The organism is Streptomyces sp. NPDC051567 (assembly GCF_044454165.1).
Lineage (GTDB): Bacteria > Actinomycetota > Actinomycetes > Streptomycetales > Streptomycetaceae > Streptomyces.
The window spans coordinates 55772-99452 of the sequence record NZ_JBITDK010000025.1; the positions used below are offsets into that span (position 1 = coordinate 55772).

At 72.2% G+C, this 43681-nt stretch carries 26 protein-coding genes, 2 pseudogenes and 1 riboswitch (1 of these 29 only partly in view); of the genes and pseudogenes, 6 read left to right on the forward strand and 22 right to left on the reverse strand.

Annotated elements, in window-relative coordinates; translation table 11 throughout:
• The 10 genes from ACIA5F_RS24065 to ACIA5F_RS24110 form a co-directional block, all read right to left on the reverse strand.
• Positions 1-125, reverse strand: the start of a protein-coding gene (locus tag ACIA5F_RS24065) for a DUF4430 domain-containing protein (RefSeq protein ID WP_399356240.1). It extends 364 nt beyond the left edge of the window; the window shows 125 of its 489 coding nt (coding positions 1-125); it begins with the start codon at positions 123-125; its stop codon lies off the left edge, out of view.
• A 41-nt stretch (positions 126-166) separates the two neighbouring features.
• Positions 167-302: riboswitch (cobalamin riboswitch) on the reverse strand.
• Positions 303-388: 86 nt separating this feature from the next.
• Positions 389-1099: a 4'-phosphopantetheinyl transferase family protein gene (locus ACIA5F_RS24070; protein ID WP_399356242.1), complete on the reverse strand. Its 711-nt coding sequence runs from the start codon at positions 1097-1099 to the stop codon at positions 389-391.
• Between the two features lie 9 nt (positions 1100-1108).
• Complete coding sequence (locus tag ACIA5F_RS24075; protein ID WP_399356244.1) at positions 1109-2497, reverse strand: MFS transporter; 1389 nt, start codon at positions 2495-2497, stop codon at positions 1109-1111.
• A gap of 81 nt (positions 2498-2578) precedes the next feature.
• The gene (locus tag ACIA5F_RS24080) at positions 2579-3064 is read right to left on the reverse strand and encodes a hypothetical protein (RefSeq protein WP_399356246.1); all 486 of its coding nucleotides are present in this window, start codon (positions 3062-3064) and stop codon (positions 2579-2581) included.
• A complete protein-coding gene (locus ACIA5F_RS24085; RefSeq protein WP_399356248.1) occupies positions 3061-4344 on the reverse strand; it encodes a glutamate synthase-related protein in 1284 nt (427 codons plus the stop codon). The genes ACIA5F_RS24080 and ACIA5F_RS24085 overlap by 4 nt, the downstream gene beginning before the upstream one ends.
• Positions 4341-5333: an asparagine synthetase A gene (locus ACIA5F_RS24090; RefSeq protein ID WP_399356250.1), complete on the reverse strand. Its 993-nt coding sequence runs from the start codon at positions 5331-5333 to the stop codon at positions 4341-4343. The genes ACIA5F_RS24085 and ACIA5F_RS24090 overlap by 4 nt, the downstream gene beginning before the upstream one ends.
• Positions 5334-5506: 173 nt before the next feature.
• The gene (locus ACIA5F_RS24095; protein WP_399356252.1) at positions 5507-6907 is read right to left on the reverse strand and encodes a methylaspartate mutase; all 1401 of its coding nucleotides are present in this window, start codon (positions 6905-6907) and stop codon (positions 5507-5509) included.
• Positions 6904-7326 carry a cobalamin B12-binding domain-containing protein gene (locus ACIA5F_RS24100; RefSeq protein ID WP_399356254.1) on the reverse strand — a complete coding sequence of 141 codons (423 nt, stop codon included), beginning with the start codon at positions 7324-7326 and terminating at the stop codon, positions 6904-6906. Before ACIA5F_RS24100 ends, ACIA5F_RS24095 begins: the two co-directional genes overlap by 4 nt.
• A 251-nt stretch (positions 7327-7577) precedes the next feature.
• Positions 7578-7784 (reverse strand): MbtH family protein, encoded by a 207-nt coding sequence (locus tag ACIA5F_RS24105; protein WP_399356256.1) that lies wholly within the window; start codon positions 7782-7784, stop codon positions 7578-7580.
• Positions 7781-14407, reverse strand: a complete 6627-nt coding sequence (locus ACIA5F_RS24110; RefSeq protein WP_399356258.1) for an amino acid adenylation domain-containing protein — start codon at positions 14405-14407, stop codon at positions 7781-7783. Before ACIA5F_RS24110 ends, ACIA5F_RS24105 begins: the two co-directional genes overlap by 4 nt.
• A gap of 400 nt (positions 14408-14807) precedes the next feature.
• On the opposite strand from ACIA5F_RS24110, the gene ACIA5F_RS24115 reads away from it, so the two are divergent.
• Entirely contained in the window at positions 14808-15245 is a 438-nt protein-coding gene (locus ACIA5F_RS24115) for a hypothetical protein (RefSeq protein ID WP_399356260.1), read from the forward strand.
• Between the two features lie 88 nt (positions 15246-15333).
• Here the strand turns inward: ACIA5F_RS24115 and ACIA5F_RS24120 are convergent, their stop codons facing one another.
• Positions 15334-15573: a hypothetical protein gene (locus ACIA5F_RS24120; RefSeq protein WP_399356262.1), complete on the reverse strand. Its 240-nt coding sequence runs from the start codon at positions 15571-15573 to the stop codon at positions 15334-15336.
• A gap of 144 nt (positions 15574-15717) precedes the next feature.
• On the opposite strand from ACIA5F_RS24120, the pseudogene ACIA5F_RS24125 reads away from it, so the two are divergent.
• Positions 15718-15840, forward strand: a pseudogene (locus ACIA5F_RS24125) (tyrosine-type recombinase/integrase); the annotation flags it as partial.
• A 152-nt stretch (positions 15841-15992) separates the two neighbouring features.
• On the opposite strand, the gene ACIA5F_RS24130 reads toward ACIA5F_RS24125, so the two are convergent.
• The 5 genes and pseudogenes from ACIA5F_RS24130 to ACIA5F_RS24150 all read right to left on the reverse strand — a co-directional run bounded on the left by ACIA5F_RS24130 (position 15993) and on the right by ACIA5F_RS24150 (position 19878).
• Positions 15993-16553, reverse strand: a complete 561-nt coding sequence (locus tag ACIA5F_RS24130) for a hypothetical protein (protein WP_399356263.1) — start codon at positions 16551-16553, stop codon at positions 15993-15995.
• A 387-nt stretch (positions 16554-16940) separates the two neighbouring features.
• Positions 16941-17178, reverse strand: a pseudogene (locus ACIA5F_RS24135) (polymorphic toxin-type HINT domain-containing protein); the annotation flags it as partial.
• A 464-nt stretch (positions 17179-17642) separates the two neighbouring features.
• On the reverse strand, positions 17643-18017 hold the full coding sequence (locus ACIA5F_RS24140) for a hypothetical protein (RefSeq protein WP_399356265.1): 375 nt from the start codon (positions 18015-18017) through the stop codon (positions 17643-17645).
• 122 nt (positions 18018-18139) lie between these two features.
• Positions 18140-18475 carry a hypothetical protein gene (locus ACIA5F_RS24145; protein WP_399356295.1) on the reverse strand — a complete coding sequence of 112 codons (336 nt, stop codon included), beginning with the start codon at positions 18473-18475 and terminating at the stop codon, positions 18140-18142.
• Between the two features lie 155 nt (positions 18476-18630).
• A complete protein-coding gene (locus ACIA5F_RS24150) occupies positions 18631-19878 on the reverse strand; it encodes a helix-turn-helix domain-containing protein (protein ID WP_399356267.1) in 1248 nt (415 codons plus the stop codon).
• Positions 19879-20024: 146 nt separating this feature from the next.
• Here ACIA5F_RS24150 and ACIA5F_RS24155 point away from each other — a divergent pair, with 146 nt between their 5' ends.
• The 3 genes from ACIA5F_RS24155 to ACIA5F_RS24165 are packed head-to-tail and all read left to right on the forward strand — an operon-like array spanning position 20025 to position 21846.
• Positions 20025-20336, forward strand: a complete 312-nt coding sequence (locus tag ACIA5F_RS24155) for a replication initiator (RefSeq protein WP_399356269.1) — start codon at positions 20025-20027, stop codon at positions 20334-20336.
• Entirely contained in the window at positions 20336-20560 is a 225-nt protein-coding gene (locus ACIA5F_RS24160; RefSeq protein ID WP_399356271.1) for a helix-turn-helix domain-containing protein, read from the forward strand. Before ACIA5F_RS24155 ends, ACIA5F_RS24160 begins: the two co-directional genes overlap by 1 nt.
• Positions 20560-21846, forward strand: coding sequence for a tyrosine-type recombinase/integrase (locus ACIA5F_RS24165; protein WP_399356273.1), 1287 nt, complete (start codon positions 20560-20562; stop codon positions 21844-21846). The genes ACIA5F_RS24160 and ACIA5F_RS24165 overlap by 1 nt, the downstream gene beginning before the upstream one ends.
• 625 nt (positions 21847-22471) lie before the next feature.
• Here ACIA5F_RS24165 and ACIA5F_RS24170 read toward each other — a convergent pair.
• Entirely contained in the window at positions 22472-29881 is a 7410-nt protein-coding gene (locus ACIA5F_RS24170) for a polymorphic toxin type 43 domain-containing protein (RefSeq protein ID WP_399356275.1), read from the reverse strand.
• Positions 29882-30350: 469 nt separating this feature from the next.
• On the opposite strand from ACIA5F_RS24170, the gene ACIA5F_RS24175 reads away from it, so the two are divergent.
• Positions 30351-33686 carry a DNRLRE domain-containing protein gene (locus tag ACIA5F_RS24175; RefSeq protein WP_399356277.1) on the forward strand — a complete coding sequence of 1112 codons (3336 nt, stop codon included), beginning with the start codon at positions 30351-30353 and terminating at the stop codon, positions 33684-33686.
• 102 nt (positions 33687-33788) lie between these two features.
• Here the strand turns inward: ACIA5F_RS24175 and ACIA5F_RS24180 are convergent, their stop codons facing one another.
• The 5 genes from ACIA5F_RS24180 to ACIA5F_RS24200 form a co-directional block, all read right to left on the reverse strand.
• Positions 33789-39134: a condensation domain-containing protein gene (locus ACIA5F_RS24180; RefSeq protein ID WP_399356297.1), complete on the reverse strand. Its 5346-nt coding sequence runs from the start codon at positions 39132-39134 to the stop codon at positions 33789-33791.
• Between the two features lie 18 nt (positions 39135-39152).
• Entirely contained in the window at positions 39153-41078 is a 1926-nt protein-coding gene (locus ACIA5F_RS24185) for an amino acid adenylation domain-containing protein (protein WP_399356279.1), read from the reverse strand.
• A 5-nt stretch (positions 41079-41083) separates the two neighbouring features.
• Positions 41084-42121 (reverse strand): TauD/TfdA family dioxygenase, encoded by a 1038-nt coding sequence (locus tag ACIA5F_RS24190; protein ID WP_399356281.1) that lies wholly within the window; start codon positions 42119-42121, stop codon positions 41084-41086.
• A gap of 99 nt (positions 42122-42220) precedes the next feature.
• The gene (locus tag ACIA5F_RS24195; protein WP_399356283.1) at positions 42221-43030 is read right to left on the reverse strand and encodes a thioesterase II family protein; all 810 of its coding nucleotides are present in this window, start codon (positions 43028-43030) and stop codon (positions 42221-42223) included.
• On the reverse strand, positions 43027-43681 hold a 655-nt coding region (locus tag ACIA5F_RS24200), incomplete at its 5' end, for a phosphopantetheine-binding protein (RefSeq protein ID WP_399356285.1). The genes ACIA5F_RS24200 and ACIA5F_RS24195, both read right to left, overlap by 4 nt.

The window sequence follows — 43681 nt, forward strand, 5'->3', positions numbered from 1 at the left end:
TGCACCAGGACCGGGCTGTTGGTGCGGGGCGCCGTGGTGCGGGCGACGGCCGGGGAGGCGGCGGTCAGGGCCAGGCCGAGGGCGGCGGCGGTGACGGCGGTACGGCGGACGAGCGTGCTGCGCATGGGAAGGGTGCCTTTCTTCGCGCTGTAGTCCGTGACAGGGAAGTGCTGCGGCGTGGCACGTCGGGTGTTCCGGCTCGCGGCCCGCCCGAGGGACGGCCGCACACGGTTGCAGGTCAGCGCCGGATTCCCATCGGCTTCCCCCGGTCGTGCACGCATGAAGTTGTCTGTGAAGTTGTCTGTGCGCGGTCATCATAGGGGCCGGATGCGCGCGGCCCGCCCGCGCGACCGGGGCCGGACCTTCGCGCCCCGGCCCCGTACGGGCGTCACCCGTCCCGGAGCGCCACCGCCGCGCGGTGTCCCTCCGGAACCCGTACGTCCGTCAGCGACCACCCCGGCAGCCGGGCCGGGACCGGGCCCGAACCCACGTACTCGGCCGCCGGGTTCTCCGAGAGTCCGATGCCCAGCCCCTTCAGGTAGGCCTCCTTGCGGGTCCACACCCGGGTGAAGGCGGGTGAGCGCTCCCCGGCGGGCAGCAGCGCCAGTTCGGCCGCCTCCCTCGGGTGCAGCACATCGGCCGTCTCCGCGATGGTGTGCGGCGCCACCAGCTCCTCCACGTCCACGCCGACCGGGGCCGTCGCGAAGGCCAGCAGGCTGATCCCGGTGCAGTGCGAGAGCGAGAAGTGCAGGGCGCCGCCGGGGAGTACGGGCCGTCCGTGCGGCTCGTCGCAGTGCGCGCAGGGCGCCCGTTCCACGGTCACCTCGCGCGGGGCCATGCCCAGGTACGCCCCGAGCAGCCGGCGCAGCGCCACGTGCGCGCAGACGTACGCGTCCCGGTCGGCCGCCCGGACGAACTCGGCCGCGCGGGCGAGTTCCTGGGCGTCCAGGGTGCCGGGGGCGTGCCGGGCCGCGTGGACCCGGTAGCCGGTGGTGTCCACGAGCCACAGCTGCGGGCCCGCGGCCACCACCGCGGCCTCGGCCGGACCGGGGTCCGACAGCCGCTCCGGTACCAGCAACCGCTGGGTGGCGAGTGTCATCGGTGCTCCTCACACGGCCGCGGGGACGGGGCGTTCCACCGGCTCGGACTCCTCGGAGGCGGCCTCCTTCGCCTCTTCGGTCTCCTTCGTCTCCTCCGTCCGCTCCGTCCTCTCGGTCTCCTCCGTCTCCTCTTCTTCGGCCTTCACGGGCTGGCGCAGGGCCATCACTGCGGCCAGCGGTGAGACGAAGGCGATGGCGCCGCAGAGCAGCCAGGTGGTCTGCACCCCGAAGGCCAGCGAGAGGGAGCTGAAGACGGCGATGGAGAGGGGGGCGGTGCCGATGCCGGCGAGGGAGAGGGTGGACATCGCGGCGCCCATCCGCGCCTCGGGGGCCGACTGCTGGTACAGGGTGACGATGGCCGGACCGTTGAGCCCGGACAGCAGGCCCACCCCGGCGGCGACGGCGGTCAGCGAGACCACGGACGGCATCAGGGCCATCACCAGGATGCCCGCGGCGAGACCGGCCCCGGTCACGACCAGCCGGACGAACATGGGGATGCGGTGGGCGAAGGCCGCGCCGACGGCGCTGGAACCGAGGGCGCCGACGCTGAACGCGGCCAGCACCACACCGACGGCGCCGACGCCCCAGCCGCGCTGGGAGACCAGCAGCGGCAGCGCCACCTCGGCGGGCCAGCTGAACGCCATGTCCAGGGAGAGGGCGGCGATGAACATCCAGCGCAGCCGCGGGTGACGGGCCAGCAGCCGGAAACCGTCGCCGGAGCGCTTGACGAGGGAGACCCCGGGCTCGCGCCGCGGCCGGACGAAGCCGTGCGTGACGTGGAGCAGGCAGCCGAACCAGATCGCGCCGGTGACCGCGCCGATCACCATGGCCAGCCACAGCTCCCCGACGGTGATCAGGAAGGCTCCGGCCGGGGCGCCGAGGATGGGGGCGACGCGGAGCACCATGGCGTAGAGGGAGTTGGCGCGGGCCAGCTGGTCGCCCCGGGCGAACATCGGGAGCAGCACCCCGGAGGCCGGTCCGGCCAGCCCGAGCAGGACCCCCTCGATCAGCGCGATCACCACCAGGGGCCACAGCTGCTGGGTGGTGGAGGTGACCACGGCCCCGGTGGCGAGCAGCACGACCCGGGCGCTGGTGGTGCGCAGCAGGACGAAGCGCGGGCCCAGGGTGTCGGCCACCGCCCCGCCGAAGATGAGCATCAGGGCCCGGGGCACGGTGGCGGCGAGCATCAGCAGGGTCACGGCCCCGGTGCCGCCGAGTTCGACGGCGGTCCAGTTCATGGCGATGAGCAGGGCGAAGCTGCCGAACTGGACGGCGGCCTGGCCGCCGACGAGGGAGCCGACGCGGCCCCACGGGACCGGCGCGGGCGCCGACGCCGGTTCGGGGGCGGTGGCGGGCGCGGGTGAGGGCGCGAGTGAGGGCTGTTGGGAGGTGTCCATGGTGCACCTGTTCTCTGCGAGGCAGGACGGGGTGGCGGGTGGTGGGGAGGCGGGTGTCAGGTGGTGGGTGCTGCCGGGATGTCAGGGGCGGCGGGGGTGATGGGGGCGGGGGTGGTGGTGCGGCCGGGGGCCGTGGGGGAGGGCCGCGCCGGGACCGCCCGCGAGCGCGGCGGCCACGGCCCGCCGGGCGGCGCGCGTCAGAGCGCGGGCCGGGGGAGCGGCGCCGTACGTCCGCAGCACCAGGTGCCCGCCGAGGTGGCCGAGTCCGGCCTGGGCCAGCGCCCGTGCCGCGGCGGCCCCGGCCGCGGCGCCGCGACCCGGGACGGCCCCGGCGGCCGGAGCCGTCACGGTGACCCCGGGGAGTTCGGAGAGCCGGAACCGGGCCCGGACCAGGCCGGGCCGCCGCCCCGGCCCTGCGGCGTGCCGGCCGGGAGCCCCGGGAGCGGGACGGCGGGCGCCGGGCCGCAGGGCGCGGCGGTGTCCGGCCGCCCCGCCGGCCCCGCCGGACACACCAGCCCTGTCAGCCCCGCCGGACACATCAGCCTCGTCGGCCGGGGGGCCCGTCATGACCGGTCCCCGACCGGGACCGCCGGGGAGGCGGCCGGCGCGTCCGGGGACCACACGTCCTGCGGGGACAGGTCGGCGGCCCGGTACTGGCCCACCGCGCTGACCAGCAGCCGGGTCTCCAGCGCCAGGGCCTCCACCAGCCGCACCAGCCCCTCCCGAGGGTCCTCGTCGACCGCGAGCAGGGCCGCCCGGCCCAGACCCACCGCCGTCGCACCCAGCGCCAGGACCCGTACGGCCCGTCCGCCCTCCCAGATCCGGCCCGTGGCGAGCAGGTCCCCGCCCGGGGTGCCGATCCGGCGCAGGCACTCCCCGAGCGGGAGCCCCACCTCCTCCAGGAAGACCCGGGGCGCCCAGCCGGTGCCGCCCTCCGCGCCGTCCACCGTGACCGCGTCCGCGCCCGCCGCCCAGGCCGTGGCGGCGGCCCGCGCGATGTCCCGGCCCGGGTGGAACTTCACCCAGGTCCGCGCCAGCGGGAAGTTGTTCCGCATGAACCGCAGCTGCTGGCGGACGATCTCCTCGGTGAAGGTCCCGGGCGTCGCGCTCCGCAGCCGCCGCCCCGGGTCGCCCAGCAGGTCCCGCACGCTGAACTGCCCGGCCAGCCGGTCGGCTTCGCAGGCGTCCACCACCGTCATGCCGCCGAGTCCGGGCTTGGCGCCCTGGCCCGCCTTCAGTTCGAAGCCGAGCCGTCCGGAGTCCCGTAGCGGCCGGGTGCCCGGGTCGCTGTAGAGGAGGTTCCACACCTCCGAGTCGGCGTCCTCCGTGGACTGCTGCACCACCACCCCGCCGACGCCGTCCGTGACGGTCTCCGCGTACGCCGCCACGCGCGCCAGCAGCGCCGAGCGGGTGCCGTCGTCGCCGCCGCGCCGGTAGCCGTGGACCGGCACCATGTTCTCGCCGATCACCATCGGGATGCCGAGCCGCGCCGCCTGCCGGGCCGCGGCCACCCCGAGGTCCCCGTTGCCCGCCCGGGTGGAGCCGAACGCCGAGAGGTAGAAGGGGAGTTCGCTGGCGAAGCCGCCGACCGGGGTGCGCAGGTCCACGTCCTCGTAGGAGGGTTCGCGGCCCAGGTCGATCAGCTTCTCCAGCCTGCGCGGCATGAAGACCGGCGGGACGATCCGCAGGGCGTCCAGCGCGTCCGGCGCCCGTGGCCCGGCCTGCGGGTCCGCGCCGAACAGCTCCGCCCCGTAGCTCTGCGCCGCCGGGAACACCTCGGCCGTCCCGGTCCGGGCCCGCGCCCGGACCGCCCGCTCGGGGAAGCCCGCCGCCCTCAGCCCGCTCACGGCGCGATCACCCCCGGCAGCTTCGGGTAGGCGCTGACCTGCCAGAGCGCGTCCAGCCCGGTCAGGAAGCGGACGAGGCGCTGGAGCCCCATCCCGAATCCGGCGCTGGCCTCGATGCCCTCGCGGGCGAGCGCGAGGTACCAGGCGTACTTGGCCGGGTTCTCGCCGCTCTCGCGCATCCGCGTGACGATCGTGGCGTAGTCGGACTCCCGCTCGCTGCCGCTGACCAGCTCCCCGTAACCGCCGTGGGCGATCAGGTCGAAGTTGCGCAGCACGCCCGGGCGTTCGGGGTCCTCGCGGTCGTAGAAGCCGCGCGAGCCCTTGGGGTAGTCGTCGACGAAGAACGGCCGGTCCGCCTCCAGGGAGAGCACCTTCTCGCCCTCCCAGTCGATCTCCGCGTCCGGGCTCTGCGGGTGGCCCAGCGCGCGCAGCCGCGCCACCGCCTCCTCGTGGGTACGGGTGTCGAACTTGCCGGACCGCAGCTCCGCGAAGTCCGGCTCGTCCCGGCCCAGTTCCCGGAGAATCTCCGGGACCGCCGTCCACACGTGCTCGACCACATGGGTCAGCAGCCCGGCGGCGATCTCCTGGACGTCCTGCCGGGTACCGCCCGCCAGCTCCACGTCGATCTGGTGGAACTCCACCAGGTGCCGGCCGGTGGAGGCCGTCTCCGGCGGCTCGACCCGGACGTTCGGCGCGATGTAGAAGAGCCGCGGGAAGCCCTTCAGCGACGCCTGCTTGTAGAGGATCGCGCTGGTCATCAACTTGTACGGCTGCCCGTAGTAGTCGACGTCCAGGGCCTTCGCGCCGCGCCCGCCCGGATCGGTGACCGGGCCCACCAGCGGCGGCAGCAGCTCCACGAAGCCTTCGCCGCGCAGGAACGCGCGCGCCGCGTGGAGGGCCTCCTGCTGCACCAGCATCGCGGACCGCAGCCGCGGCGAGGCGAGGTGCTCGCCGAGCGGGGGAGGCAGGGGAGGGAGGTGGGGCGTCATGTCGGCTCCTGCTCGTGTCGGTGGTTGCGTCGGTGGCTGTGGCTGTGGCTGTGGCTGTGGCTGTGGCTGTGCCGGGGTCGGTGACGGTGTCTGTGTCTGTGTCGCCGGGGGGTTCGGTGCCGGTGTCCGGTCCGGTGCCGGGTCCGGTGTCCGGCCGGGGTGTTCGAGGCCGTTCACGCGCCGGCCCCCACGGGCGCGGGCCGTACGGCGCCGGTCCGCGCGGGGCCGCCCTCCACCGCGTCGTACCGGCCGGCCACCCCGTACAGGGCCGCGATCAGCCCGTCCGAGGTCATGGGCGTGCGCCCGCCCGGCGCCACGTACGGCACCACCGGCATCGCGCCGACCTCGGACCAGCGCAGCCGCCCGCCCGCGTCGACGAAGCTGCGCGAGCGCCCCGCGTTGTCCGGGTGCAGGCAGTACGGGACGTCCAGCACGCCCCGGGCGAAGGCGGTGCGCAGTGCCCGCCCGAGGTCCTCGCCGAGTTCCAGGACGGCCTCCACGAAGGCGCGGGCCTCCCGGTACACCTCGGTGTCGGCCGGGGCCCGCGACTCCTGCGCCGCGGTGGGCCGCCCGGTCAGGGCGGCGGTCGCCGCCGCCGTCTCCAACGCCCGGACGTTCTCCGCCACGGTCGGTATCCGGCTCGCCTCGGCGGTGGTCTTGACGATCAGCCGCCGAGCCCCGGCCCCCACCGCCAGCCGCGCCGACGCCTCCAGCAGCCGGGTCGCCCCGTGCGCGGTGTGCGGGAAGACCCCCATGTAGGTGTAGAGGACGACGTGCCGGTCCACGGAGGGCGGCAGGAACTCCCGGGCCAGCCGGCGCAGCGCCCGTACCGCCTCGGTGTCCTGGACGGGGTCGGTCTGCTGGGCGTAGCTGAGGGAGACGCTGCGGATGCCGTGCTGGACGAAGAACATGCCCTCCAGCAGGCTGATCGCGACGAGCAGTCCGGGCGGGCAGAGCTGGCCCAGCATGCAGCCGCCGAAGCTCTCCAGGTGCGGCACCCGCGGCGCGGGCACCAGCGAGGCCAGCAACTCGCAGCAGCGGGCCCAGTTCTCGACGGACTCGGCGAGCGGGGTCCGCCCGTACGGCAGGCAGTACGAGACCGGTCCCCCCTCGGTGGCGTCCAGCCCGGCGGCGGCGAGCGCCCGGACGATGGACTCGGGGCGCGACGAGCCGTGGCGCACCTGGACGGGGAACCCGGCGTCCAGGACCCCGTCGAGCAGGCTCCGGGTGAGCGCGGCGGAGTGGGTGGCGATGGGGTAGCCGTTGAGCGGGGTGCCCTCGGCGAGCGCGGCGCGGGCGGCTTCCCGGTCACCGACCCGGGTGTAGCTGTCGATGGTGAGGGTGCCGACGGTGGTGGCGACGGCGGACTTGGTGCGCTCCAGCCCGTCCCGCATCCGGCCGGGGTCGCCGAAGCCCATGCGCGGCTGGACGACGAGCTGCCCGGCCTCGGCCGCGCGGGCCACGAACGCGCCGAAGGAGGGGGCGGGTCCGCGGGCCGGCCCGGTACCGGAGCCGACGGGGGCGGCGGCCGGGCCGTTCCCGGCCCCCGGCGACAGGAGCGCGGCACCGGTCATGCGGCGGCCCGCTCGGCGCCGGGCGCACCCAGGTACGCCCGCAGGGCCTGGACGTCCCCGTCGTCGAAGACGGCGTCGCACCCCGCGTCCAGGAGCCGTGCGCGCTGCTCCGGATCGGCGGCCCCGGCCACCCCCAGCTTGCCGCCGATGACGACGGGGACGGTCAGGCCGGCGCGGCGCAGCGCCCGGACGGCGCTCAGCCCGTCCCGGTAACCGTGCCCGTTCACACTGCTGATGACCACAAGGTCCGGCGCGTCGGCCGCGCAGGCACCGGTCAGCAGCTCGTCCGTCACACACGGGCCCAGATTGCTGACCGAGTGCCCCAGCTCCTCCAGGAAGAGCTGGAGGTAGACGAGATTCCAGGTGTGGGAATCCGATGCCGTGCCGGTCAGCAGGATGTTCACATTCCGTCGTCGCATACCGAGAAATATAGGAAGCGGCAGGGCGGCCGAGGGGAAGTTGCGGCGGCAGTATGGGGGAATTCCCCGGCGCGGTTCCCATGGTTTCCGGGCGGACGCGGAGAAGCCGTGCCCCCGCAGGTGCGGGGGCACGGCTTCCCGGTGTTCCGGACGCCTCGGCCGGTTCAGGTATTCAGGCGGCTCAGGCATTCAGGTATTCAGGCGGCTCGGCCAATTCGGCAGTTCGGCCGGCTCGGACGCCTCGGCCGGGTTCAGGCGTACTGCGCGACCAGGCTCTTCGGCCGGATGTCCGTCCAGTTCTCCTCCACGTACGCGAGCGCGTCCGCCCGCGCACCCGCGCCCCACACCACGTCCCAGCCTGCGGGAACGTCGGCGAACACGGGCCACAGGGCGTGCTGCCCCTCGGCGTTGACCACGACGTGGAAGGTGGCCTCGGTGTCGTCGAAAGGATTGGTCATGACAGACTCCTCAATTTCTCGGAAAGGATACGGCCGATCAGGGCGAGCGGTTCGGGTTCACCCATTCTGGTGTGCGGGACCCCGATGACATGATTCTCGACGCGGCCCTCGACATAGGGAATCCAGTGCTGCGCGAGCGTGTTCTCCGTCTTCCCCTCCTCGATGGCCGCCAGGAACAGCAGATCGGTGGCGACCGGGCGCGGGGCGTACAGGTTCATGATTTCGGCGTGGTCGATGGAGGCGCCGATCACGGAACGGATCTCCCCGTCCGAGAACGCGCCGAGCACCGGGTCCTGCAACCGGACCAGACCGATCAGCGCCTCCACGTCGAACGGCGCGTCCTCGGGTTCGTCCGTGGCGTCGCCGACGAGCATGTCCCGCTTCTGCGCCGGGGTCATCCGGCGCCGCTCCGGCTCGGTCGGCAGCAGGTGCACGTCCATCATGGCCAGCAGGTCGGTCCGTTCGCCCAGCTCGGCGAGGCGGACGGCGAGCGCGTGGGCGACCGTGCCGCCGAAGGACCAGCCCAGGAAGCGGTACGGGCCGTGCGGCTGGACCTCGCGGATCAGCGGCAGGTAGTCGGCCACCATCTCCTCCACCGTCTGCGGGGAGTGCCCGAGCTCGCTCAGCGCCCGCGCCTGGATCGCGTAGAGCGGCTGGTCCGGGCCGAGGTGGCGGGCGAGACCGGCGTACGACCAGCCCACGCCCGTGCCGGGGTGGAGGCAGAACAGCGGGGGCCGCGCGCCCTGGGTGCTCAGCGGCAGCACCACGCCCATCGGGTCGAAGCCGGTGGGCTCGTCACCCAGCAGCCCCGCCACGGTCGGGGTGCGGAAGAGGTCCCGCACCCCGCGCTCCAGGCCCAGGACGGTCCGCATCCGGCTCACCAGCCGCACCGCGAGCAGCGAATGCCCGCCCAGGCCGAAGAAGTTGTCGTCGATGCCGACCCCCTCCACGCCCAGCACCTCGGCGAACAGCCCGCACAGCAGCTCCTCGCGCGGATTGCGCGGCGGGCGTCCCGCGGGCCGCGCGGCCAGGGCGGGCGCCGGCAGGGCCTTGCGGTCCGGTTTGCCGTTGACGGTCAGCGGGATGGCGTCGAGCAGCACGGCCGCCGACGGGACCATGTGCTCCGGGAGTTCACCCGCCGCCCAGCGCAGCAGCCCGTCCTCGGTGAGGGTGTGCCCGGCGCGCGGCACGGCGTACGCCACCAGCCGCTTGCCGCCCGGACCGTCCTCGAAGACGACCACGGCCACCTGGCCGACGCCCGGGTGCCGGGCCAGCGTCTCCTCGATCTCGCCCGGCTCGATCCGGAAGCCGCGCAGCTTGATCTGGCCGTCGGCCCGCCCGATGAACCGCAGCTCCCCCTGCGGGGTCCAGTGCACCAGGTCGCCCGTCCGGTACATCCGGCCGCCGTCCGCGCCGAACAGGTCGGGCACGAACCGCTCGGCCGTCAGCCCCGGCCGGCCCAGATAGCCCCGGGCCACCTGCGTCCCCGCGAGGTACATCTCGCCCGCGACCCCGTGCGGGACCGGCCGCAGCCGCTCGTCCAGGACGTAGACCCGCGTGTTGTCCAGCGGCACACCGAGGTGGACCCCGCCCAGGGTGCGCTCGGTGAGCGGGAACCGCTGGTGGTGGGAGGCGAACGTGGTCTCGGTGGGACCGTACGAGTGGACGAGCACGGTGTCGGGGCAGTGTTCCAGGACCCGCTGGAGGGCGCTCGGGGAGGCCACGTCACCGCCGGTCCACACCTCGGAGAGGAGCTTGAGCGTGTCCAGGCCCTCGTCCGCCATGATGTGGAAGAGGCCCATGGTGAAGTAGGCGGCCGTGACGTCGTAGGTGCGGACGGTGTGGTCCAGCTCGGCGACGTCCGTCCCGTCGCCCGGGGCGATGACCAACTGCCCGCCGCCCAGCAGCGGCACCCACAGCTCGTACGTGGAGGCGTCGAAACCGATCGCCGAGTGCACCAGCATCCGGCGGTGGTTGGCCAGGTTCCAGCACCGGTCGGTGACCAGCTCCACCACATTGCGGTGGGTGACGCCGACCCCCTTGGGACGGCCCGTGGAGCCGGAGGTGAACATCACGTACATCAGGGAGTCCTCGCCGACCTCGACACCCGGATCGCTCCCCGGCCAGCCCGGCGCCGGAGTGTCCACCGACAGCACCCGCACCCCGGCGTCGAGCTGCCGGCGCACCGGGGCCGAACCGGCGTGCGCCTCCTGGGTCAGCAGCACCCGGGCGCCCGTGTCCTCCATGATCATGTCGACCCGGGTGTCCGGCAGCCGGGGGTCCAGCGGCACGTACGCGGCGCCGCACTTGAGCACAGCCAACGCCGCCACCAGCAGGTACGGGGTCCGGTCCAGCAGCAGCCCCACCGCCCCCTCCCGGACCACGCCCGCCGCGATCAGCCGGTGCGCGAGCGCGTTGGCCCGCGCCTCCAGCCCGGCGTAGGTGAGCGTCTCCTCCTCGTACGAGACCGCGATCCGGTCCGGGGTCCGGCGGGCCTGCTCCGCGAACCGCCGGTGCACCAGCCCGCACGCCGCCCGCTCCACCGCGGTGTCGTTGTACTCCACGACCCGCGCGAACTCCTCCTCGGGCGACAGCAGCCGCAGCGCGCCGATGTGCTGCCCGGCGTCCTCGGCCACCGCCCGCAGGACCCGCGCCAGATGGCCCGCCAGCATGGCCGCGGTCCCCCCGTCGTACAGGTCCGTCGCGTACTCCAGTACGCCGTCCAGCCCGGCCGGGGCCCCGGCCGCGTCCCGGGTCTCGCGCAGGGAGACCGTCAGGTCGAACTTGGTGAACGCGGCGGCGGCGCCCAGCGGGGTCCCGGCCAGCACGGCCGACACCGGGGCGGCCGGCCCGGCGGGGTCGGCCGGGTGGACCTGCACGACCGCCTGGACCAGCGGGTGGTGGGCGGTGGAACGCACCGGGTTGAGCTGCTCGACGACCAGGTCGAAGGGGAGGTCCTGGTGGGCGTAGGCGGCGAGGTCGGTCTCCCGGACCCGGGCGAGCAGCTCGGTGAAGCGCGGGTCGCCGGAGGTGTCGGTGCGCAGGGCCAGGGTGTTGACGAAGAAGCCCACCAGGTCGTTCAGGGCCTCGTCGTCCCGGCCCGCGATCACCGTACCGAGCGGCAGGTCGGTGCCCGCGCCGTGCCGGGTGAGCACCGTGGCGAAGGCGGCCTGCACCACCATGAAGAGCGTGACCCCGTGCTTCAGCGCGAGCCGCTCCAGCCGGGCGTGCGTGACGGCGTCCAGGGCGAGCGGGGTCGCGGCCCCCCGGTGGGACGCCTCGGCGGGACGGGTCCGGGCGGAGGTCAGCTCCAGCACCGGGGGCGCGTCCGCCAGGGTCCGCTTCCAGTACGCGACGTGCCGCGCGGATGCGGACGTGGGCGCGGGCGCGGGCGTGGCCCCGGTGGTGGCGGCGGTGGCGGTGGCGGTGGGGCTGGTGGGGCTCCCGCCGTCCTCGCCGTCCCCGCCGTCCTCGCCGTCCCCGCTGTTCAGGAGCGCCCGCTCCCACAGCGTGTAGTCGGTGTACTGGACCGGCAGCGGCTCCCAGCCGGGCGCCCGCCCGGCCAGCCGGGCCTCGTAGGCGCGGGCCAGGTCCGCGAGGAGCGGCCCGGCGGACCAGCCGTCGGCGGCGATGTGGTGGACGAGGAGGACGAGGACCTGGGAGCGGGGGTCGGGGTCGGGGCTGGTGCCTGTGGTGCTGAGGGCGCCGGTGGTGTCCGTGGCGTCCGTGGTGTCGATCAGGGTGGCCCGCAAGGGCAGTTCGTCCGCCAGGTCGAAGACGTGTCCGGCCGCCGTGCCGATCGCGCCGCCGAGTTCCCCGGCCGCCGCCGTGACCCGCTCCAGTACCGGCCGGGCCGCCTCGCGGACCTGCTGGTAGGGCTGTCCGTCCACCGCCGGGTAGACCGTACGCAGCACCTCGTGCCGCTCCGCCACGTCCGCCAGGGCCTCGGCCAGCACACCCGGGTCCAGGGGCCTCTCCAGCCGCAGCGTGAACGGGATGGTGTAGGAGCTGCTCGGCCCTTCCAACTGGTCCACGAACCAGAGCCGCCGCTGCGCGTACGACAGCGGGACGCGCTCCGGCCGGTCCCCGGGTGCGACGGGCCGCAGCGCGGGCCGCCCGTCCGGCACGGTCTCCCGTACCAGCCGCCGTGCCAGCCGGGCGGGCGTCGGGGCCAGGAACAGGTCCCGGATGCGCACCTCCACCCCGAGCACGGCCCGCATCCGGTTCACCAGCCGCACACCCGTCATCGAGTGCCCGCCGACCGAGAAGAAGTTGTCGTCCGGGGCGACCCGGCCCACCCCGATCACCTCGGCGAACAGCCCGCACAGGACGTCCAGGTCGATCCCGTCCCCGGCGGGGCCGTCGGCTTCGCCGGAGCCGGGCGAACCCGGAACCGAGGCCTCCTCCGCCTCGGCTGCCGCCCTCCGGGCGAGCGTCAGCCGCTCCCGGCGCTCCGCGAGCCCGTGGCCCTCCTCCTCGGTGAGCAGGGGCAGGGTGAGGGAGCGGGCCGAGGGGTCGGCCGCCGCGCGGGCCAGCGCCCGCAGGAAGAGATCGAGCAGCAACCGCGCGGTACCGGCGTCGAAAAGGTCCACCGCGTACTGCCACCACACCTCCAGGGAGCCGTCCGGCAGCTCCACGCACGAGACGCTCAGGTCGAACTTGGCCACCTCCAGGCCCGATGCGACGAACCGGCCGGCCAGCGGACCCGTGAGGGACTGCTCGTCCCCGCCCTGCGCTTGTTCCTGTTCCTGTTCCTGTGCCTGTGCCTGTGCCTGTGCCGTCAGCATCACCTGGAAGAACGGGTTGACGGCGAGTGCGCGCTCCGGGTTGAGGTGCTCCACCAGCAGGTCGAAGGGGAGGTCCTGGTGCCCGTAGGCGGCCAGGTCCGTGTCACGCGCCCGGTCGACCAGCTCGGTGTACGGGGCGTCGCCCGAGACGTCGGTGCGCAGCACCAGGGTGTTGACGAAGAAACCGACGAGGTCGTCCAGGGCCTCGTCACCGCGCCCCGCGACCGGGGTGCCGATCGCGATGTCCGTCCCCGCCCCGGCGGCGGCCAGTGCCAGCGCCAGGGCGGGCTGGACCACCATCAGCAGGCTGGCGCCGCGCTCCGCGCCCAGGGCGGTCAGCCGGCGGTGGGCCGCCGCGTCCAGCCTCCCGACGAGCGTCGCGCCCGTGCCGGTCGGCTCGGCGGGCCGGAGCCGGTCGGCGGGCAGGTCGAGCACGGTCGGCATCCCGTCCAGGGCGGCCCGCCAGTGCTCCAGCGACCGCACCGGGTCGGCGAGGAGGTCCTGCTGCCAGAGCGTGTAGTCGGCGTACTGCACCGGCAGCGGCTCCCACCGCGGGGCGCCGCCGGCCAGCCGGGCCGCGTACGCCTCGGAGAGGTCGCGCAGGAGCGGGGTCACCGACCAGCCGTCGGTGGCGATGTGGTGGGTGAGCAGCGCGAGGGTGGCGGAGCCGTCGCCGGGCACGAAGAGCGTGGCGCGGACCGGCAGGTGGGTGCGGAGGTCGAAGGACCCGCCGGTGAAGGCGGCCACCAGGGCGGGGAGTTCCTCCGGCGCGCAGGGGTGCACGGCCAGCGGCACCGGCGGTTCCGTCAGCACGTGCTGGTACGGCTCGGAGTCCACCGCCGGGTAGACCGTGCGCAGCACCTCGTGCCGCTCCACGACATCGGCGAGCGCCGCCGCCAGCGCGGTGCGGTCCGGTACCGCGTCCAGCCGGATCACCACCGGCAGGTTGTAGGTGGCCGAGGGCCCCTCCAGCCCGGCCAGGAACCAGAGCCTCCGCTGCGCGTAGGAGAGCGGTACCCGGTCCTCGGCGGGCAGCACGAGGCCGTCGAAGACGGCGGGGACGGCTGCCTTGTCTCCCTCGGCCGCCTCGCCGGGCCCGTACGTGTGGAGCAGCCGCACCCGGCCGGGGTCCACGACCGCGTGCCACTGCGCGATGTGCTCGGGGAGCGCGGCCTCGCCGCTGATGACCACGGCGCGCAGGGTGGGCGGCAGCGAGACGGTCCCGGAACCGGTGGCGGCGGCGGTGGCGGTGGCGGCGAGGGCGTGGGCCAGCTCGTGCCATCGGGCGGTGGGCAGACCGAGCACGGTGACCCCGTCCGCGACGCACCCGGCCAGCAGCCCCGCCACGTCGAACTCCGCCCCGCCGAGCGTCTCTCCGTCGCCCGTCTCCTCATCGGGCAGGACGAGGGCGGCGCCCGCGCCGAGAGTGAGGAGGGTCAGGAGGATCTCCTCGTGCGGCGGCGCGAACGGGAGCACCCGGTCCTCGGGGGTGATCCCGTAGGCGCCGGGGGCCGGGGCCTGGGGCAGGCGGGCGGCCCCGGCGCGCAGGGCGGCGAGCAGCTCCACCACACCCTCGACGCCCCGGGGCCGGCCGACGGCGACCAGCCGTTCCGGCCCGGCGCCCCGGGCGGTCAGCTCCTCGGCGCGCAGCGCCACCGCGAGGGCGAGCTGTCCGTACGTCGTCCGGCGCGGGCCGCGCACCAGCGCGACGCGCCCGGCGCCCGCGGTGACCTGGGCGTCGAACCGGTCGAGCACACCGGGCACCGGACTGATCGCCGGACTGATCGCCGGGCCGCCGTCCAGGACGGCGGAGGCGGTGGGGGCGGTCGAGGGCATCGCGGGGCCTCCAGGCGAGGGGACGGGTGCGGAGAGGACTCCGTGGCCCCCACGCTAAAGACCCCCCGCTCGCCCGGCGGGCAGTCCCCGAGGCAGCTCCCACCCCCACCACTGCCGCCGGGAACTGCCGCCTGGAGCTACCGTGCGAGGGGCGGGGCGGGGTGGGGTGGGTGACCGGAGGCCGTTACTGGTCACTGGTGGCCCTTTCCCTGGTGACCGCTCACGTACGTCGGCGAGTTCGGAGACCCTCGGGCAGCGACAGCCGGCAACGACCACCACCTCCCGGGCCTTGCAAGCCCTCCGGGTCGAGAACTTCATCCACACCACCCCAGGGGCATGTACATCGCTGACGACCCGAGGCGGACTGTCGGCCCGGGACCGGCTGGCCAGGGTCCAGCGGGTGAAGTCGTTCCTGGCCGAGGGGAAGACCAGCCGGGTGACGGCCGCCGAACTGATCGCCCCGCCGCTGTACGTGGCCGATCTTCTCGACCTGGAACCCGGGGACCAGGTGGTGCGGCGCGAGTGGCTGGCGGGCCGGGGCAAGACCCGGACCGTGTTCGCGGTCACCTGGTACCCGGCCCCCTTCGCTGCTCTCGTCCCCGACCTGCTGAACACCGCCCCCGGCCGCAACCACGGGCTGTCGGCACGGGTCCTCGAAGCCACCGGCCGCACGATCACCCCGCCCACGACGCCAGCATCCTGGGACTCACCGTCGGCTCCCCGATCCTGGCCGGCGCCCACCGCTGGTCCGATGCGGAAGGGGTCATCGAGTACGGGGAACGGCGCCTGCCGCCCAGGTCTACCATCGGGTACGAGTACCAGCCCTGAGAGTGTGTGAATGTGGGGTGTCTCCCAAAGATTAAGTCTTCGGGAGACACCCCACATTCACACGTTTACCTCAGTCGGCGTTGCAGCCATTTCCTCTTCTAGCCGAGGATGGACAGTTCTTTGCCGTTAGAATTCCAGATGCGAGACATGCCTCCCTGTGGCTCGCTAACCACGAGGCCGTTAGGTGAGTGGTCGATTCCACCAAGAAGGCTCCCCTCTCCTCCATCGGGCCATTCAACTATGAGGTAGTCGCCTCGATTTACGGTGTACTCGACCCCTGATGGTTCGAGTTGCACCGTTATCGAAGTTTCCTGTCCAGCCGAGAGGATGAATCTCATGTTCCCCATTCTGCCAGTTATCTAGATAGTAATCCATCAAGTCTGCCCGTGGTCCCGCACTCGGGTTGACTGAACCGCCAGGCGCTCGTGCTGCGTCTACTGCCCGGTAGCCGTCTCGAACGATTTCTACATCCTCGGCCACACATCCTCGACCGGGCATGGCTGCGCCGCATTCCCTTCCACGACCTACGGCACTCGACCGCCACCCTGCTCCTAGAGCAGGGAGTCGACCTCGACGTCATCAAAGAACTACTCGATCATGCCCACCACGCCGGGCGTCCGCTGATGTTGTCGTCGTGAAGCCCTGAACCCCCTCACCCGTGCTCTGGGAAGGGGGTTCAGTGTTTTCTCTGAGTCGCAGACGTGTTGATAGATGCAGCTGTTCGCTGAGCGTTAGCACATCAGCGTGTGGGAACCACCTACGGCAGCTTCTCACAGGCATCGAGCCAACGGGAAATAGCCTTACGAAGGCCGGGGTCGAGGACGTGCGGGGCTATCACGCCTAAGACGTGAACGATGTTCTTGACCATGCGCAGCTCGGCTATTTCATCGATGGGTCGAGAGGGCCAACTCTCCGCAGCCTCCACGATCTCCTCGTACGGTTTCCCGATCAGTCGAAGGGTATTCGCAGCCACCTTATCCGGGTGCAATACTTCCTGAACGTCACTGCCGGGGTGACGGCCATACTCGGATACCAGGAACGCAAGTCGCATGTAACCCTTCCAAGGAGGTATTACCTGCAGCTCTATCGCTTCCTTCGTTGCTTGCGCAGCCAGCAACGAATATTCACGTTGCGTTGGGGTCAGCGGCGCACTGCTGCGCACCCGAGCCAGGGAAACCTCCATGAGCGTATCCCACCAGTAGAAACGATCATCCGGATTGGCTGGCTGATGGGTAAAAAGCCAGCCTCTTCGCACTTCCTCCCCCATTGCTGCCAGATGGAGGATTTCCTCATCGCTAGGGCCCAACAAGTTCCACACTCCCGGGAGAAGAATCGATCCCAGCCTGCCTGAATTTCTCGATTCCAAGGTTAATTCTGCATTTGCAGGGGAGATAGTGACCGCTTTGATTCGAAATTCGGAGCCCGAAGAACATTCCACCTGCACCGGCTACGTCAGCCTCACCTGCTGCAAGTACCGGAGCCCCTCTGGCCATGATGCTGTGTTTGATCGCATCATCGGTTGCGGACACCACGTGAAGTGCTTCGTTCGTGTCGACGACCCATTTCACTACACCCGAGTTGAGTGCACCTTCCCAGCCGGCCTGTCCCGGACTGACCGGACGCACCCCTCGCACTTCTGCCACATCCAGCTCATCGGCAAGGTTGTATCGTCCCTCCACGTCGTTCTCGAAGGGGGCACTATTGTCGCCGCAGTTGTGGACGAGGACAGCTGCCGCTGCTGCCAGCACATAGTACGTGTGGGTGTTGGAGACGGTCAGGTTGTGGGCCGTGGCGCCCTGGGTGGTGCGGCGTTCGACCGCGGTGATCTGGACGTGGGTGCCGGTGCTGGTCTGGAGCCACTGGCCGGGGTGGAGGTCGGTCGCGTCGATCCACTGGTTGAGTTCGGGGACCCAGAAGGGGTGGCCGTCGGTCGCGGTGACCTCGATCTCCTCGGCAACACCCTCTGTGACCCCGCCCGAACCGCCACCCGGCCCGCTGACGGCGCCGGGCCGCTATCTCGTGCAGCACCCGTCCGCTGGCGTTGCCGTCAGTAGACTGCTGTCAGGAACTCCTAGAGGCCCCGCCAGAATCGAATCCGGCGGGGCCTCTAGGAGTTGCTTTTAGTTGTGAGTGTCTACCACAGGCCGAGGTTATTCATACACGAGGCCAGCCGAGAAGATCATCGCTATTGTGGACCACGTCGGCGAGTCTGGGGCACCCTCTCCAGTGTGGTAACGGAGAAAGGCATCCATCCCGTCTAGCCATGCAGAAGAAGCCTCGATGAAGGAAGACGTCTGAGGATTCTCGACCGGAATTATTTCAAGGCGACATTTCTCTGCCAACTCGGCCAAGTAGTTCACCAGATCTTCTTGGGATGCTACGGCCAACGCCGCGTCAATTGGGCTGGTCATGGCGCCCAGACCTCCCCTGTTCCCCGGATCTTGATCGATGTGCCGGCAGCTCCTGGGTCAAACTTCCATGCCTCAGCTGCGGCTTCCTCTGGTGTTGCCATTACGTATGGGACCTCAGTCAGTTCGGCTTTTTGGAAAGTTACAAGCCTGCGGTTATCCAGAGTGAAGAGATTTCCATCCCGCTCCACCAGTCGAATCGGGGGGAAGTTTGTGGGGTCGATCTCACCTGATTGGATGCCTGTCACGGTGTCTTCGATCGTATTTCCGTTCTTGAATCGCGCCGAAACGCCCTTCTGGGAGAACTGAACGGTCTTCGGATCAACTGTTCCGCCGCAGTTGTGCGCCAGTACTGGTGTTATACCCGCCAGCACATAGTACGTGTGCTGGCAGCCCCTCCTCTAGCTGCCTTTATGCAGGTGGGGAGGGGTTTTGGAGTCCGCCGGAGTCCGTGGTTGTGCGCCTGAATCCGTGGTTGTTGCCGTCGCTACTGCCGTCAGGAGTGGGGGCTCTCGGGCGGGGCGGGGAGACGGTCACCGCGTGATTCGGCGACTCGGAGTGCGTCGGTCAGTGCGTCGGTCAGCCGGCAGGCGAGCCACCGGTATTCGACGGCCGACAGTTCCTTGGCTCCGGGGGCCACGACCTGGCGGGCGTACCCCAGGAGTTCCTCGCCCATGTCGAGTTGTACTTCTTCGATGCTGTCGGCCAGTGAGGAGAGGTAGCCCCTGCCGTCGGTGCTGAGGTAGCAGGGGTTCCCGTCCTGAGTGGTCCATGGCAGTAAGCGAGGGCTGGTCACGCCTGCTGCCGCGTCGTGCAACTCCCTGCGGCGCATGCGGTCCGCGTCGGTCCTGGATGTGCTCACCGTGCACCCCCACCTGGGTAGCCGAATGGAATACGGCGACCGTAGGGGCCTACTGTCCGTCACTCCATCGATGAGGCATGCCAGTTGGCGACGGAGGGTGCTGGATGTATTGCGTTGCGTGGTAGCTATCCGACGACGCCCAGGTAGGAGGCCATCTCGCGCATCTCCGTCGTGAGGGTGCGCTTGCGCTTGCCCAGGATCTCCTGCATGGTCTCGGCGGCCATGTTCTGGTGCCGCATCCACTCCGGGGCCGCCGACCGGGCGCGGGTCAGCTCATCCATGGCGGCCGACAGGTCCCCGGTGCGCGTGTGGGCGCGTGCCACGTCGAGGGTGAAGCGGTTCCCGTCGTTCGTGCTGGGCCTGCCCAAGCGCTTCCACGCCTTGGGCGACAACTCCTCTTGCTCGCCTGCCTTGCGCACCACGGCGCGCGCGTCTCCTACGACCATGGCGTCTTCGAGCGCCTTCATCGCCGCCGTGACCGGTCCGAACACGGACCAGTGCCGGGAGACGTTGCGGTGCGAGGTACCAACGGCGGCTGCCGCCACGTGGGCTGCCTTCCGGTGTTCCTTGGCCGCGTCCGGTCGGTTGTTGCGGGCGGCTGCGGCTGCGGCCTCCATGGCCAGACCGCCCCACACCGCGTAGTGGTCCGGCTCGGCCCCGGTGATCTTCGGTTCCACCGCGTCCATGCTCTGGGCGGCGATCCGTTCCGCCTCGTCCAGCCGGCCCTGCCGCACCAGCAGCCAGCACATACCGCCGACGCCCGAGCCTGCCGCGAGCATGTCCCCGGCCTGCCTGGCATCCGTGATCGCGCCGGCCAGGGCGGTGTAGGCAATGTCGTACTGCCGGACCTGGGTCAGGTAGGTACCGGCCAAACGCAGCGCCTCGGCGCGGGCCCGCAGGGCCTGCCGGTGCTCGTCTCCACTGTCGTAGTAGGCAACGGCCCTCGCTGCATCGCGCAGCAGGTCCGGCAGTTGAGCCGCGACGCTCTTGTAGCTGTCGGAGAAGTACAGGACCCGCGCGTCTCCCACCGTCCGGCTGAAGGCGCGCAGGTTCGGTTCCTCGCCCGCGGCTTCGGGGTTCTGGTCCACGAGCCCGATGGCCGGGGTGAGTACGGCGCGAAGCTGGATCAAGTTGACCCGGTTCGGCTCTTCTGTGCGGCCTACGGGTTCGGGGGCGTCGGACGCCATCAGCGCGCCGGTGTTCACGCCCAGCGCGCGGGCCAGGGCGTGAAGGGTCTCCATGCGGACCGTTCCGCCCTGCTCGACCTTGCGTACCGTGCCCGGCGAGACGGCCGCGGCGTGGGCCAGTACTTCCTGGCTCATCCCGGCCCGACGCCGGTACTTACGGACGTTGTCCGCCAGTTCCGTAGTCATGCTGACCACCTCCAGCGCCACGGTACGCCGGTCCGACGAGTCGACCGAGGGCTATCCGGGAGATACCCACCCGGGCCGGTGACCCACCACCGCGCTTGGTGTCGAGCAGGTGGCCAGCACCAGGCAGGGCCGAGGCGCCAGCGGAATTGGGGCCTGAGCGGGAGGGGTCCCTCGTCGGTCGGGCAGCTTCGCCGTACCAGGGTTCTCCGGGGGCCGCCACCAAGTCCCGCTGCTACTCCGTCACCCTCGGCGCGCTGCGCGCCGCCCGCCGTGCCTGGCGCACCGACCAGACCCGCGTCCACACCGGTCTGCCCGAGTCCGACCCGACGACCACGCTCGTCATCGGTCACTGGGCATACCACGGCTCGGGCTATAGCCCCGGCGCTGCACTCCTCGCAGCCGCCATCTGGCACAGGAGAGAGCTGGAACGGCAGTTCGAGGCAGAAGGCGGCTCCTGATGACCACGCGCCAGCCCATTGAGCTCCACTACGGGCCGGGCGCGACGCAGGAACTGCTGACGGTTCCCCAGGTCATGGCTCGCCTCCAGCTCGGCCGCTCCGCGGTCTATGACCTGCTCCGCACCCGCCAGCTCACCTCGATCACTCTCGGCCGCGCCCGCCGCATCCCCTCCCACGCACTCACCGACTTCATCCATGCCCGCCTCGACCAGGAAGCCGCCTGATGACCGCGCCCCGCGAAGCCGTCCCCTCCCGCCGAGTCCGCGCCAACGGCGACGGGACCGTCTACCAGCGCAAGGACGGCCGCTGGGAAGCCGCTGGCTACGTCCTTGCCCCGGGCAATACCCGTAAGCGCGTCCGCGTCTACGGCACTACCCGCAAGGAGGCTCTGGACAAGCTCACCGAGAAGACTGCCTCCAGCAACCGCGGCGTTCCCGTTCCGTCCGCGCAGGGCAGCGTCAGCGCGGACCTGACGTACTGGCTGGAGGCGGTCGCCGTCCATCAGCTCCGCGAGAACACTCACACCCGTTACACCACCTGTGTCCACCAGCACCTCATCCCCGGCCTGGGCAAGAAGAAGCTCGCCAAGCTCACCGCCAAGGACGTCCGTACCTGGCTCAACCAGGTCCGCACCACCTGCCAGTGCTGCGCCCGCAGCATCGATGCCAGCCGTGATCAGCCCCGTTGCTGCGCCGCCGGAGCGTGCTGCTCCAAGCGGCTCTCCCCGCTGACGCTGGCGTACATCCACTCCGTCCTCAAGTCCGCCCTGGAGCACGCCGTCCGCGAGGAGGAGATCACGCGAAACGTGGCCCGCAACGTCCGCACCGGTACACCGCGTCCTCGTCGGTTCGAACCGCTCACGGCAGATGAAGCCCGCCAGTTCCTCGCTGCTGTCCGCAATGATCGCCTGTTCGCGCTGTACGAACTCGCCCTCCGCACCGGCCTCCGCAAGGGCGAACTCCTCGGCCTCCAGTGGGAAGACCTCGACCTTCATAACGGCACTGCCAGCATCCGCCGCACCCTCCAACGCACCCAGACCGGCGGGCTCACCTCCCTACCCACCAAGACCCGAGCCTCCGAACGACGCATCGCCCTCCCCAACGAGTGCATCCACTCACTCAAGGAACACCGTGAGGTACAGGAAGGAGAACGAGAGGCAGCAGCGGAGGACTGGAGGGACAACGGCCTCGTCTTCAGCACGCCGGCGGGAGGGCCGATCGATCCGGCGAACCTCAATCGCAGCTTCCGTGCCCTCCTCGATCGGGCCGGGCTCCGCCGCATCCGCTTCCACGACCTACGCCACTCGACCGCCACCCTGCTCCTGGAACAAGGCGTCGACCTCGTCGTGATCAAGGAACTCCTCGGCCACGCCCACATCGGCGTCACCGCCGGCGTCTACGCCCACGTAAGGCTTCACCTGCAACGCCGAGCCATCGACACCCTCAACAACGCTCTCAACCAGAGCGACGACGAACCCGACGACCCAACCGCCGCGGCCGTCGTCCGCTGACGTTTCCGTCAGCGTTGCCGTCAAACGGCAAGATGCCCTCCCAGAACGTCCGGGAGGGCATCCGCCATTCACTACTCAGATGCCTTCACCAGGCGTCTGGCGATATGTCGAGTTCGCTGATTTACCCATTTAGCGGTGGCCAATTCCTGAAGGAGCCCCAAATGTTCCCGCGAGGTACCCCTATCCAGCATCCAGTGGACCGCTCGCTCCGCCCAGTGACTACTTCGACTTCTGATTGCCACCGTTAGCACATCTTCGATGGGAACCAGATTCTGAACATTTTCGGGCGACAGGCCGAACCGTTCAGCAGCAGCGTCCAGCCCCGCTCGAAGTGATCTCTCGTCTTCGTCCAGGATCGTCACCCAAGACGAGGGCAATCTCCCCGCCGAGGATTCGACTGCACCTTCGAGCCTTCCCAGCGTCCACACCCCTTCCCGGTCGAACCCCAACCAAATCCCCGTTGTGCTGATCTGCACCAGCGGTAGCCATGCAACGGCTCCGGCCTGATCCGGGTAGGAGGAGACTATCCAACAGCCCTCGGGCACAGCCGAGAGCTCGACCATCAGATCACTTACTGTCACAGCGCCTGCCTCATGAGGAGGATCTGTCAGGGATGCCACTTTGCCTACCAATGCATGCTCGGGGTGTGGCTCACGGTTATCCCGTGTTGCCCCATGAAGTCCTGGAATGCCTTCCTTGCCGAGTCATTCCAGTTCATTCCATAATGCCCGGACCACTGATTGGTCTGCAATTCCCCATTCGGCCCCCGACGCAGACGACCGCCGACCATTGTCGACTTGTCGGCGCCAGCCGCGCTCCCCAGGAAATCGTGGCCACCAACACCTTGGTCAGCTCCAGTCGCGAAGCGGCCCGTGGTCGGATCGAAGATGAAGTCCCTGTCGCCCTTCGGGCTGAAGTTCTTCACTGCGCCGACAGATTTCACGCGGTCGCTCACCTCAAGAACACCCTTGGCCGGACCGCTTCCGCCAATGAGGCAATTGGAATTGTGAACCAGGACCGGAGTCTTGCCCGCCAGCACATAGTACGTGTGGGTGTTGGAGACGGTCAGGTTGTGGACCGTGGCGCCCTGGGTGGTGCGGCGTTCGACCGCGGTGATCTGGACGTGGGTGCCGGTGCTGGTCTGGAGCCACTGGCCGGGGTGGAGGTCGGTCGCGTCGATCCACTGGTTGAGTTCGGGGACCCAGAAGGGGTGGCCGTCGGTCGCGGTGACCTCGGCGGTGTTTGGGCCGTTCTCGCCGTCGGTGTCGATGGTGACGTCGACCAGGTGCTTGAGGCCCTCGCCGGTGATCGTGGCGGTGACCGTCTCCACCCGGGTCTCATCCGTCTTGGGGTCGGTGGCCTTGACCTTGTCCCCGGGCTCGACCTCCTCGATCGGCTTGGTGGAGCCGTCGGCCATGAGGACGAGGGTTCCGGTGGTGAAGCTGTTGTTGATGGGGCAGGACGCGCCGCTGGAGCTGGCCTTCGGACTGCTCTTGGAGCTGGCCTTCGAGAGGAGCTTGCTGGCTCCCTTTCCGATGGCCTTGCCCGCTGCGCCGAGAACTGGGCCGGCGGCGGCGCCCGCTGCGCCCCAGAGGGCGCCTGTTCCCATGTCCTTGAGCACGCCCATGGTGCTGTGGTCGGCGTTGGGGTCCATGAAGTTGGCGACTGCTGCCCCTGCTGCGCCCGCGATCGCGCCGCAGCCCACCGCCAAAGCGAATCCGACGCCACCCGTAGCGAGTCCAGCTCCGGCGGCGGCCCCTAGACAGGTGGCTCCGACGGCGACTTCAACGGCGAACGAGACGATCGCCACCTTGTGCGTCTTCCAGATCTCCTTGCCGCTCTTGACGATCTTCTTGGCACCGCACATCCAGGAGCAGCTCTTCGCCTTGTTGCTGGAGCTCTTGGTACTGGAGGAGGGACCGTCCCCCTTACCGCTGTTGTTGCTGCTGTCGCTGTTGCCCGTGCTGCCAGTGCCGGGGTCGGCCGGGTAGCTGTCGTCCCGCCTTTCGGAGTGGCCGGTCCCGTCGTCGATCCAGAGCCCCGTCGGGTCGGAGTAGGTGATCGGGTTGCCGTTGGCGTAGGTGTACCCGTTCATCTGGAGCGGGTCGGTGATGTCGATGATCGGGTCGACGGAGATGAAGCGGCCCGTGGAGGGTTCGTACTCGCGGGCGCCGATGTGGGTGAGGGCGGTGGTGTTGTCGTCGTTGCCGGTGCCCAGGAAGGTGCGGCTGCCGGGCCAGTTGGTGGGGTGGGCGCCGCGGGGGTTGCCGTACGGGTCGGACTTGCGGCGGGTGACGGGCTGGCCGGGCCGCTGGTCGACCGTGGTGGTGGCGGTGTTGTGGTGGTCGGTGAGGAGGACCGTGAGGCTGTGGCCGGTGGCCTTGCCGTAGGTGCGGCGGACGGTGGTGGGGGCGCCGGGGCCGCTGTAGTAGCGGACGGCGTCGATGGCCTGGCCGGCCTTGTTCACGGTGATCTCGGCTTCGCCGAGGTAGAGGGTGCGGGCGCTGCCGGTCTCCTCGACGAGGCGGCTGCCCGAGGAGTCGTAGACGTAGGTGGTGGTGTCGCTGAAGGTCCACTGCTGCGGGGGACCGGTCGCGCAGGGGAGGAGCTGGAGGTCGGTGCCGTCCGCGTCGGTGGCGCCGGGGACGGCGACACAGGTGTTGGTGGCCGGGTGGTGCAGGGAGGTGTCGCCCGTCCGGTGGACGAACTTCTGCTGCTCGCCGCCGTCGCAGGTGGACAGGACCGCCTTGCCCCCGGCCGCGGTGAGGCACTTGTCCAGCGCGCGGACCGTCTCACCGGTCAGGCGCCACTGCTGGGCCTTGGTCTCGTTGCAGGGCCACAGCTGGACGGCGGTGCCGTCCGCGCTCGACCCCTCGGAGACGTCGAGGCACTTGCCGGACAGGCCGGTGACGGCGACCGCGCCGATGCCGGGGCTGGTGGCGGAGGTCAGCTTGTTGCGCCGGTCCCAGTTCAGGGTCTGGGTGTCGCCGCCGATGGTCCGGCGGGTGGTGTTGCCGGCGCCGTCGTAGGCGTACGTCGACCGGGAGGTGACGGTCGAGCCGGGCTTGCGGGTGGTCGCCTCCGCCCTGACCAGGGCGTGGGGCTGGGTGGTGACCGGGGCCTGGGTGCCGTTGCCCGTGACCGTGACACCGTAGGAGTACGTGGTCTCGTCGTTCAGCGAGGCGTCGGTGAGGTCGTGGTCGACGAGCTTGGTGCGGTTGCCGATGGAGTCGAAGGAGTACGACTTCCAGTAGCCGTCGCCGTCGGGCCCGGCGGTGACATCGGCCAGGGTGGGGCCGGTGCAGGACGGGGTCTTGCCGGTCCACGCCTGGCCGAGCCGGCCCATCGGGTCGTACGCGTAGCACTGGCGGTCGACGCGGTTGCCGGGCTGGGTGTCCGTGACCGAGGTGATGTTGCCCGCGTCGTCGTAGGCGTACGAGACGTCGCTGATGCGGTGGAGGTCCTTCTCCTCGCGGTCGCTGAGGGACTGCGAGACCCGGCCGGTGTACGGGTCGTGGAGGTTGGTGGTCCAGACCCGGTTGGGGGCGGTGCCCGACGCGGTGCGCAGGACCTCGCCGAAGGGGCTGTAGGTGGTGTCGGCGGTGTACCAGGTCAGACCGGACAGGGTCTGGGGCATGCCGTCGGCGTTGTGACGGGTGATCAGTTTCTCGGCGGCGAGACCACCGGGGGTGGCCGGGAGGGTCGTCGACTGGACCTTGCCCGTGGGCGTGTAGGTGGTGGCGTAGGCGTAGGTGCCGGCCAGACCCTTGGTCGCGGGCACGTCCGGGACCGTGATCTTCGAGCCGGTGGGCCGGTACTCGGTGTCGTAGCCGGTGACCTCGCTGCGGTACGCCGCGCCGCCGGTGTGGCTGGTGGAGGCGACGGGCAGGCCCTTGGCGCCGGGCAGGGAGTCGAACGTCCAGGACGCGACCACGGGGCCGTCCGCGGCGTTCTCCCGGACCTCGGTCTTGCGGCCGAGGACGTCGTACGCCGTGTGCTGGGTGCGCCCGGCCGAGTCCGTCGCGGTGACCTGCCGGTCCAGCGCGTCGTACCCGAAGGAGGCGCTGCCCATGTCGGGGTCGGTGGAGGAGGTCATCCGGCCCCGGCCGTCGTAGCCGTACGTCCAGTGGTTGCCGGCCGCGTCGGTGACCTTCGTCAGCTTGTTACGGACGTCGTACGCGTAGGTGGTGTTGTTCCAGGTGGTCAGGTCGGTCGCGGTGGCGTGCTGGACGAGCATGGTGCGGCCGAGGGGGTCGGTCCAGGTCTTCGCGGCGCGGCTGCCCTTGAGGGGGGCCGAGCCGTCGGCGGACATGGCCGAACGGGTCAGCGTCCAGTCGCCCCCGTACTCGGTGACGGCCGACTTCTGGGGGACGTCCGCGTGGAAGGTGGTGGCGCGGACGGTACGGCCGAGACCGTCGTAGGCGGCCTTCGTCGAGTTGGGGACGCGGAAGACGGACTCCGGGACGAAGATCTTGTCGCCCGGTGTCCCCTCCGCGTAGTAGCCGTTGTCGGTCTGCCGGACGGTCCCGTTCGCGCCGTGGAACGAGTCGGTGATCAGCCGGCCGCCGCCGAGGGCCTCGCCCTGGGTCTGGCGCGGGCGCAGCAGGCCGTCGTAGATCGCGACCGACCGGGTGTAGGTGCCGTCGTCCTGCAGGGTGGCGCTGGTGACGGCGGGGGCCTCGTGCTCCGAGATCCGGTAGGTGAAGGTGTGGGCGGCCTTGTCGGTGCCCGGCTTCTGCGAGGGCGTCCACACGGCGGTGGTCCGGCCCAGGGCGTCGTGGGCCGTGGTGACCTTGCGGCCGTTGGCGTCGGTGCTCTCCAGGGGCACCCCGCGGCCGGGGTCGTTCCTGGTCGTCGTCGCGTGACCCAGGGCGTTGGTGCCGGTCACCGCGAAGGCGGGGCCGGTGGCCGGGGCGTAGGCGGTGGAGACGGCGTTGCCGGCCGCGTCCCACACCTTGACCGGGCGGCCGAGGAGGTCGTACTCGGTGCGGGCGGTCGTGACCCAGCCCGTGCCGGCGGCGTCGTTGGTGTCGACCTGGCGGACGAGCCCCTTGACGGGGGCGGCGCCGAAGGCGTCCGGCGCGTCGTAGGAGGTGCGGGAGTCGGAGACCGGCGGGGCCGTGGCTGCCTGGGCACACTCGCCCGACGTGGTGCGGATGCGCTGGGGCAGACCGATCAGGTGGTTGCCGGTGTGGTGGACGTAGGTGGTGGTGGCGCAGGTCCGGTCCGTGGTCCGCACGCCCCCGGTGCCGTCGGGGCCGACGGCCTCGGACTGGACGGTCTGGGTGAGGCCGTAGGTGGGCTCGTACGTGGTGTGCGTGCGCAGGGTCCGGGTGGCCCCGCCGCTGATCACCTCGATCCTGTCCGTGCGCGAGGTGCCCGAGCGGTGGGCGTCGAGCGCGGTGGTGCCCTCGCGCGGGCGGGAGGCCGTCTTCTGGCTCCAGGGCCAGGTCAGGGAGCGGTGCAGGACGGGGCCGTCGGCCTTGGTGTACGTGATGCTCTCGGCCGCGATGCCCTGGTACTGGAGGAGGTCCTCGCCGAGGGTCTCGGCGCCGGTGGAGTCCTTGACGGTGATCTGGGGGCGGCCCGCGTCGCCGGACATGCCGCGGAAGTAGCGGGTGCGGGTCTGGGACTGCTCGGTGGCTTCGGGCGTGCCCGCGCCGGCGGTGACGCCCTTCTTCACCACGACGGAGGCGTAGCCGCGCCACTGGCTGTAGGTGCGCAGTTCGGGCTTGGAGAACTCGTCGGTCTCCTTGGCCCAGGCGGCGTCGCCCTCGTAGGTGTACGAGGTGGTGACATCGGGCTGGCGGGCGACGCGGTCCTTCTCGACGACCTTCTCGACGACGTACTTGTTGAACCACTCCAGCGGGGGCTTCTCCAGCTCACCGTCGGGTGACCAGTGGACCGGGTAGCAGCGGGTGGTGTTCTCCTCCGGCTTGGGGTGGACCGTGCCCACCGCGCAGGGGGCGGAGTAGCCGACCTGGGTCTCGCCGCCGGTCTCGGTGCGGACGGTCTCCACGCGCAGGCGGTCGAAGTCGGGGGTGGCGTCGGTGGTGCTCCGGGCGACGCGGTTGGGCATGTCCCGGACGTTGGCGAGGAAGGAGACCGGGGGCAGCGAGGTGCCCTGCTGGTTGCCGTTCTCGTCCTTGGTGGTGCCGTAGCCGGTGCGGGTGATGGACTCCAGCCACAGCGGCGGGTGGGTGTCGGTGCGCTGCTTGGGGAAGGACTGGGTGAGGTTCCAGCGGTCCACGAGGGAGAGGGCGGTGGAGCCCTCGGTGCGCTGGCCGTAGGTGGTGACGGCGGTCAGCCGCTTACGGCTCCAGAAGGTGGGCGAGCCGGTGTAGCAGTCCTTGGCGCCCGTCTTGCAGTGCAGGGTGGACGGGGTGTCCCACCAGGGCTGTTTGTCCTCGTAGTTCTTCGACTCGAACTCGGTGTCCGAGCAGTCGGTGGAGCCTTCCCGGACGCACCGCTCGGCGACGGTGAACTCGACCTTGCCGGCCGGGGCGCCGGAGAGGTCGCCCGCGCGCAGGCCGTAGCTGATCTGCGTCGGGTAGCCGGCCCGCGCGTAGGGGACCGCCTGCTTGAACTTGGCGTTCTTCGCGTAGCGGTTGGTCTCCTTGGCCCAGTCGACGACCATGGCGTTGCCGTGGACGTCCTCGACGTAGTCGAGGTTCCAGCGCCAGCCCTGCTCGCAGGAGGAGTCGGCGTAGGCGCTCTTGTAGCAGGGCTCGCCGGGGTGGTTGCCGAAGACGGGGACGGTGAGGACCGAGTGGGTCACGGCGCGGCTGCCCGCGCCGTCCACGTCGTGGCGGCCGAAGACGTAGCGGGTGCCGTCGCGGGTGGTGACGGCCCAGTACTCGCCGTCCTTCGCGCCGTTGCCGAGGGAGGCGTCCGTGAGCCGCTCGACCCGGGAGCCGTCGTCGGAGGCGGGGACCCACCGGCCGGTGGCGGTGTCGTGGACGAGCTCGGTGGTGGAGCCGCCGAGCGACATCACCACGTTGTCACCCGCCCAGCACAGGTCGCCCTTCTTCTTGTCCGTGGCGTTGTCGTTGTTCGGCTTGCCCGGGGCGGCCTTGCGGTCGTCGGCGCAGGAGCGGTAGCGGCGCTCGATGTAGCCCGGCTCGTAGCTCCAGCCGTCACCGATCCAGGACGCCTGGCCGTTGGCGACGGAGGTCTTGCCGTCGACCGCCTGCGAGGAGTACGAGAACGCGACCTTCGGGGCCGGTCCGGCGGGCGGCGCGGGCAGGGTCAGCGGGTAGCTCCAGGAGAACCCGCCGCCGCTGCCGCCCGCCGTCCACGAACCGGACGGGGAGAGGGAGGTGGCCTTGTACGTGCCGCCCGTGCCCGAGGCGCCGTCGGAGGCGGCCAGGACCATGGGCCCGCCCCCGCCGACGGCCATGGTGCGCAGGCTCTGGCCAGGGGCGGTGGCCGGGTCGACGGTGGCGCGGACGGTGCCGGTGGCCGGGTCGTTGGTGCTCGGGACGTCCTTGGAGACGGTGCACTCGGGCAGGTCCGGGGTGGTCAGGAAGCAGGCCGGGAGCTGCTTGAGCGCCAGGCGCGTCGACCACTCGGTGCCGTAGAGGTCCTTGAACTGCCGGTAGTCGAGCTGGACGTCGACCGGAGTGGAGCCCTGTACGGGTGGTGTCACCTTGATGATCGCGCCGTCGATGTCGGCGGCCTCGGTCGAGGTGCGGTTCTCGACCGCCACCGACCAGGTGCCCGACGGTGCGGGCGGCGCCGGATCGGTCGCGGTGGGCGATGCCTTGCCGATGCTGACCGGGAGCGAACCGGCCCGTACCAACTGGTCACCGCTGAGCGCCACTTCGGCCGAACCGCCGGCCGGTGGTGTCACCTTCGACGGCTCGTATCCGGCCGGCGGCAGGGCGGGCGCGCCCGCCCAGCCCTCCAGCTTCGCCGCCGCGACCTTGTCCAGCTTGGCCCTGATGTCCTGCTGGAGACCCGGCAGCTGGATGCCGTCACGGTCGCCCGGCGGCGCGGCCCACGCCTGCACGGGAAGAAGAGAGGCGACCAGCATCACGGAAACCGTGATGCCGGTACGCCCGGCGAGGCGCGTGCGCAGCGCACGTGCCTTTCTGTTTTTTGGCAGGCGGAAATAGCCCGCCGACAACGGCGACATGTGGACCCCCCCACGATCTGCCGTCACGGCGATAGGCGCGTGAACGGCAGGAGACTGATGAAATAGCCAGCCGATTGTGCGGCCGTTTGCCGGAGAAAATCTACTGCCTTGCGGCGGGTGTGGCCTTTGTCACTCCAAGGGTCGCGTGTGCGTGGATAATTGGGATAAAGCTGGTGTAAACGGCTGGTAATGGCGGCGTTGAAAGGGGTGACGTCGTCGGAGGGATGGCCCATGCTCGGTTCGCGCGCCCTGTGTGCGGAAGGTGGGTGGGGAGCTGACCTTTCACGCTTTTCGGGGCGCGGGCCGAAAATCATTTGCGAATACCGAAGGGCTGCGGAAGTGTGCGCCCGAGGGGGGAAGCGGAATCATGTCTGTCAGCGAGTCCGTGGACGAGAGTCCGCCAGCTGTCGCCGAGGAGAAGAGAGCCGGCGTTCCGGCCCGGCGGTGGTTCCGGCGCCGCCGGGCCGTGGGCGCTCTGGCCGCCCTGCTGGCCGTGGCCGTCGCCGTGCCGGTCGGGGTGAACCTGGCCGGGAGCGACGCGCCGCGGGCCCGGCCGGCCGAGCAGGCCGGGGCGCCCGTCACCGCCACCGAGGCGCGCCGCCTGGCCGCGGAGAGCGGTGAGGAGGTCGAGGTCACGGCCGACCGGGGGGCGAACACCACCACCTGGGCGCAGCCCGGCGGGGCGTTCAGGATGCGGGTCCACAGCGCCGCGTTCCGCGCCGAGGCGGGCGGGGAGTGGAAGCCGGTCGACACCGGCCTGGAACGGGTGGAGGGCGGTTACGCGCCCAAGGCCGTCAACAGCCCTGTCCTGTTCAGCGCCGGGTCCCCGCCCCGAAGCGGAACCGAAGCACCCCAGGCCGGAACCGACGCACCCCAGGCCGGGCCCGCGTCCCAGGCTGCTGCCGGGGAGCGCGCCTCGCGCGGGGCGAGCGGCGCGACCAGGGCCTCCCTGACCACGGCCAAGGCCGCGTCCACGGTCCAGGCCGCCACGCCCACGACCGTGCCCGGCGAGACGTGGACCGAGCTGGCCCGGCTGAAGGTCGACGGCCACGAGGTGGTCGTCACCTGGCCCGGAGCACTGCCCGCGCCGGTCGTCGACGGCCCCCGGGCACTGTACGAGGGCGTCCGGCCCGGCATCGACCTGCTGATGACCGCGCAGGACGGCGGCTACTCGCACCTGCTCATCGTCAAGGACCGGCAGGCCGCCCAGGACCCCCTGCTGAGCCGTCTCACCTACCGGCTCGCCTCACCCGGCCTGGCCTTCCGGCTCGACGAACCCTCCGGGGCGGTCGGCGCCTTCGACAGCGCGGGCAAGGAGATCGCGGGCGCGCCGTCGCCGCTGATGTGGGACTCGGCGGGCAAGGTCGTCACCACCATCGGTGAACCGCAGCCGACGCCCGGCGAAGCCGCCAGGAACCACCCGTCCCTGGCCCTTCCGGGCATCCTCGGGGCGGAAGGCGCGCACACCGCGGTGGCCAAGGCCGCCCTCGCCGCCGACAACACGCTCACCCTCACCCCCGACCGCAGGCTCCTCGACGACACGGGCACCGTCTACCCGGTATTCGTCGACCCCTCCTTCAAGGGGCGCAAGAACAGCTGGACCCTGCTCTACAAGACCGAGGGAAGTTCCAGCTTCTACAACGGCCAGAACTACAACGCGAGCGGGACGAACGAAGCCCGGGTGGGATACGAGTCTACCTCGGGCGGAACCTCCCGGTCGGTCTTCAACTTCGATTTCGACACCAAGCTGCGCGGCGCCTCCATCCATTCTGCTCATCTGCGCGCCCTGCAGACGTATTCCTGGTCCTGCCAGGCCCGGGTCTTCGATGTCTACAGCACTCCGTACATCACCAGTTCCACCACCTGGAACAACACCAACAACGGTTCTTTCTGGGGCCGTTACACAGGAAGCGGCAATTCGGGCTCCGGGTACAACAGTTCCTGCCCGGACAACTGGACGGGCGTGGACATCTGGAACGTGGCCAACGACGCCGCGACCCACGGATGGCAGGCCATCTCCCTCGGCCTGCGCGCGCAGAACGAGTCCGACCCGTCCCTCTGGAAGAAGTTCCTCGCCAACGGCGAGAGCGCCCCGTACATCGAGATCGTGTACAACACGCCGCCGGACACGCCCACCCAGGCGTCCATGCAGATCTCCCCCGGCGGGACCTGCGTCGTCGACACCCCCTACCCGCTCCTCGGCAAGACCGACCTGCAGTTCCAGGCCCAGGGGTCCGACCGTGACGGCAACCTCAAGCAGGTGGTCTTCAGCATCTGGCAGTCCGACACCGGCGCCAACGTCTTCAACGAGCACATCTGGCCGGACAGCCACGGCGTCGCCAGGGCCCCGGTCCTGAGCTGGAACAGGTTCACCCCCGGCAAGACCTACTTCTGGTCCGCCTGGTCCACCGACTGGAACGACCAGTGGTCCGGGGGCGGGCCGGCCGGTCTGAACAAGTCGTGCGGGTTCACCGTCGACCACACCGCGCCCAGCACCCCGGCCGTCCAGTCGCAGGACTTCCCGCTCCCCGGTCCGGACGGCGCGGAGTGGAGCAGGAACCCCCTCGGCCCCGGCAAGGCCACGCTCTCCGCCAACGGCTACAACCCGGCGGACATCCGTGAGTTCGAGTGGAGCCTGAACCACCCCGTCTTCAACCACAAGGCCGTTCCCGACGCCGCGGGCAACGCCGTCATCGACATCACCCCCGACAACGCGGGCCCCAACCTGCTCTACGTCCGTACCGTCAGCAAGGCGGGCAACGTCTCCACCCCGGTCACCTATGTCTTCTACGTACGCCCCAAGGACGGGCAGGACACCCCCGGGGACGTCACCGGTGATGGCATGGCCGACATCATCGCCGTCGACGGCGCGGGCGACCTGCGGGTCTACCCCGGCGACCGCGTCGGCGACATCGACCCCTGGATGCCCGCCGCCACCGACGCCGGCCGGTCCGTGCCCCCCGGGTACTGGAAGGACCCCGTCACCGGCAAGCCCGCGCTCATCGCCCACTCCACCGACTGGTTCCCCGGCGACGGTCTCACCGACCTCCTCGCCCGGATGCCCGACGGCAGGCTCTACGTCTACCCCGGCGACGGCAACGGCCGCTTCGACATCAGCCGCCGCACCGAGATCCTGCTCCCGGCCGGCGCCCCCGACCCCGCGACCCTGACCCAGCTCGTCGCCGGGGAGGACGTCACCGGGGACGGCCAGCCCGACGCCTTCGCCCTCGCGGGCGACCGCTTCTGGGGCTTCAGCGGCTACACCGGGGCCAGTTTCACCGAAGCCCACCAGTTCGCCGTCGGCTGGACCCAGCGCGACCTCATCGGGGTCCGCGACGTCAGCGGGGACACGATCCCCGACCTCCTCTTCCGCGACAACGCCAACCCCAACCGCGGCCTGGCCCTGCGCGCGGGCCGTACCGGCGCCGACGGCCGGCTCGACCTCGCCTCCATCGGTTTCTCCTCCAACGAGGCGGGCAAGCGGGACCTCGCCTACGCCACCACCGGCTGGGAGCGGGCCACCGTCCCGCTGCTGCGCGGCACACCCGACGTCAACAACGACGGCATCCCCGACCTCTACTTCATCAGGACCGACGGCACCCTCCACCTCTTCTACGGGGGCAACAACGGCGGCGCCCCCGTCCTGGGCAACGGCTGGCGCGTCGACGAGGAGGGCTGGAACGCCTTCCCCGCCATCGGCTGACCCGCACCGCCGGTCCCACCGCGGACCGGCCGCCCCATGCCCGTGCGCCCCCGGCCGGAGAAATCCGGCCGGGGGCGCCCGTACATGGGGTACCTCGCCCCGCTACGGCTGCGGGACCCGGGAGCCCGAGCGGGTGCGGCGGCGCAGGGGTGGGGGTGGGGGAGCGGTGGGGGTGGCGGAGCCGAGGAGGGTGGCCAGCCCGGCCGGGGTCGGGTGGCGGAAGACCTCGCGGAGCGTCAGCTCCCGGCCCAGCTCTGCCCGGACCCGGTTCACCAGCCGCACCGCCAGCAGCGAATGCCCCCCGGACTTGAAGAAGTTGTCCCGCGGGGTCAGCCGGTGGTTCCCCAGGACCTCCGCGAACAGCCCGAGCAGGGCCGTCGCCAGCGCCTCGTCACCGGCCGCCGGAGCCGGCCCCGGGGTCCGGGCCGGGGTCCGGGCCGGGTTCGGCGGGAGGCGTACGGCGGAGGGGACCGCGTACTCCGGGAGCCGTTCGGCCGCCCACGCCTGGAGCCCGGTCTCCGTGACCGGGCCGGTCACGGGGTCCGTCAACGGGCCCGTGACGTGCGCGATCAGACGGCCCGCCACGACCTCGGCGCGGGCCCCGGTCACCGAGGGGTGCGAGGCCAGGACCGCCGAGACCCGGTCCAGGTCGACGGGGTAGCCGCCGGCCGACGGGCGAGGGGCCCGGGGGTCCGCGGGCGCGTCCAGCTCCGAGACCCGGCGCGCGGGATCGGCCGAGAACAGCTCCAGAGCCGTGACCAGCAGAGAGGCCAGGCGCTCCGCGCCCGCCGGCCCGTACAGGTCCGTCGCGTACTCCAGCACGCCCGCCAGTCCGCCGCCCGCCCGCTCGGTCAGGGCGAAGGTCAGGTCCGACGTGGCCGTACCCGACCCGTGGCCCAGCTCCGTGCCCGCCAGCGGGCCGCCGTCCCCGGCCGGAGCCGGGGCCGCCGCGTGGACCTGGAGCATCACCTGCACCAGCGGATGGTGTGCCGGGGAGCGGTGCGGGTTGAGGTGTTCCACCAGGCGGTCGAAGGGCAGCTCCTGGTGCGCGTACGCGGTCAGGTCCGTCTCGCGGACCCGGCCCAGCAGCTCCGCGAAGGACGGGTCCCCGGCGGTGCCGGTGCGCAGGACCAGGGTGTTCACGAAGAAACCCACCAGCGGGGAGAGCGCCTCGTCGGCGCGGCCCGCCACCGTGGTGCCCAGCGCGAGGTCCGTGCCCGCGCCCAGCCGGGTCAGCGCCGCCGCCAGGGCCGCCTGGACCACCATGAAGAGCGTGGCCCCGTGCGCGTGCGCGACCCGGGTCAGCCGCCGGTGCGTGTCCGCGTCCACGGTGAAGCCGGTGACCGCGCCGCGCCCCGAGGGCTCCGGGGGCCGGTGCCGGTCCGTCGGCAGGTCGATCAGCGGCGCGAGACCGGCCAGCTCCCGCTGCCAGTGGCCGAGTTCACCGTCCGCCCCGGCGAGCAGCTCCCGCTGCCACAGCGTGTAGTCGGCGTACTGGACCGGCAGCGGCGCCCACCCCGGCGCCCGGCCCGCGAGCCGCGCCTCGTAGGCCGCCGCCAGGTCCGCGAGGAGCGGCCCGGTGGACCAGCCGTCGGCCGCGATGTGGTGCAGCAGCAGCACCAGGGTCTGCCGGCCGGGCCGCTCCCCGGGCCCGGGCAGGAAGAGCCAGGCCCGGAAGGGAAGGTCGCGCGTCAGGTCGAAGACGTGCCCGGCGGCCTCGTCCACGGCCGCCGCGACGTCCGCGGGCCGTCCCAGCTCCAGCGGGGGCCGCGCCCCGGCCAGCACCCGCTGGTACGGCTCGCCGCCCTCGGCCCCGTACACCGTCCGCAGCACCTCGTGCCGCTCGGCGACGTCCGCCAGCGCCTCGGCGAGCGCCGCCGGGTCGAGCGGCCGTTCCAGCCGCCGCACCAGCGCGATGTTGTAGGCGGGCGAGGGGCCCTCCAGCTGGTCCACGAACCACAGCCGCCGCTGCGCGTACGAGAGCGGCAGCCGCTCCGGCCGGGCCCCGGGCGGTACGGGGGCCAGTGCGGGCCGGTCGGTGGCCGCCGCGCCGGTCTCGGCGAGCCTGCGGTGCAGGGCGGCCGGGGTCGGCGCCAGGAACAGGTCCCGGATGCCCGCCTCGACGCCCAGTACGGCCCGGATGCGGTTGACGAGCTTGCTCGCGAGCAGCGAATGGCCGCCGCCGCGGAAGAAGTTGGTGTCCGGGGCGGCGCTCTCACGGCCCAGGACCTGGGCGAAGAGTCCGCACAGGATCTCCTCGCGCGGGGAGGGCGCGGCCGGTGCCGCGTCCGCCGTGCCCGCCGCGGCCCGCTCCGCCGCCAGGGCCGCGTGGGCCTCGGCCTCGGCCAGCCGCTGCCGCCGCCCGGCCAGCGCACGGGCCTCCTCGGCCGTCACCAGCGCCAGCTCGCCGAGCCGGGCCTGCGGAGACCCGGCGAACGCGGTCAGCGCCCGTACGTACACCTCCAGCAGCAGGCGGGCCGTCCCCTCGTCGAAGAGGTCGGCCGCGTACTGGAGGGAGACGTCCATCCCCTCCGGCGGGCCCGACCCGTCCGACCCGTCCGACCCGTTCGGGTCGTTGTCGCCGCGCCGCTCCGCGCAGTGGAAGGAGAGGTCGAACTTGGCGGCGCCCAGGTCCGTGCTCCCGGCCCGCCCGGTCAGGGCGCCGAGCCGTACCTCGTCCCGTACCGCCTCCTGCACCGTCAGCATCACCTGGAAGAACGGGTGCTCGCCCAGTGCCCGGCCGGGCTCCGCGAGCCGCTCCACCAGCAGGCCGAAGGGCAGGTCCTGGTGGTCGAAGGCGGCCAGGTCCGCGTCCCGGACCCGCTCGACCAGCTCCCCGACGGCCGGGTCCCCCGACAGGTCGGCGCGCAGCACCAGCGAGTTGACGAAGCAGCCCACGAGGTCGTGCAGGTCCTGGTCGGGGCGGCCCGCCACGGGAGTCCCGATCGCCAGGTCCGTCCCCGCCCCGGCCGCCGACAGGGCCGCCGCCAGCGCCGAACGGGCCACCATGAAGAAGCTGGCCCGCCGGGCCCGCGCCAGCGCCACCAGCGCCCGGTGCGCCCCCGCGTCCAGGCGGGCGCCGACCGTGGCACCCCGGCCCGAGGGCTCGGCGGGCCGCGGCCGGTCGGCGGGCAGCGCGGTACGGGCCGGCATCCCCTCCAGCGCCCCCTTCCAGTACTCCAGCAGCCCGGCCGGATCGGCCAGCAGCTCCCGCTGCCACAGCGCGTAGTCGGCGTACTGCACCGGCAGCGCCCGCCACCGCGGGGACCGGCCCGCGCACCGGGCCTCGTACGCCTCGCCCAGGTCCCGCAGCAGCGGCGCGAGCGACCAGCCGTCCGTGGCGATGTGGTGGACCAGCAGCACCAGGACCGACGTGCCGTCGCCCGGCAGGAACAGCCCGGCCCGCAGGGGCAGGTCACCGGCCAGGTCGAGGTGTTCCCGGCCGAACGCGGCGACCAGCTCCTCCACCGTCCGCGCCGTGCACCCGGTCACCTCCAGCACCCGCGCGGGCACCTTCACCACCCGCTGGTACGGCTCGCCGCCCTCGGCCCCGTACACCGTCCGCAGCACCTCGTGCCGCTCCAGCACGTCCGCCAGCGCACCGGCCAGCGCACCCCGCTCCGGGACCCCCGCCAGCCGCAGCACCAGCGGCGCGTTGTACGCGGCCGAAGGGCCCTCGATCCGGCCCGTCAGCCACAGCGCCCGCTGCGCGTACGAGAGCGGCAGCCGCTCCGGCCGCGCCCCGGGCGGTACGGGGACCAGCGCGGGCCGGTCGGTGGCCGCCGCGCCGGACTCGGCGAGCCTGCGGTGCAGGGCGGCCGGGGTCGGCGCCAGGAACAGGTCCCGGATGCCCAGCTCCAGCCCGAGCGCGCCCCGGACGCGGTTGACGAGCTTGCTCGCGAGCAGCGAATGCCCGCCCAGCTTGAAGAAGTTGGCGTCCGGCGCGGCCGTCCCGCGGCCCAGCACCTCCGCGAAGAGCCCGCACAGGATCTCCTCCCGGGGCGACAGGACGTCCCGCCGCACCGGCCCCGCCGCCTCCGTGCCCCGCCGCGCCCCGGCCTCGGCCAGCCGCTGCCGCCGCCCGGCCAGCGCACGGGCCTCCTCGGCCGTCACCAGCGCCAGCTCGCCGAGCCGGGCCTGCGGAGACCCGGCGAACGCGGTCAGCGCCCGTACGTACATCTCCAGCAGCAGGCGGGCCGTCCCCTCGTCGAAGAGGTCGGCCGCGTACTGCAGGGACAGCTCCAGCCCGTCCGGCCGGCCGTCCGGGGTGTGCCGCTGCGCGCAGTACCAGGTCAGGTCGAACTTGGCCGCGTCCAGACCGACATCGGCGAGCCGCCCGCCGACACCCCCGCCCAGCGCCACCGGCCCGGCCGCCGCCCCGTCCGCGTCGACGGTCAGCATCACCTGGAAGAAGGGGTGGCGGCCGAGCGACCGCTCCGGGTTCAGCTCCTCCACCAGCAGGTCGAAGGGGAGTTCCTGGTGCTCGTACGCGGCCAGGTCCGCCTCCCGGACCCGGTCCAGCAGCTCCCCGACGGCCGGGTCCCCCGACAGGTCGGTGCGCAGGGCCAGGGAGTTGACGAAGAACCCGACCAGCTCGTACAGGTCCTCGTCGGGGCGGCCCGCGACCGGCGCGCCGATCACCACGTCCGTCCCCGCCCCGGCCGCGGACAGCGCCGCCGCCAGGGCCGCGCGGGCCACCATCGTCAGGCTGGCCCGGTGCGCGCGGGCCAGCTCCAGCAGCCCGCCGTGGGCCGCCGCGTCCAGGCGGGCGCCGACCGTGGCACCCCGGCCCGAGGGCTCGGCGGGCCGCGGCCGGTCGGCGGGCAGGGCGATGACCGGGGGCGCCCCCGCCAGGGCCGCCCGCCAGTGCTCCAGCTGCTCCCGGGCCAGGCTCTGCGGGTCGCCCGGGTCGCCGAGCAGTTCGCGCTGCCACAGGCTGTAGTCCGCGTACTGCACGGGCAGCGGCTCCCAGCCGGGCGCCCGCCCCGCCAGCCTCGCCCCGTACGCCCGGGACAGGTCACGCAGCAGCGGTCGCAGGGACCAGCCGTCGGTGGCCACGTGGTGGATCAGCAGGACCAGGACCGCACTCCCGTCACCGGGCCGCAGCAGCCGCGCGCGCAGCGGTGGCTCGGCGGTGATGTCGAACGTCTCGCGGACGAACGCGCCGACCGCCGCGTCCACACCGTCCGGCGGGCACTGCACGACGGCGAGCCGGGCCACGGCCGCCGCCTCCAGCACCCGCTGGTACGGCTCCGCGTCCGCACCGGCCGGCAGCACGGTGCGCAGCACCTCGTGCCGTTCCACCACATCGGCCAGCGCCGCCGCGAGCGCGGCCACGTCGGGCTCGCCGTCGAGGTGCAGGACGACGGGGGCGTTGTAGGCGGCGGACGGTCCGTGCAGACGGCCCAGGAACCACAGCCGGCGCTGGGCGAACGACAACGGGATCACGGTCATGTCCTGACTGTCCTAACGGTCCTGGCTCGTGGTGGCTCCGGCGGGCACGGTGGCTCCGGCGGGCGCGGTGGCTCCGGCGGGCGCGGTGGCTTCGACGAGCGTGTCGATGTGGGCGGCGAGGTCCCGCAGCCTCGGGTTGGCGTAGACGGCCTTCACCGGCAGCGCCACCCCCAGCTCGGCGCGGACCCGCGACACCAGCTTGATCGCGAGCAGCGAATGGCCGCCCAGCTTGAAGAAGTTGTCGTCCGGGCCGATCCGCGAGGCCCCCAGCACCGTCGCCCAGACCCCCGCGATCAGCTCCTGCGCCCGGGTCAGTTCCCCGGCCGCCGGCTCCACCGGCGCGGCGGCGGCCACGGGAGCGGGCAGCGCGGCCCGGTCCAGTTTGCCGTTGACGGTCACCGGGAAACGGTCCAGGGCCACGAAGGCCGCCGGAACCATGTACGCGGGCAGCCCGGCCGCGAGGCGCTCGCGCAGCCCCGCCTCCGTGACCTCCGCTTCCCCGGCCTCCGGGGAGAGCGTCCGGTAGTACGCCACCAGCCCCGGCGCCCCGTGCACCTCGTCGCGCAGGACGACGGCCGCCTCCGCGACCCCCGGCAGCGCCGTCAGCGCCGCCTCGATCTCCGGGAGTTCGATGCGGTGCCCGCGCAGCTTGACCTGCCCGTCCGCCCGGCCCAGGTACTCCAGCCGGCCGTCCGCCAGCAGCCGCACCAGGTCGCCCGTCCGGTACATGCGCCCGCCGTGGGCGCCCCCCTCCCCGGAGTCCGCGACGAACCGCTCCGCCGTCAGCCCCGGCCGGCGCCGGTAGCCGCGGCCCACGCGCGGGCCCGCCAGGTACAGCTCGCCGCTGCCGCCCGCGCCCACCGGGTCCAGCTTCCCGTCCAGCACCCGCATCCGCAGGCCGGGCAGGACGGCGCCGATGTGCGGGGCCTCGTCGGCCGGGCCGATCCAGCCCGCCGTGGAGTCCACCGTGCACTCGGTGGGCCCGTACAGGTTCACCGTGCGCAGCACACCCCGCGCGCCCTGCTCGGCGAGCCGCCGCCACAGCGCCGGGGAAACGGCCTCGCCGCCGATGAGCAGGGTCAGCGGGCGCGGTCCGCCGTCGGCGGTGAGCAGGTCCAGCAGCGGGTCCGCGTGCGAGGGGGTGATGTCCAGGTCGGTCAGGGCCTGCTCGTCGATCAGCCGGGCCAGCAGCGCCGGGTCCGCCCGGGTCTCCTCGTCGATCATCACCAGGGTGTCGCCCCGGCAGACCCGCACCCACTGCTGCACCGAGGCGTCGAAGGACGGCGAGGCGTTCCAGCCGACCCGCCCGCCCTCGGTGACCGCGATGCCCGCGCCCTCCAGCTCGGCCAGGAGCGCCGAGGCGGCGCCCCGCCCGATCTCCACGCCCTTGGGACGGCCGGTGGAACCGGAGGTGTAGATCACGTACGCCAGCGTGGAACCGTCCACCGCCACCGCCACCGGCGCGTACGGGCGCTCCTCGCCCGGCGCGGTCAGCTCGGCCACCGACAGGTGCGCCACGCCCGGCGCCAGCGGCTCGCCGCCCGCCGTGACGACCAGGTCGGCGCCCGCGTCCTCGACCAGGTAACGGCGCCGCCCGGCGGGCAGCTTCGGGTCCACGGGCAGGTACGCGGCCCCGGCGGTCAGCGTCCCGATCAGCGCGGCCACCAGGTCGGCGCCGCGCGGCAGGCACAGCGCGACCACGCTCTCGGGGCCGATGCCCCGGGCGGCCAGCCGCCCGGCGATCCGCATCGCCTCGGCGCGCAGCGCCCCGAAGCTCAGCTCACGGTCGCCCGCGACGACGGCGGCCCGCCCGGCGGGCGCCAGCGCGAGACGTTCCAGCAGGTCGGGTGCGGCGGCGCCCCCCTTGTCACCCTTGTCGCGCTTGTCGTTCCTGTGGCGCTCGTCGGCGCGCACACGCTCGGGAAGCACAGCGGTCATGACGGTCACTCCCCGACGAAAACGGTGGTGGACGGCTGGGTGGCGGGCGCGCAGTCGGCCAGCGCGACCGGCTCGCCCATGGCGACGAGGATCTTCCGGTCCCCCTGGTACGCCTCACGGCCGTGCGCGCACAGGATGTTGTCGACGATCATCAGGTCGCCCCGCTGCCAGGTCTCCCGTACGGTCACCCGGTCGTAGACGGCGTTGATCGTGTCGACCTCGGCGTCGGTGAGGCGGGAGCCGTCGCCCAGGTAGGTGTTGAAGGGCAGCCCGTCCTCCCCGTACGTGTCCACCAGCACCTCGCGGACATCGGCGTCCAGGGTGCGGCTGTTCCAGAAGGCGAAGTGGTTGAACCAGCTCTTCTCGCCCGTCACCGGGTGCGTGACGATCGCCGACCGCCGCTGCCGGGTGATCATCGAGTCGTCGTCCGGCCACGCGTAGCCGACGGTGTTCTCGTCGCAGTACGCCTGCGCCACCGCCTTGTCCTCCGTCGCGAACGTCTTGTACCAGGGCAGCCCGGCCAGCTCCGAGTAGGTGCGCACGAGCAGCCAGCCGGCCCGCGCGAACCGTTCGACCAGCTCCGGCGGCAGCAGGCGCAGCGCCTGGCGCATGTCGCCGACGGTGGTGGCGCCGCCCACCTCGGGGGCGATGACGCAGCCGAACAGCAGCACGCCCGGGAAGTCCAGCGTGTAGCTGTTCTCGTTGTGCAGCCGGATCGGCTGGACGGCCGGCAGGTCGGTGGAGGAGAACACGCCCTCGCCGAAGTCGGTGCGCGGGGTGGCCTTCTCCTTGTACCCCGCGCGCCGCTGGATCAGGGCGTCCCGGGCGGCGGCGAAGGAGGCGGCGTCCTCGACGGGCAGCCCGCGCAGCAGCACCGCGCCGGAGCGGTGCAGCTCGGCCTGGATGGCCGCCCGGTGGGCGGTCAGCCAGGCGACGGCCGTCTCCAGGTCGGCGCCGGCCGGGGTGTGGACGACGACGGGCTTGCCGGGCTCACGGACCGGGCTGATACCGGTTCCGGTGGGGGCGTCTGCGAACGTGGTCATGGAACGTCCTTAAGGGGGAGGGGAGTTCGGGAGGGCGGGGCGACGGGGCTACGGGCGGGCGGCGAGGCGCGGTGCGGTGCGCGGCGGCGCGGGTGCGGCTCAGACGGCGGCGGTGGCGTGCCCGCCGACCACCGGGGCCAGCACGGCGAAGAACTCCGGCAACCGCTGCTGGAAGTAGAAGTGCCCGCCGGGCAGGACGTACGAGGCGAAGTGCCGGTCGGTGATCCGCGCCCAGCGGTCCAGCGAGGCGGCCGGTGCGACCGGGTCGGCGTCACCGCCGATCACCGTCACCGGGCACGCCACCCGGGCCGAGGACTCCTCGCACCGGTACACGTCGTCGATGGCGAAGTCGGCGCGGATGGACGGGAGGATGATCTCGCGCAGCTCCGGCTCGTCCAGGATGCCGTCATCGGTGCCGCCGCGCTCCTTGATGGCGGCGACCAGCTCGTCGTCGTCCAGCCGCTCCGGGTGGACGGCGCACGGGTTGGCCAGGAACGGCGCCCGGCAGGCCGAGGCGACGAGGGCGCGCGGCCCCCGCCCGGCCGCCTCCAGGGCCCGTACCACCTCGAAGGCGACGAGCGAGCCCATGCTGTGCCCGAGCACCACCAGGTCGTCGGTGGCCCCGGCGGGCAGCGAGGCCACCACCGGACCGGCCAGATCCGCGATGGTCCGGGGCAGTTCCTCGGCGAAGCGGGCCCCGCGGCCCGGGTACTGGCCGATGAGGAGCCGCACATCGGCCGGGAGATGGGCGCGCCACTCGGCGTAGGCGTGCGCGTTGCCACCGGCGTGCGGCAGGACCAGCAGGGACGTGCGCTGCGGACCGTCGCCCGGCAGGTCCCAGACGACGTCGTCGGCGGCGGGGGTGAAGTCCGGGTACTGGTCGGTGCTCAGGGTGCTCAGGGTGCTCATGAGGAACTCCGTTCCTGGTCGGTGCGGCGGCGCAGGGCGGGCCTGGCCCGCCGGGGCGGGGGCGGGTCGGACCGCCGCAGGTTCTCGATGTGCTGGGCGAGGGTGGCGGGGGTGGGGTGCTGGAAGACGTCGCGGAGGGTGAGGGTGATGTGGAGGGTGGTGGTGACGCGGTGGGTGAGGCGGGCGGCGAGGAGGGAGTGGCCGCCGTGGTCGAAGAAGCTGTCGTCGATGGAGAGCGGCGCGGGAGCGTCCAGCACCTCGGTGAAACAGGTCCGCACGGACTCTTCGAGGGCCGTGCGCGGGGCCCGGCCACCGGCCGTCAGCACCGCCTGCGGGGCGGGCAGGGCGCGCTTGTCGATCTTCCCGTTCGGCGTCAGCGGCAGCCGCTCCAGCATCACGACGAAGGCCGGGACCATGTGGTCGGGGAGGAGCGTGCGCAGCCAGAGGCGGACGTCCTGCGGGGAGAGCCCGGGATCGGTCGTCACCAGGTAGGCGGTGAGCTGCGGGGTGCCGTGGTGGTCGGGATGGGTCGTCAGGGTGGCTTGGGTGAGGTGGCGGTGGGTGGTGAGGGTGGTTTCGATTTCGGTGGGTTCGATGCGGAAGCCGCGGATTTTGATTTGGGTGTCGGTGCGTCCGGTGTAGTGGAGGTTG

Coding starts and splice junctions, on each gene's coding strand:
- ACIA5F_RS24070 (WP_399356242.1), bottom strand. CDS start 1,099: ATGACACTCGCCACCCAGCGGTTGCTGGTACCGGAGCGGCTGTCGGAC.
- ACIA5F_RS24075 (WP_399356244.1), bottom strand. CDS start 2,497: ATGGACACCTCCCAACAGCCCTCACTCGCGCCCTCACCCGCGCCCGCC.
- ACIA5F_RS24080 (WP_399356246.1), bottom strand. CDS start 3,064: ATGACGGGCCCCCCGGCCGACGAGGCTGATGTGTCCGGCGGGGCTGAC.
- ACIA5F_RS24090 (WP_399356250.1), bottom strand. CDS start 5,333: ATGACGCCCCACCTCCCTCCCCTGCCTCCCCCGCTCGGCGAGCACCTC.
- ACIA5F_RS24095 (WP_399356252.1), bottom strand. CDS start 6,907: ATGACCGGTGCCGCGCTCCTGTCGCCGGGGGCCGGGAACGGCCCGGCC.
- ACIA5F_RS24100 (WP_399356254.1), bottom strand. CDS start 7,326: ATGCGACGACGGAATGTGAACATCCTGCTGACCGGCACGGCATCGGAT.
- ACIA5F_RS24105 (WP_399356256.1), bottom strand. CDS start 7,784: ATGACCAATCCTTTCGACGACACCGAGGCCACCTTCCACGTCGTGGTC.
- ACIA5F_RS24110 (WP_399356258.1), bottom strand. CDS start 14,407: ATGCCCTCGACCGCCCCCACCGCCTCCGCCGTCCTGGACGGCGGCCCG.
- ACIA5F_RS24120 (WP_399356262.1), bottom strand. CDS start 15,573: ATGAGATTCATCCTCTCGGCTGGACAGGAAACTTCGATAACGGTGCAA.
- ACIA5F_RS24145 (WP_399356295.1), bottom strand. CDS start 18,475: ATGCGCCGCAGGGAGTTGCACGACGCGGCAGCAGGCGTGACCAGCCCT.
- ACIA5F_RS24150 (WP_399356267.1), bottom strand. CDS start 19,878: ATGACTACGGAACTGGCGGACAACGTCCGTAAGTACCGGCGTCGGGCC.
- ACIA5F_RS24160 (WP_399356271.1), top strand. CDS start 20,336: ATGACCACGCGCCAGCCCATTGAGCTCCACTACGGGCCGGGCGCGACG.
- ACIA5F_RS24165 (WP_399356273.1), top strand. CDS start 20,560: ATGACCGCGCCCCGCGAAGCCGTCCCCTCCCGCCGAGTCCGCGCCAAC.
- ACIA5F_RS24170 (WP_399356275.1), bottom strand. CDS start 29,881: ATGCTGGTCGCCTCTCTTCTTCCCGTGCAGGCGTGGGCCGCGCCGCCG.
- ACIA5F_RS24175 (WP_399356277.1), top strand. CDS start 30,351: ATGTCTGTCAGCGAGTCCGTGGACGAGAGTCCGCCAGCTGTCGCCGAG.
- ACIA5F_RS24185 (WP_399356279.1), bottom strand. CDS start 41,078: ATGACCGCTGTGCTTCCCGAGCGTGTGCGCGCCGACGAGCGCCACAGG.
- ACIA5F_RS24190 (WP_399356281.1), bottom strand. CDS start 42,121: ATGACCACGTTCGCAGACGCCCCCACCGGAACCGGTATCAGCCCGGTC.
- ACIA5F_RS24195 (WP_399356283.1), bottom strand. CDS start 43,030: ATGAGCACCCTGAGCACCCTGAGCACCGACCAGTACCCGGACTTCACC.